This window comes from Candidatus Velamenicoccus archaeovorus, from assembly GCF_004102945.1.
Lineage (GTDB): Bacteria > Omnitrophota > Gorgyraeia > Velamenicoccales > Velamenicoccaceae > Velamenicoccus > Velamenicoccus archaeovorus.
The window spans coordinates 1-57,671 of the sequence record NZ_CP019384.1 but is presented as its reverse complement, the minus strand read 5'-3'; the positions used below and the strand labels follow the sequence as shown (position 1 = coordinate 57,671).

Annotated in this window: 31 protein-coding genes and 1 tRNA gene (1 of these 32 running past the window's edge); all 32 read right to left on the bottom strand. The window is 54.7% G+C overall.

All coding sequences use genetic code 11. The features are described 5' to 3' along the window. Nucleotides 1-27,846, bottom strand: partial view of a peptide arginase family protein gene (locus BU251_RS00160; RefSeq protein WP_128698900.1) — the beginning only. It extends 91,215 nt beyond the left edge of the window; only the first 27,846 of its 119,061 coding nucleotides appear in the window; it begins with the start codon at nucleotides 27,844-27,846; its stop codon lies beyond the left edge, outside the window. 243 nt (nucleotides 27,847-28,089) lie between these two features. Continuing rightward, nucleotides 28,090-28,992 carry a type II secretion system F family protein gene (locus BU251_RS00150; protein ID WP_128698898.1) on the bottom strand — a complete coding sequence of 301 codons (903 nt, stop codon included), beginning with the start codon at nucleotides 28,990-28,992 and terminating at the stop codon, nucleotides 28,090-28,092. 8 nt (nucleotides 28,993-29,000) lie between these two features. Further along, a complete protein-coding gene (locus BU251_RS00145; protein ID WP_164908783.1) occupies nucleotides 29,001-29,846 on the bottom strand; it encodes a type II secretion system F family protein in 846 nt (281 codons plus the stop codon). Nucleotides 29,847-29,854: 8 nt separating this feature from the next. Then, entirely contained in the window at nucleotides 29,855-30,079 is a 225-nt protein-coding gene (locus BU251_RS00140; RefSeq protein ID WP_128698896.1) for a hypothetical protein, read from the bottom strand. Then, nucleotides 30,076-30,540: a hypothetical protein gene (locus BU251_RS00135; protein ID WP_128698895.1), complete on the bottom strand. Its 465-nt coding sequence runs from the start codon at nucleotides 30,538-30,540 to the stop codon at nucleotides 30,076-30,078. Before BU251_RS00135 ends, BU251_RS00140 begins: the two co-directional genes overlap by 4 nt. 44 nt (nucleotides 30,541-30,584) lie before the next feature. Beyond that, on the bottom strand, nucleotides 30,585-32,810 hold the full coding sequence (locus BU251_RS00130; protein ID WP_128698894.1) for a hypothetical protein: 2,226 nt from the start codon (nucleotides 32,808-32,810) through the stop codon (nucleotides 30,585-30,587). Then, nucleotides 32,773-33,027: a hypothetical protein gene (locus BU251_RS00125; RefSeq protein ID WP_128698893.1), complete on the bottom strand. Its 255-nt coding sequence runs from the start codon at nucleotides 33,025-33,027 to the stop codon at nucleotides 32,773-32,775. Before BU251_RS00125 ends, BU251_RS00130 begins: the two co-directional genes overlap by 38 nt. A gap of 78 nt (nucleotides 33,028-33,105) precedes the next feature. Further along, nucleotides 33,106-34,350: a pilus assembly protein gene (locus tag BU251_RS00120; RefSeq protein ID WP_128698892.1), complete on the bottom strand. Its 1,245-nt coding sequence runs from the start codon at nucleotides 34,348-34,350 to the stop codon at nucleotides 33,106-33,108. Next, nucleotides 34,334-34,726, bottom strand: a complete 393-nt coding sequence (locus tag BU251_RS00115; RefSeq protein WP_128698891.1) for a hypothetical protein — start codon at nucleotides 34,724-34,726, stop codon at nucleotides 34,334-34,336. The genes BU251_RS00120 and BU251_RS00115 overlap by 17 nt, the downstream gene beginning before the upstream one ends. An 11-nt stretch (nucleotides 34,727-34,737) precedes the next feature. Beyond that, a complete protein-coding gene (locus tag BU251_RS00110; protein WP_128698890.1) occupies nucleotides 34,738-35,127 on the bottom strand; it encodes a hypothetical protein in 390 nt (129 codons plus the stop codon). 73 nt (nucleotides 35,128-35,200) lie between these two features. After that, nucleotides 35,201-35,518 (bottom strand): hypothetical protein, encoded by a 318-nt coding sequence (locus BU251_RS00105; RefSeq protein WP_128698889.1) that lies wholly within the window; start codon nucleotides 35,516-35,518, stop codon nucleotides 35,201-35,203. 39 nt (nucleotides 35,519-35,557) lie between these two features. Next, entirely contained in the window at nucleotides 35,558-35,914 is a 357-nt protein-coding gene (locus BU251_RS00100; RefSeq protein ID WP_128698888.1) for a hypothetical protein, read from the bottom strand. 42 nt (nucleotides 35,915-35,956) lie between these two features. After that, nucleotides 35,957-36,208: a hypothetical protein gene (locus BU251_RS00095; RefSeq protein WP_128698887.1), complete on the bottom strand. Its 252-nt coding sequence runs from the start codon at nucleotides 36,206-36,208 to the stop codon at nucleotides 35,957-35,959. 93 nt (nucleotides 36,209-36,301) lie between these two features. Next, nucleotides 36,302-36,499, bottom strand: coding sequence for a Flp family type IVb pilin (locus BU251_RS00090; RefSeq protein ID WP_128698886.1), 198 nt, complete (start codon nucleotides 36,497-36,499; stop codon nucleotides 36,302-36,304). Between the two features lie 22 nt (nucleotides 36,500-36,521). After that, nucleotides 36,522-36,728 carry a hypothetical protein gene (locus BU251_RS00085; protein ID WP_128698885.1) on the bottom strand — a complete coding sequence of 69 codons (207 nt, stop codon included), beginning with the start codon at nucleotides 36,726-36,728 and terminating at the stop codon, nucleotides 36,522-36,524. Nucleotides 36,729-36,758: 30 nt separating this feature from the next. Next, nucleotides 36,759-36,911 carry a hypothetical protein gene (locus BU251_RS09365; protein ID WP_164908782.1) on the bottom strand — a complete coding sequence of 51 codons (153 nt, stop codon included), beginning with the start codon at nucleotides 36,909-36,911 and terminating at the stop codon, nucleotides 36,759-36,761. 10 nt (nucleotides 36,912-36,921) lie between these two features. Then, nucleotides 36,922-37,170, bottom strand: coding sequence for a hypothetical protein (locus BU251_RS00080; RefSeq protein ID WP_128698884.1), 249 nt, complete (start codon nucleotides 37,168-37,170; stop codon nucleotides 36,922-36,924). 324 nt (nucleotides 37,171-37,494) lie between these two features. After that, on the bottom strand, nucleotides 37,495-39,066 hold the full coding sequence (locus BU251_RS00075) for a helix-turn-helix domain-containing protein (protein ID WP_128698883.1): 1,572 nt from the start codon (nucleotides 39,064-39,066) through the stop codon (nucleotides 37,495-37,497). A 61-nt stretch (nucleotides 39,067-39,127) separates the two neighbouring features. After that, a complete protein-coding gene (locus tag BU251_RS00070; protein WP_128698882.1) occupies nucleotides 39,128-39,493 on the bottom strand; it encodes a DUF192 domain-containing protein in 366 nt (121 codons plus the stop codon). Between the two features lie 1,009 nt (nucleotides 39,494-40,502). After that, nucleotides 40,503-42,725 (bottom strand): ATPase, T2SS/T4P/T4SS family, encoded by a 2,223-nt coding sequence (locus BU251_RS00065; RefSeq protein ID WP_128698881.1) that lies wholly within the window; start codon nucleotides 42,723-42,725, stop codon nucleotides 40,503-40,505. Nucleotides 42,726-42,746: 21 nt separating this feature from the next. After that, on the bottom strand, nucleotides 42,747-44,339 hold the full coding sequence (locus BU251_RS00060; protein WP_128698880.1) for a TonB family protein: 1,593 nt from the start codon (nucleotides 44,337-44,339) through the stop codon (nucleotides 42,747-42,749). A gap of 6 nt (nucleotides 44,340-44,345) precedes the next feature. Beyond that, nucleotides 44,346-45,269: a Flp pilus assembly protein CpaB gene (gene cpaB, locus BU251_RS00055; protein WP_164908781.1), complete on the bottom strand. Its 924-nt coding sequence runs from the start codon at nucleotides 45,267-45,269 to the stop codon at nucleotides 44,346-44,348. A gap of 50 nt (nucleotides 45,270-45,319) precedes the next feature. After that, entirely contained in the window at nucleotides 45,320-46,264 is a 945-nt protein-coding gene (locus BU251_RS00050; protein WP_128698878.1) for a peptidyl-prolyl cis-trans isomerase, read from the bottom strand. Between the two features lie 548 nt (nucleotides 46,265-46,812). Further along, a complete protein-coding gene (locus BU251_RS00045; protein WP_164908780.1) occupies nucleotides 46,813-47,235 on the bottom strand; it encodes a type II toxin-antitoxin system death-on-curing family toxin in 423 nt (140 codons plus the stop codon). Beyond that, the gene (locus BU251_RS00040) at nucleotides 47,235-47,504 is read right to left on the bottom strand and encodes a helix-turn-helix domain-containing protein (RefSeq protein WP_128698876.1); all 270 of its coding nucleotides are present in this window, start codon (nucleotides 47,502-47,504) and stop codon (nucleotides 47,235-47,237) included. Before BU251_RS00040 ends, BU251_RS00045 begins: the two co-directional genes overlap by 1 nt. A gap of 344 nt (nucleotides 47,505-47,848) precedes the next feature. Further along, nucleotides 47,849-47,926, bottom strand: a tRNA-Glu gene (locus tag BU251_RS00035). A gap of 243 nt (nucleotides 47,927-48,169) precedes the next feature. After that, on the bottom strand, nucleotides 48,170-50,617 hold the full coding sequence (gene gyrA, locus BU251_RS00030) for a DNA gyrase subunit A (protein WP_128698875.1): 2,448 nt from the start codon (nucleotides 50,615-50,617) through the stop codon (nucleotides 48,170-48,172). 409 nt (nucleotides 50,618-51,026) lie between these two features. Continuing rightward, the gene (locus BU251_RS00025) at nucleotides 51,027-51,848 is read right to left on the bottom strand and encodes a hypothetical protein (RefSeq protein WP_128698874.1); all 822 of its coding nucleotides are present in this window, start codon (nucleotides 51,846-51,848) and stop codon (nucleotides 51,027-51,029) included. Nucleotides 51,849-52,376: 528 nt separating this feature from the next. After that, nucleotides 52,377-54,797, bottom strand: coding sequence for a DNA topoisomerase (ATP-hydrolyzing) subunit B (gene gyrB, locus BU251_RS00020; RefSeq protein WP_128698873.1), 2,421 nt, complete (start codon nucleotides 54,795-54,797; stop codon nucleotides 52,377-52,379). Next, nucleotides 54,772-55,086 (bottom strand): DciA family protein, encoded by a 315-nt coding sequence (locus BU251_RS00015; RefSeq protein ID WP_128698872.1) that lies wholly within the window; start codon nucleotides 55,084-55,086, stop codon nucleotides 54,772-54,774. Before BU251_RS00015 ends, gyrB begins: the two co-directional genes overlap by 26 nt. A gap of 13 nt (nucleotides 55,087-55,099) precedes the next feature. Beyond that, nucleotides 55,100-56,206 carry a DNA polymerase III subunit beta gene (gene dnaN / locus BU251_RS00010; RefSeq protein WP_128698871.1) on the bottom strand — a complete coding sequence of 369 codons (1,107 nt, stop codon included), beginning with the start codon at nucleotides 56,204-56,206 and terminating at the stop codon, nucleotides 55,100-55,102. A 139-nt stretch (nucleotides 56,207-56,345) separates the two neighbouring features. Beyond that, nucleotides 56,346-57,671 carry a chromosomal replication initiator protein DnaA gene (dnaA, locus tag BU251_RS00005; protein ID WP_128698870.1) on the bottom strand — a complete coding sequence of 442 codons (1,326 nt, stop codon included), beginning with the start codon at nucleotides 57,669-57,671 and terminating at the stop codon, nucleotides 56,346-56,348.

Genomic DNA, 57,671 nt, shown 5'->3' with positions numbered 1-57,671 from the left:
TGAATCCAAGGTCATCTTGGCCACATCAAACGGCTCATTACGGCATGGGATCTGGACTGTAATCTTGGGCAGCCCCTGATCGGCCACAGGAGCCAACGGCTGGTACTTCTTGACAAAGACGCTGGCAATGCCGAAGCCCAGCATAGAATAGCTACGCAGGATAGAAAGCACAAACCATGCCGACATCGGAGCAATAGCTGCGAGATAAGGATGATGATTGATGACTTCGTAGCCGGAGAAGGCTGTAGCCACCAGAATCACCGCATAGAGAAGCTCTTTCTGGACAAAGTGGCTCAACCGCTGGCGGCTCTGAACGGCAGCATTCTTCAAGAACGAGGTTGTTGTCTGAAGAGCCGGTGAAGAAAGTGTTACGATTTCGGTGGAATTCGGGGAATTTTCAAGGAGACCAGGTACAAAAAGTCCCTCTATCCGCGAGAAGGGTATTTCTTCGCTGAGGGTATATGTATTCTTGAGATCGCTTAAGCTCCTTTCGGCCTGGATCTGTGTTTCTGCCGCATAAATGAGCCTGCCGGTCTCAAGACCGGTCGTTTCTATCGTGTTTCTATCGTACTTCGCGCTGTCATGGGTGACGAGGGAAGTCCTTTGACCAACCGCAGGACATGATACACCCCGGGCACCTGTCTCACCTACTCTATTAAGATCCTCGTGAGATGCGCTTGCGAGCGTTTCGCTGACCGCAGCATACCTTAATTGAGGCATGCCCGCGATGGAAGTTGGCGTACTCCCATCGATCCTGGCTTCCAGCCCAGTTGCGCCATACAACGTGCCCACGTTAGGCGGCGTGAGTTTCACGGTGGCCAGGCCTTCTGCCTTGGGCGCCACACCTAAGATCGCCCGATCAACTACTGTGCTTCTCGCGCTTACCAGGTCTCCAGAGATCCTTCGATCAGGACAGATTACACTCTGGGCACCTGCCTCACCAGAAATCTCAATATTTCCGGTGACACTGCCTAACTCTTTATCTTCTAAAGAGTTAGAAGAAACAACCAATATTTTGCCGTAACCAGTTGCAGTGGATTCCCATGGGTGATACACCGAACTGGAAGCAGGGATACTTCCAGCCGGCGCCCAAACACCTGGGGATCTGGCAGGAGAAGAGACTCCGTTGACCATGGAAACAAGACCAGCGATCTCCTGGGCCGACGGACCATAGGTAAGAACATCAAGCATCAGCCTTGAAGTAGCAGGATTGCTCAGCAAGAAGACTGATGCGTGATTGCCATATTGAGGTATTGCGCCTGAAGCTGTATTGGTCGCCTGGGCATTGGCCTGGGCAGCTACGCCTGTCGAGATCGGCGCAGGAGGCGTCATAGGAACTTCCTGGCTTGAAGCCGGAGACGCCTCTTCCTGCTTCTTTTGGGCCTCAACAGGCGTCAGGCTCTGCATAGAAACAAGAGGCACATTGACCGCATTGAGCAGTACAGAAGGAACCGCAATCGGATGCAACGCCTGTCTGTCAGACCTGTCGAACCGCGCGGGTCCCTGGAGAGACGGAAGAACATTATGAGGTAAGGCCTCTCTGGAACGGCCAAGGTCAGGCAGTTTAGGCAACTCTGAAGGAGAGCTCAGGGTGCCGCCAAATCCGCCGAATCCCGGACCAAAGCCTGGCATGCCGGACATGACACCAAAGCTCGTGCCTGAGGCAAAGGCGCTTATACCTGTGCCGGCAGCCATGGACAGGGCCAACGGCTGGAGCGCCGGCAACGGTGCCAAGTCAACGACGAGCGGCTGGCTCAACGGCTCAAGTTCTGTGATTGGAACACTCAGGGCATCGATCGTCTCAAGCGCATCCACTTGAAGAGCCGTCAACTCCGGCAGGTCAAGAGAAGAAAGTTCCGCATTGATCGCCGTTACAGACAACGTCGGGAGGGATTCCGTGGAGCTCACAGCAAGCTGTGAAATCGCCTGTGCGGCACGCACCCTGTCTTCCACGCGTACGCCGTAACCGGAGCTTCTCAATGTCTCGCTGATATCGGCGACGGAAGGCCGCGTCAAAGTTGTCGCAGCCGAGGAAATGCCGCGCTCACCGAGGAAAGACTCCAGGGACGCCTGCAGTTTAGTCTCGACCGCATCCTTGGAATACTTTCGATGAAGTTCTCTCTGGGCCTCCTGCAGATAGATCATACCCTGGTTCTGGCCCAGCACATCCATAACGCCCAAAAAGACGCCCTGGGCCGCTCCGTCATAAGCCTGGTAATGGCGGTATATCTCGACGAGCGCGGCGCTGGGCTGACGCCTGATGGTGGCGCCCACATCGACGACGACAGGCGCCCTTGTCAGATCCGGCCGGCCCACGGCATCAGCCGGGATCATGATGTTGTGCCACGCCATATCTTTGACGGTGTAGAGCTTAGTGTCCGTCAAAGGAACCTTATTCACAAAATGGCTGATAAAGAGATTCACCCTCATCCAGGATGCCGTGACGGAACGGATCATCTCCGGAGTCTTGGGGACTTTCTTGTTGGCGATGGTATAGCCATTGATGAATTCTTCGCTATAGGCCTTGAATTCGTCGGTCTCTATCGCCATACCGAACTTCGGCAATGGGACGTTACCCCTGCCGCTGAGCTTACCGAGGTTGGATGTCTCCTGCGGCTGGAAGTCGAAATTGGCCGCGCTGTTGATGGCGAGCTTGAGCGCAAAATCAAAGCTGCGCCCGTCCTTAAGCTCGGCAACCGCCAGATAAACATGCTTCTGGCTGCCGCGGCCATCCTCTTTGATGCGGATCTGCGCGATATCCTGGGGCGAAACCAAAACGCCGTGGATATTGAAGAGGCTCTGAGAAACAAACGCGTCGTGCCCGAGGACTTCCTTGAGAGTCATACGGCGATAGAGGTCCTGTTGGAGTTTGGCCCCCTCGAATTCAACCGGGCCTTTATAAGCATAAGAAAGCGCGGCGGAAGAAACGCCCGGCGCCTGACTCTCAGGAGAAGAAACTGTCTTGCCTGCGGCGACATTCCTTAAAACCGCTTGCGCCTGGGTTGTCTCCATCCGTGCCATGGCACTACGGAACAAACCAAGGTCTATCAGATCCGGCGTGAAATGAGGCGTGCCGTACAGCATGGCGACAGTCCACGCCGGCACAATGCTTTCGGCAACCATAACACGCAGTTCGTCGCGGACAAGGGTGTCGGGAATGAGATCAATGGCGTCAGCCGTTTCCTTGAACGCCGCGATCTGCGCCTTTGTCAACGGCTCGCCCTTAAGCATGTTTTCAGCCGTCTCCTGAAGACCGGCGACCTTCGCGCGCATGTCTGCCATCACAGCCGAAATCTGCGGATCCGTCATGTTGCCGGAGATGCGCACCAACGAAGGAATGATCGGCTGCGCGGCCGAAGACAGCGGGTCGATGTGCGCCAGGCCGGCCACGTCCTTCACCGTCCCGTCACCCTCAACGACGGAAACATTGCCTTCAGCATCCAGATAAGCCGTCCTGTTGATGTCCTTCGCATTCGTCGCCAGGTCGGAAACGATATGATTTCCGGCAACGCCGTTGCGATATTCCAGGAAGCCTTTGATATCCTCGACACTGATGATGTTCAGGTTAACGTCGTGGATATTGGTCTGCGGATCAGAAGAGATAACGGCAACGCGCCAATCAGGACCTTTGATATCGCCCAGTTTCTCCGACAAATACTCGACTTCGGAAAGGATCCTGTCGTTCAACAGATTGCCTGTGCCGCCGACAACGAAATAGTCTTCGCCGCGGTGTCCGCTGGCAAGCAAATGGGCCACCTGCCGTTCTCCCGTCCTGACGTTCCGGGCCATAACAGCCAGGCAGCTATTGAGCGGCGTATACACGATCCTTGTATCCGTGGCCGGCAAGGACAGGGTTGCATCGTTCTGCATGACTGCTGTCTTGGGCCCCTCAAGAGACGTGGGCGAAGAAATATCTTCGGCGGACCCGGCCTTCTTCGACTCCTGTTCCATCAGGCGGCGGGCCTCGTCGGAAATCGTGACGATCGCCGCAGGCCCGAAGTCAACAGGCTTGGTTTCTTCCCAGGCGATCTGTTTGTTTTCCTGCTGCGGCTGCTGCTGGCGGTTCCTCAGGTCAAGCGCCGTCTGTGCGATAGGCGCGATCGGCTGGATCTTCGCAGGCGAAGAAACCGGCATACCAGCCGGCATCAAGACATCGAGCCTCAGGCCGGCGGGAGCAAACTTCTGCAAGGCGTTCCATTGCGCCGCGACCAGAGGTTTCGTCGAAATGGCCTGCGTCAACTCCGACGGCTGGGTGACGAAACTCTTTATGAGCTCTGCCGCTGTCTCATCCGCATCAACGCTGCTGTAAGGCGTCAGGTACTGCTCCATGAATGCGTCCCTGGCGCCAAACACGACCATCAGTTTGCGGTTTTCCCTGCTGGTGCGCGTCGTCTCGTAATCGACGCCAAATTGTCTCTCGATATTCCTGAGCGCATTCTTAAAGCCTTCACCGGCCTGGTTGGCCACCGCGTGGCCGAGCTCATGGCTGATGTGGCCTGTCAGGTCGGAAATACCTTCCTGCCATCCGTTGAAGAACTTCAATTCCCTGGCGGCCCAATCCATCTGGCCGGCCGTGACCGCATACGTCTTGTCTTCTCTCACAAATGTAATGCCTGCCTGTCGCGCCACATCCAGAAGGTCCGGCGTCCTGGCATTGATCTGTCTAAGCGAGTTGCTGATCCTGGAAAGCTCCGCAGCATCAAATCCTTTCATGCGGATGCCGCTGATCTTCGTCTGCGCATCGGCCGCAAACAGATACTCTGGACCAAACGCAGAGATGGCGGCAAACGACAATCCTGCGGTCTTCAAGAAGTCCCTGCGGCTGAGCGCAGCAGGCGAAGAAAGAGTCCTGCGCATATCATAGAAATTCTTATCGGCAGGCGAAGGCGTCACCGCATTTTCAAAAGGATGAGTGTGGACGAATTCGCTGGCGCCCCTGTAAATAAGATTGCCGAACCCGAGCGTCCCCACAGAGGCCTGCGCCAACAGAACGGCCTGCGAATCACCGGCAAAACCGAGCTCCTGGAACCGGCCAAACGCAGAAGCATCCGTCAATATCTGCTGGAGGCCCTGGGCGCCATAGCTGACCAGATGGACGTTATTATTGCCTGCCCCGCGGGTCAGGATATAATCGCTGGCGCCGAAGGTCGTCCCCTCGGGCCTATACAAAGACAGGGCGATCTCTGAAGTGCGCGTTGCTTTTAATGCCCCTATCAGACTCTGTGTCTCGATACGGCTGGCCGGCAGCACAGGGACGATCTGGCCGACCTTCATCGCCGGCAAGACATCAGTCCAAGACCCCTGCGCATTTTCTCTCATCCAATCCATAAATATCTTAATATTGGCCGGATCCGCCAGGAGGGCGTTGGCCTCATCGATCAGGCCTCTATGCTGGCTAAGGGAGATGTCCCTCCGGCCAAACTGCTCCATAACCTGCTGAATCCCTGCCGGCGAAGAAACAACCCCCGGTAATGAGACTTTGAGGCCAGACCTTAAAGTCTCATTAACAGCGGGCGAGCTGGGGAAGAATTCTATGCTGCGTATCAGCTTCTCTCCGGCCAACGCCGTATGCGCGTAAACCGCGGCTTCCTGGACGTCGCGCTTGCCCGCCTCTTCCCTGCTCTTGGCGGCATACGCCGCGAACGGAGGCGTGGCCAGATTCATGATCCTGTCGGTGAATGGATTGGCCGTATAGCTGGCCATGACCTTAAGCTTGCTTTCCTCGCTCCACCTGCTGGAAGGCAAGGCCAAGTCTGTGAGGCCATGCTTGGAAGCACCCTCGTTGGCCAGGGCGCGCAGATACATGGAACCTGTCTGGATATTAAACCTGTCGTTCCTCAAAAGTTTCCAGGCCGCGCTGAGACGCGCGAAATAACCGCCTTCTTCGCCCTGCATCTTCAGGGCCGTCGACGGCCTGATCTGCATCAATCCCACAGAGCCATCCTGCGGGATCACATTGGCATAGAAGCTGAGGAGATCTTCCGTCTGGGCGCTGCCTGAATTGTCGATCTGCTCCGTCAAGGCGATGGCGGCCACGAGAGCAGGATCCAGCTGCAGCCTGTGCGCCGCATCTGCCATGACCCGGACATTGTCGTTCATCCTCATGCGCGCCAGGGCCGTAGCTGCTTTTCTCGTCTGGTAGAGCATCATCTCGGCCAGGCCGCTGTTGGGATCAAGCCGGTAAAGCAGGTCATCTTCCTGTTTCTGCCGGACAAGCTTTTCGAGCCTGTTGACGCTCAGGATATTCATGCCGAAGACGCCGGTATCGATATCGGCCAGGTATTGATAGAGCGGTGAATGCTTCTCTTGAGACGTGCGGCCCTTCAAAAGGTTGACGAGATCCATATCGTTCAGCTCGGGGATATGGACCATGGTCCCGTCTTTCAACTCAAGGACCGTATCTGTGTATGGCGCATAGAAGACGTCGTAATTGACGACGCCCGTTCCCACGGCCGCAGCGACGGCCGCAGCGCCCAAACCGATCTTCAGGAATTTCCTGCGGCTCATCGTCTTGCTGTCGGCATTGCTGACGTTGGCGCCCCTGACGACGTAAACCGGCCTGCTGGCGCGATAATATTGCGCCGGCGAAGAGATGGTCGTGGGCGCGATCAGCGTCGGCAGCACCGCCCGCGGGAACTGGAGGCCTTCTGCGGTGAACCTGGCCTCTTTGATGAGCTCAGGCCTGCTCTGGATCTTGATCTCTGCGCCTTCGAAGATCGCCTTCATGTAGGATTCATCGCGCCTGTTTCTCTGCTGCAGATAGGAGCTTTCCGGCGACACCATGGAGTGCACAAGGATAATGGTCTGCGGCTTAATGCCCTCAGCCTCAAAGATCTCCTTGATGCGCGCGGCGGATTCCATGAAATGATCGCTGCCGAGATGCGCAAACCCAAGGACAGGCCTGTTGTCTTTCGTACCCTCAAAAGCAAAGACCTTGCATCCCGCAAAGCCTGTCGACATGAACTCGGCCTGGGCCATGTCGTTGGTAATCAGGAGCTCTTCCATATCCACATTGCGCGCCTTGATCTCGGCGGGGTTGACGTCAACTCCCTGGACCGGGCCGGCTTCGTCAACATAGAACGCCCTGCTGTAAGCCGCTGCCGACGGCATGGAAACGTCAAGACGGTTGCGGAGCGCCTCGGTGGAACGGCCCAACGGGATCGCCGGTATCTCGACATTGAAGATGGATGCCGGCGACGACTTCGAGGAATCAGGCAATTCAGGCTTGTTCTCATAACGCTGCTTCCAGAGATTCGTTGCAGCCTGGCGGCCCGCCGCCATCTCCCTGTCGGAGACAAGAGCGCCCTTATCCAACCACCTGATCTCGCCTGTCCTGTTGACGATCTCGAAAATAATGTCTTTCTTGTGATTCACGACCAGATCGGGCGCCTGCATGGTGCTGATGACGCCGCTGCCCGGCCGCCATTTGATATATGTCCTCTGGCGGCTCATCTCTTCCAACGAGACATCGTCTGCCTGATGGCCGCTCAGTGTGGTCGTCCTGGCCAAATCAACCAGCTCGATCGCCTCCAATTCATCGGCAGACACACCAGACTCCCTGAGAAGCTTATCAAGCTCTTCCTGCGCCATCTCATTGATCTTCTTTTCGGCAGGCGAACTCAAGCCGGCTAATGAGACTTTGAGGCCAGACCTTAAAGTCTCATTAGAGGAGGCGGAGAGGGACGGAATCTTCATGTAGTTGACCTGCGGGCCGAGATAACCGGCAACTTCGGGCATGCGCCTCTGCAGGTCTTCAAGCGACGTGAACGGTGTTGCCTGGGCCTGGACCCTGATGTTCTGGGCAACATTGACCAAAGCAGCGGGCCGCTCTGCAGCAGGCAGCTCGCTGGCGAATCCTTTGTTCCTAAGCGCATTGACCAGCACATCCACCGGCGCTTCATTAATATTAAAGGTAGCGAGCGTAGCGGATTCGGCCGCGCGCGCTTCCATCAACTTCGCATCAAGCGAACCCGTTAATTCTCTGAGCCTAACCTGTTCCTGCTGTGTCTGCTGGAGCGACGTCACTGATGTCGCAGGCGAGCTGGCGATGTAATCAATCTGGCTCAAGTCAGGCGCAGAATACTGCCGCATCAAGCCGAAGAATTCTTTAACTACACCATAGTTAATATTTGTACTCTCCAATGCGGCGTGCGCAGCTACGGTCGTTATCGTAATGTGATTCAGTGACTTCTGATCCTGAGGAATACGCCCTAAATCCAAGAAAGAAGAACCAACTGGCTTCTTGGTAATAGCATCGAATAGAACAACTCCACTAAGAACTTCGCGGCTCTTAAGCGGCGCACCATTATAAAACTCACCGAGCAAGCTATTCATGTTGCCACTGCCCATGAGTGCCATCATGTCAAATGGCGTTAACAACTCCTCAAATCTTGCATCAAGTCTACGCATCTCTTGGAGATGAGCACTACTCGCCACATCCAAATCTGTAAAAGTATAGTGCGTATGGACACGGCCGTAGAATCTTCCATCTTCAAACGAATTCCTGAAAAGAGTCTTAAGGTCAAACTCTGCGGTTGGCAAGAAGAAGCGCTCCGAGCTTAAGGTTTCAACAGGAATTGGAGCATCCAAAACCCTGACATTTCCTGCGCGCTGACCGTTCTTATCAAAATAGGGTGCCTCAAAGAACACATCCGGCGATAAAGTATCATATCCCCTATTAACAATAAATTCTCTAATGCGGCCATTGATCTCTTCATCAGAAAGCTGAGATACGTCTCCGCCGTTGAATATCTTCGCTCTTGCTTCTTCGGTCAGCAATCTATGCATGGGTCTATCCAAGACCAATCGTGACTGCGGGAAGAACATGGTTACTTCCTGGAACTGGCCTGGCTGCGTCCCGAGAGTGGAGGCGATCAACTTGAGACCCAACTGATTAGAGCCAAGCTCAACAGCGGGCATGACTCTCATCCAATTGACTCCGATTTTGTCAAAATCAGACGGCTTAGCATCAACGCCTATGACAAGCGACGGCGTCACAAGATGTGTCAATTTCTGTGAATTATTCAAACCAATAAAATAGCCTCCCACTTCGACAGGTCGACCGAAACGAGAAACAAAACTTCGCAATGTCGGAATAGTCTGCGAAATAGGATAATCAGGCCCGTTAAGTTTGACTTCTCCTGTTCTCTTTTCCCTCCCAGACCACCAGCCTGTTTCCACAAAAAATATCTGCGGCGAAATGCCAGAAGAACCAAGATCAGCAAACCTCGCAGGAGAACTCAAAGAATCAATAGCATATCCTCTCTCGTCCTCATCGCTGATAGACGATGGGCTTTGCAATGTAGGCAAAGTAATCTGCTGAGAAAGTGCATTTAAAGAAACAGGCTGTAAGACTAAAGAAGAGGCAATGGTAGTCGGATTATAAGAAGAAGTCACATCTATTTCGTTCGTAAACACAGAGCGTGAAATAAGAGAGGAAATGGATGACGTCACCCCCGAAGGCCTCATCGGCTCTAAAGCAAGAGAAACGCCCGTCCCAACGAAGCTACCCCTGTTGCCAAAAACAGGTCTTCCTTTTGAAATATCTCCTGTCTCTTGAGGATAACCCTCTCTCCCCACCCCTCCTTCTCTTTCGCCCTTAGGAGTCGAGGGTCTATTAAAATCAGCAAACCTGCTACTAGTACTATCATTCTCTGGTGCGCCGGTCCGTTCTCTTTCTAAACCAAATCCATTACTCCTAGCAATGGGCATTTCACCAAAGTCAGCGAATTGTCGCGCAGGCGCAGGCTTCGGAGAACCATCGGGTGAAGTCGCTTCATCCATCTTCGGCGGATTGCCGGCATCAGTCAAATCCTTCGGGCCGCCGCCAACCATGGCGATCTTAGGCGGATTGCCGCCTTCCAAAACCTTGGGACCACCCCATCCGCCGCCTGCGAGAGCATGCGGCATGCTGGAAGCGATCAAAAGCTCGGATTCCCTGATGCGGCTTTCCATGAGTCCGGCGTCGAGCCCTGCGAGCAATCCTCTCAACTGCGCCATCTCCTCAACGCCCTGTCTCAAGGTCACGACAGGCGAACTATACGCTGTGACCGCCACGGCAGGATTGCTGCCGATCGGCCCTTCCATAGGCTGTTCCGTCAAAGTCTGGCCGGCCACATCGCCTGTGGCGCCATCTCCGCCGACAACAGGCAGCGTGAATTGCGGATACTGCGGCTCCTGATAGGTCATGATACCCTGCGTCGCAGAAATCTTGGAGAAGAGGGCTGAACGCTGCTCCGGTGTTGCGTAGGACGCCAGGTCGTTTGTGGATTTCAAACCGGGGATATTGGCCACTGTCTTCTGGATGTCCTGATCGGCCGACAGGGCCTGCGCCGTCGTGTCGCCCGTGGAAACCATCTGCGCCAAGTTCTGCATGACATCCGTATCCACGCCTCTTTCATTGGCGAGGCGGCCGATCTGCCAGTTGCTCACCGTCTCTCTCTGGGCCTCTGTCAAGCCCAGCTGATCCGCCTGCGAAAGAATGTTGCGCGCCAGGATATCCTTGATCATATGCGTGAACTCGTGCGGGATAATGACGCCCTGCATGTAAGGCCTGAATGTCGCTGCCGACGGCTGGACCATGGCCAGGTTGATCGCCAGGGAATATCCGCCGTTCGTCCTGAGGGATTCGGCCATGCCGACACTGCGCAATCCCTCGGCGACTCTGACGGAAACCTGGAGAGAGCCAAGGGCCTGTTGCGCTGCGGCCGCAACCTGGTCTTGCGTAACAATATTGCCGCCCAGCTCGCTATTGACGCCGGCAAGGATGACGGCCGGCAAGGTCTGACTCGCCTGCTGCAACATGACATTAATCTCGCTGACAGCTTGTGCGCGCCTGTCAAACAACGCCTGCGGCAGGACCTGCGGTACACTGGAAAGCGCCTGTAATCTCTGCAATTTATCGGAGACCGTCCAGTAAGGCTCGCCATTCAGGATCGTCGCCATCGTGCCCAGGGCTGTCTGAGACCTGGCGCTCAGCCACTGGCGTTCCTGCGGCACTGAGACGCCGGCGGGCACGATCCTGTCTCTGACGCTATTGATCATCTGTTGGACGCCGCCAACAAGCTCATAGACCATCATATTAAGGCTGGAATTAAACGCCGCATGAATAGGCGCTTCCTGCCACAGCGGGCTCTTCAAGGCGGACATATCGACCTGCGGCAAAGCCACGCCGGAGAAATCATAGGCCGTGCCGATGACAAGAGATCCCAGGCCGGGCAATGCCTGATTGGCCGGGGCCTGCGAGAAAGCTGTTTCAAATTGATGCGTGGCTGTTTGTCTCTCGGTCGCGTACTGCCTGATGGGGGCATAATAGCTCTGTCTGAACTTAGAGACGAAACCGTCTGGAACATAACGTCTTGTGGCAAAACCAATCTGTTGATAAAGCTGGCTGAGTCCCTGTTTGCGCTGAGCCGAGGCGATAGCGCCCCTCAATGCCCGGTCAATGCCTGTTTGGATCTGACCCTGGATCGCCAATTCGCCGGCCAACACCGATTCCTGTGTCTGGAAGTATGCAGTCTCATCAAGCCCGGCAGCGGTCAGCCGCGTCCTCTGTTCAAATCCTTTTTGCGCGATCAGAGAAACTTCTCTCTGCCAATCGGCAAGTTTCTGGCTGACCGCCGCAAGATCGATCTCGCCGGCCAAAACGCGGGAACGCAGGTTGGAAACAAGGAGCATCTCCGCCAAGTTCCAGTCCCTGTCCTGGCTGGACAATCCTGCCAAAACTTCAGGCGTCCGCTGGATCGCCGCCTGTTTCTGAGACAGGAGCTCCAAGGTCTGGTTCAGTTCCGTTGCCTGCGTCTGCACCTTGGCTATCGCCTCGTCTGCCGATGTTTTGAACGCCTCAAACTCCTGCGCGACAGGCTGGGCGCTGCCAAGGCCGGTCACCATCAAGGCTGCATCATTGGCGAGGTTCCTCGTCAACTCATTGGCCTCTTGGACATCCGAAATACTCTTTTCTTTGACGACGGACCTGGCGGTCAACAAGATCATCGCCGGTGTGATATTTTTCGTCCCATCCATCTCGATGCCCTGCAGCCTCAACTGCGCCACGTCCCTGCTAATATCTTTAAGGATGCTGCCGACGAGCTTTTCCCTTCTGGAAGGCATGGACATGGTCAAAGTCATCTTCCTGCCGGCAATTTCCATCAACTGGCTGAAGGCGCGGTCATCATTGGCAAGGGCCTTGATCGTTTCCTGGCTGATGTTGCCGACTTGAGAGATGCCCCTCTGGTTCAACAACTGCAATGACTGCTGGACGCGGACAAGCCTGGAGACGGCTTGCGCGAGCTTCGCTGTATCCGATGCGGCTTTCTTAGGCAGGGCCCTGAGGATATCGGATGCCGCATAGGACGTAGAGATACCGACGATCTGCTGCGGCGTCATCTTGTCCATCGGAACATTAAATCTCTTGAGGTTATACACACCGCCGCCGATAACGTTGGCCATCGTCGTCGTATTCTGGAGATGAGGCGTAAACCAGGGGATCAGGCTTTCGGCGCTCGCGCCGGGGATGGCCTGGGCGGCAGAACCGAGGCTCGCCATGGTCGGCTGAGCCTGTTCAAACGTCCGGCCCGCCTCCTGTGCTTTAACACCCAGCAGTTTCTGTTCTGCGGCCGATGCGCCCTTCTGCATGGAACGGAGGAAATCGTTCGTCGCTGTATTAAGGCCTTCATACGCCTCTCTCTGGCTTGCGACCATCGGCGCAACAGCGCTGCGGAACGCATCATCCGCCGGGAGGGCATTGACCAGGACTTGCGTGAAATAATACGGGACGCTGTCGATTTGGGCATAGCCGATGGCCCTGGTCAGGTCTGCAGTGCCCACCTTGCCGGCGAACTTTTCAGGAGCGATGCCGGCCAGGGAGCCGTATTGGATAAAGCTGCTAAGGGTCGAGCCGTTGTCATTCAGGCGGATGATACCCTGTGAAGACAACTGCTGGATAGCGGAAATCGTCTGGATAGGCGTCAGGACCGGCGCCTGCGAAGCGGGAGCGGCCGAGACATTCACATTGATGCCGCTGGAAGGATTCAGGGTGCTGACGGCGACATTGAAACTCTGCTGCTGAACAGGCGTGCCTTCCAGAACGACGAGCGAAAGGCCGGCGATGCTTCTTCCTGCGTCGCTAAGCGTGCCATTCTGGCCGACAAGGCAGGAGTTTTGCGTCGTAAACGATGTCGTGAAATCTGTCTTTTGTTCGGCGCTGATGACGCCGCGATCAACCAACCGTGTTGCAAATTCCTCAACCGTCTTCGGAGAACCGCGTGTGATATTGGCCTCGCCTTTATATTCGGAGGCAGGCGCCTGTCTTTCATAAGAAACTGTGGAAAGCTGTGTCTTATAGAACTCATTCGTCGCCTGGACGGTATTCAGATGAGAATCCCAAGCGTCGACAGACCATCCTTCTTTAGGTTTATAGGCGGAGAAGCCGGGCGTCGCATCCAGTTTCTCGGTATTGGTATAGATCCACACTTCGGGATTCATGCCGATGCCTCTATTACCCATGATGCGGTTAAAGGCCTGGATCATTTCGGATTCCGTAATGTCTTCCGGATAAGCCAAGTGGAGGGCCTTCTTATTGATAGCGCCGTTGGCCCACGCCACATCTATGCCTGTACCGACCTGGGCAACCGTACCGGTGATCACGCGCACGGGACTGCTGACGTCAGCAACACCTCTGATCTGCGCGGCCTCCACGGCATCCGGCATGGTCGGGCCGAACACAAGGTTCTGTCCGGTCACGGTGCGTCCCTCGCCGGCCAGGCCGCGCACTCTCTGCACCCCATGAACATTCTCCAGGTATTGATTGAATTCCTTGACCTGGCGATGCCCGCTGAACAACGCAAACTGGCCGGCCTTGTCAAACCCGACGCCCTGCATCTCATCATACATCTGACGATACATCGCCGGCGCATTCTTGGCCAACTCTTCCTGCTTATTCGCGGACAAGACGGGCTTGACGCCTTTTTCAAGGGTCTTGTATCCGATCTCGGAAAGCTTCCTCTCGGCGATCGTTCCGCTGGCCAACGTGGCAGACAACATCAGGCCGCCGCCGATCTCCTTTAACGCCTCAAAGGACTGCGTCACATCCATGGTGTCGCCCAGCGGCCTTGTCAACGGCTTGTCCCATTTGATCTGCAAGGCCTGCATCTCGCCCATCGGCAAATGCAACCTGCCATCTGCCTTGCCGCTGCCGGCCAAGACCTCGATGTTGTATTTGGTGACGGAATATTCGTTGCCGGAATATTGCGCGGCCCTGGTCGCACCTTCCAGGACCACTTTTCCGAGTTCCGATGCCGCCATATCCGCACTCTTTGCATCACGCGCCGTCAGCATATCCGCATATTTCTGCCGATAGAAGCTAGAGCCGAGGATATCGGCAAATTCCCTGCCCAGGGCCGCGCCCTGCCGCTCCAAAAGAATGCTGCGAGCGATCGCTGCATCGCTGGCGCTTTGATATCTCAACGGCTCGCTTTGCTTGGCCTGGCTGACCGCCTCTGCGATCTTCGGAGTCATCTGACTCAAGGCCCCTCTGGACGACAAGCTCGTCTGCAACATCTCTCCGCGCTGCTGCGCCTTCTGATACATCTCATATTCCCTGACGCGGAAATAAGCATCCGCGAGCTTTGCTTTGTCTAGCGCCTGGGTCTGCTCGCCGGTTAAAGGCGCATCTCCGAAGCTCGAACGGAGAGTCTCATAATAGTTGCCCGGCGTGATATTAACAGAGGAATTCTGGACTTCTTGCCACGCCTGACGGCCCTTTATGTTCGTCTGGCGCTCCAAGTTCGTCATCTCTTTACGCATCTTTTCATACTGCGCCTTGCCCGTAATGATGGCCTCTGTACCCTGGCCCTCCCTGATGCCGGGCAGCATGCCGATGGTGTGCGCTTCATCGATCAGGAAGATGGAATTCTTGATCCTCGGCATATCCAACCGCGGAGCAGCGGCATCGCCCGTCTTGTCTGCGTACTTCTGGGCATGAACGAGGTTCGTGAACGATTCGAATGAAAGCACTTCGATCTTGCTTCCAAAATCATTCAAGGAATGAGACGTAGAACGGTTGGTATAGCGGATCTCACCCAGGCGGTCCCCATAAACCGCTTTTGCCAGATTGGCCAACTCCAGAGAAAGGGAATCGCCGTATGTCGTCATGGCTGTGACGCCGCCGAACGCCTTGTTCTTGGCCACCAGCGAAGGCAGGAGCGTCACGTCGACAAATGTCTTTCCGCCGCCGCCAGCTTCCTGGATAGCGACCCTCAGATCGGCAGGCGTCTTGGCGTTTCTTAAAGCTTTATCGAACTTGTAAACGATCTCAGCCTGCCTGTAAGACGCCATGACCCCCTGCCTCATTTCATTGAGCCTTAAAGAAACTTGGATAGGAGACAAACCCTTGATCTTACCCTGGGTTGAAACTGCGTCCAAGAGACGGTCCTCAACGGCCTGGCGCACGCTCTGGCGACCTTCGAGAACTGCCGAGGTTTCCTGGGCGGACAGGATCAAGCGGCTATAGTCACGCGCGGCGACCCTCAACGTCGTTAATTCCCTGCCTAACTCACTGGTCCTGGCAGCGCCCTGCGCCTGGTTCCAGAACTCGCTCGCCACATAAATCGTCGAGGAATCGACGTCCACATACGCCCTGTGCTTGCCGACGATGTAGCCCTCTCTTGTGCCTTCCAAAAGGACAACGTCCAAACCGGAAAGCTTGCCGGCGGCAACACCCCTGTCCTTTTGTTCGGCCACGGCGCGTTCAATCCTGGTTCTTTCTTTTGGCATCGGCACAGAAACCGATGTTGGGCTTGTCGTCGAGGATTCGCCCTTGGCGATCTGGGTAACCTGCTCCATGGCCCTGCGTTCCAACTGCGGCAATGTCGAAAGATGTCTCTGCGCGGATTCATTTCTTGCCTCGAGCCTCTTGATCTGGGCTTCCCACTGCGCTGCGCCCGTCGTATTCCCCTGGGCCTTTAATTCTTCAACCCTGTTCCTTAATCTCTCGATTTCTGTCATTCTGTTGGCAATCTGCCTCTCCAGGCCGTCGCGACGCAGGGATACAGCCGTCTGGACCTGGGCGGCATCAGCAGAATCAGGCAAACCAAGAAGCTGGATCGGATCGACGCTGCGCAAACCGAGCTGCGCATCGACATTAGCCGGATTCAAGCGCAAGGCTGCTCTGAACAAGGTCGCCGCGCGCTCCGTATTGTTCCTGGCTGCTTCCATCTGGCCGCGCACAACAAGCCTTGTCTCGCCCAAGAAGGACAGTTCGGCTTTCAGGGAGTTGGCAGTCTGCAGGTCTCCGGAGCCAAGCGCTTCTTTCCTGGCCGCGCTCGTCTGCCTGATGGTGTCGCCTAAAAGCGCTTCTGCCTGAACATGGTCCATCCCCACCAAGCGTTGCGAGAAGGCCAAGCGGCCAAGCTCCATATTGCCCGCCTCCCTCGCCAAGGACTCTGCCCTTTCAAATGATGCCCTGGCAAGATCTTTCTGTCCTGCCGCGCGTTGAGACAAACCGAGATTATACTGCGCTTCGGCGTCCGCCGGGTTGCGGCCGGCCAATTCCGCAAATTTTTGCGTCGCAAGGCCGAATTGACCCTGATCGTAATACATCTTGGCGATGTGCTCCGGAAGGGCCGCGCTTCTCATCGTAAAGAGAGCCGCCCATGGCAGGATCTGCATATCAGCGGCAGAGAAACCTTGATAGTGACTTGTGGCGTAGGAATCCGTGCCGACCTGCGCGAGCGTTGTCGCATCCAGATCGCCCGTCATCGCATCGACGTAGGCGCCGAGCCTATTGACGCCCTGCATCGTCCTGTTGATCGTCTCGACGGTGAAACCGACCTTGCCCAAGGAAACAGCCTTGGCGCCAAAGCTCAAAGCCCCTGCCTTGGCAACAGTGAAGGCGCCGGAGAGATCTCCCGCGGCAATCAAATCTTTCAGAGAAGTCCCGGCGAGTTCTTTGGCCCAGCCTTCCTGCATTCTCAAAAAGCCTGTTTCCAGCTTGGCGACTGAAGAACCGATCACAGGGGCGCGGCCCAGCAACGTCTCTTCAGGCGTCACAGGCGTCCTGCTCATGATCTTGACAATGGGCCCGATCATCATACCTTCACGAGGAGAGTTGGCCAGGCTATACAAGAACCCGCCGTTATCAAGACTTCCATAATATTTCCCGAAGCTGAAAGATTCATAGACGGTCTTGGTTTCGCCTGTCAACGGATCAGCGATCCTTTGCGGCGCCTGGCCCATATCGCGCAGCCATGAACGCTGGATGCCGGTCACCTCTCCCTTATCGTTTCTGACAGGCGTATAGAAACCGAACACAGCCTGACCCTGGCTGAAATTACTGCCCAACACCTTATCTACCGCCCAATCGGTGCCATGCTCGACGGTAGCCAGGGCGGTGTCCACAAAAGGCTTGGTCCCGGACATGACGCCGCTGACGAGCCACCACGATTTCGCGCTGCTATACATCTCTGTCGTCAAGGCATTCAGATCTGCAAACTTAGCCGTATTGGCTTGTATGGATGCCACCTGCCCTGTCGCGCCTAACGTATATTGCTTGGCACCATAAGCCACCAATTCTCCTATGAAAGCGCCCTTGACGCCGCTGACAAGAAGCTGGCCGGGCGTATTGAAAGTAGTCAGAGGATTCAAAGACGGGCTATTGATGTAATCTCTGGCGATACCGAAGGAAAGCGCGCCGCTGCCAAGGATGACAGCGTGCCTTGTCACAAACGACTGCTCATTAAGCCACGAACCTATTTGAGGCGCCTTGTTGGCCAACAACCCTATGCCCGCGCTCACAAAGGTGTCTTTGCCGATGTTCAACAAAGCGCTGCCCACGGAATCGACATTTGATTTGAAAGGCTGGCGGATCGCGCTGGCAATGAGGCCCGAGGTCGCGGCAAAAGCGATAGGATTGTTAACGCGGTAGCTGGCTGCGCCGCCCACGGCTCCTGTAAATGCATACCAGCCGGCCTGCGGAATAGAGCTGATCTCGCTGCGATAGATCCCTGTGCCGACGCTCAATCCTGCCCCGGCCGCTGCCTTGCCTGCAATAAGATATGTCGTGGCGCGGGAGGCATTCTGAACGGCGTAAGTGCCTCTGACGGCGGTTCCGATGGTCTGGAAAGCTCCGACAAGGCCGTAGGTCGTCAAGACATTCCCCATGCTCTGGGTCAAGTCCATAGGACTGCCTGTCGTCATCGTCGTCGTCAAGTGACCGCTCGCCAGGCCGAAATTGGCCAGATTGACGACATTCGCGGCCTGGGGAATCTTGAGGGCCGCATTGGCCACGGTCAGTGCTCGCGCTGTCCAAACACTACCCTCAACAGCAGTGACGGTCGACAGGGCCGCTTGTCCGCTAGCAGCCAGTTTGGCGCCGGCAGCCGGCAAGAGGAACGAAATAGCAAGGGTTGTCCCCTCACTATCGGAAAGATATTCACCCGTCAATTTATATTTGATAACATCGACGGTAGGAACGGTCAAGCTGACGCCTACAACCGCCGTACGGCCGACATTCACGCCGGCAACCTTGCCCGACATCAACAACTCATCAATGGCTTTTAACGTCTGAGCCGCATATGCGCCGGCGACATTAAAACCGCCGCTGAGCTTGTCGCCTCTTTCCCATTGCGCCTTGCCCACTTCCTTGGCCATCTTTATCCCGGCAAACGCAGTAACCTCGCTCCCCCTGAAGGAAACTTCGACACCGTCTTGGATCCCGACAAATTCCCAATCTCTCCAGTCCGCGCCCGTCTTGTTGACCCTCAGCGTTCCCGGCTTGCTCAACTCTATGGCTTTCTCGACCCACGTGACCGCGGCTTGATCGCCTGAAACAAGTTGCATCGAGTCTCCAACAAAGCTATTGGCCCAGATCATGATGGAACCGGCATAGCTATCATCGGCAGCCTGTTTCCAGCCCTTATTGCCCGCAACCGTCCCAGCCAGATCGATGACACCGCCCTTGGCCGCCGAATACGTTCCGAAGATCACCGGCCAAACGACATCATTAAAGGCATATCCCACCACAGCGCCTGCGCCCTTGACGATCCCTTGAGGGCCCCAATCAGGATTATAGTCATAGCCGAACTTCGTGTGCTTGTTCAGCCAGACCCTGACGCCGTTGGTCTCAAGGATCGCCTCCACCTGTTTGTCGTTGCCGGAACCGACCCTGTCATAGAGCCCCTTGGCTTCACCTATTAATGTCTGTATCTGCTGCACTTGCGTCTGAGAAAGAGTCTTGCCTTCCTGCTTCAACAAGGCCTCCAGATGAGCAATATTCTGCATGCGGCCCTTCGCGTTTGACTCAAAAGCATCCCTCCACATGGAAATACCTTCGTCCATTTCTTCCTTAAAATGCAAAGGCGTATCCCAGAGCTGACCGGTAGTATTAATAAGCCGCGTCCCTCCGGAAGCCGTCAGTTTGTTTTTCGATTCGGCGAAATAATTCAAGTCTGCGACGGCCCTATTGTATTCCTCCTGCACGCGGCGCACGGCTTCCATAACCCCAAGCCGGCCCTTCGTGGTTTTGATCACATCGTTGGCGACTTCAGTCTCCAGGCCGAAACGCGTCCTGTAATGATCTGCGCCTTTGCCATCATAGCGTTCGTCGTAGGAAGGCCCGGGATTGGCAAGACGATCCAAGGCGTTCCAGTCATTATCCCTCAAGAATGTGGCATATTCCCGCATCGCGGACTTATATCTGTCTTGTGCGGATTTCAGCAGGCCCTCTTCCTTGGAATTGTTCACACGGAGCCAGAACCAGTCGGTCTTGCCCATTTCCCTCTTATACCGGTCATTGGCTCGCCGCAGATCATCCCCTGCTTCCTTGAGTTTTCTTTCCAGGCCTTCTCTTTTCTGGCTCACCGCCGCAGTCTGTGCCGCCGCCTGCTGACGATTACGTTCTCTCAGGGCATCATTAGCATCTTTCATTGGACCGGAGACGAGCTCAACGCCCTGCTCTGTGGTTTTAAAAACATTGCCGCTCTGATCCTTGAATCTCGCTCCGGCAGCAATGGACATCTGGCCGCTTTCGTCGTTGAACGTCACCTGATAAGCGGTCAAGGGAGTGAGCTTCCTTCCATCCCCCAGGCTTGTAGACGCGCTTGTGACGGCGCGAATATTGTGCCCTTGCAGTGCCGAAACCCCAAGCGGTTTAGTGTGGTCGAATTTTAAGTCTGTGCCGTAAACAAACATATCCTTCAAGAGCATGGGCGCGCGCCTTGTATCGGTCGGGGTCCGATGAATGGCGCCGTCGGCTGTCATGGCCTGCGTGCCGAAAGAGGAAAAGATGCCCTTGTCGTTGGTCTGAAGTTCCGTGAGGATGTGCCCATGCGATTTAATGACGCGACTGCCGGCAGAAAGGCTCTCGCTTGAGACGTCGACGGTGCCACGCGTGATGCTCAGATAATTATTGCCGCCCTTGCCGCCGCCCGAGAAATTCCTTGCCCAGATGATGTCGCCGTAACCTTTCAGGGCGGGGACCTCGCCGCCGTTCCCTGAGGTCAACTCGCCGAACCCCATGATATTGAATTGGGCTTTCTTTCCGTTGGTAGATGTGACGACTTCACCCCTCACCTGGCTGCTGCTGAAATCAGGGGTGCGGATCTGGGCAAAGGTATCTTTTGCGCCTGGGCCGTTGGAAGTATACAAAACCTTGATGTCGCGCAGATGGGCGGTGCCGCGGACGCCTGCGATGCTCGAAGAAGGATCCAGAGAAATGGTCGTATTATTCATATGATAGGAGACAGCCGCCGGCGTTTCCGTCTTCACTCCCCACATTGCGGCGTGATCAAAAACGACCACAGCCGGAGTCTTGTCCGACTTGGCCCCGACCCTGAAATCTTTTCCGAACGCAACCATGTTGCTGTCATCCAGGGTATCCGGCACATCGACGCCGTTGCCCGCCGTGAACTTGTAGCCCCCTCCAATCGTGTGGCGAGCATTGTCGGCAAAAAGGGCCTGGTTGTTGAAGCCGATAATGGCCCCTTGCTTGTCCATCTGGAGCTCAAACAGAAGTTTTCCCTCGGAAATCATGCCCATACTGCCGGCCTGGATAACCCTCGTTTCCACATCAACAGCACCCTTGGCAACCCGGCTGTATGAACCGGCGTCGCCGGAACCATCCCCGAAATTCCTTAAAGCAAATGTCGCGCCCACAGCGCTGATGGCCGGAATATTCACGGACTCTTTGCCTTGGACCTGTGTCATTTCGCCGAACCCTAACACGGTCGCATGCGCGATCTTCCCCGGATCAGAGGGCTCGCTCATCTGGTGCACCCACGTCTTGACGGTTCCGCTCGCCTGGCTGTGCTTATAATCCACCAGCCAATCATTATGCCCCTCTTTATTAAGGCCGTCCGTCTTGATCAACAAGGCGACATCCTTCAAGTCCATCACGCCATAGACAGGCCCTTTGCCGGGACCGTAAGTCTTGGTTTTCTCGTTCCACAAGGGCGTCATATAAAGACGCATGGACTCGCCCATGTCATAAACAATGGCTGCCGGCGTTTTGGCCCTGAAACCATATTGCGACTCATTATGATCAAAAATAATAACGGCGTCTTCCTGATCCGCCCTGGCGCCGACTTTTATCTTATCGGACAAGGGGATCATGCCGCTGGTGAGCAGCTGCGCCGGCTTTGACGCCTCAGGGTTCTCTTCGTTGCGGACCCCTGGAACATAGGTATATGTCGTGCCGTTGCTCAGCTTCAAAGTGTGCTGCGCATTATCCGCTGTCAGCGCCTGGTGGCCAAATCCTATAAAATCACCTTGTTCGTTCTGGTTCAGTTCGAGACGGAAGAGCCCGCGGGAGACGATGATGCCTTTTGAGGGATCGGCCATCGAAGTGACAACTTTCGTATCGCCGGGGTCGAGAACGAGGAACGAGTTGTAAGGTTGTTTGCCGGCTTTGATCGCGGCGGTCGGTTCCGACGGAGCGCCCCCGCTGCGGCTCCAATAGATGCCGCCTTTATCGCCCTGCCCTTCGGCGATCAAGGCAGGTATCACATTCCTCTCATTCTTGTTGTTCGCATATTTATTGACCTGAACGATGCCGTCCAATCCCAGGACGCGGGACGTAAGAACGTTCGTGGCATCCTCCCGTTTTTCTGTCCCGTACCATGACTCAATGGTGCCTCTGGCCTGGCTCCTTGTATAATCAGGCAGCCACCCCTGGCCGGCCGTCTGCGCCCCTGCTTCCTTCAATAGATACAAGACCTTAACGTCGGTCAGGTGGGCCTGGGCCCTTTCTATCGTCTTGGCCGTCTCCACTTCACCGGCCTTGGCATTATAAAGCGTACCCAAAGAAATATTCAGCCGGCCCATATCACGGACAACGGCTCCCGGCCCGTTGACGTCCATACCCCACGGCATATTGTTCTTGAATGTCACCGTGACGGACTGGCCGGCGGAGGCAGAGCCGACCCTGAACCCTCTGCCGAAAGGCACCATCTGCGAATCATCGAGGACCTTCTCATTCTCTGCGTTCTTGCCGTACGTAAACGTCGCGCCGATCGTGTGCGTCGCGTTCTCGGCGCTCAACAAGGAGGTGTCGAAACCGCCGATGGCATACTGGCCGTATCCTTGCTGCGCGATGTTGATCGTCAGCGGAACAGGCGTCTTTCCCTGCGTCGATTTGATGACAAGCCCTCCGTCGAACAAGACGGAAGAAATAAGATCGACGGCACCCTTTTCCACGGCAAGGGTTGTGCTGCTCTTTGAGCCGTCTCCGGCGACATTGGACGGATGGATCCACCACGTCTCGGAGAACGGCACGACCAGCTGCTGGGACGACTTGCCGTTGACCGTCACATTCATGACCGCCAGGCGGCCTGCCATAGGCACGGACTTCGTCTCTGTGAGCTCCGTCCCGCCGGCCTTGTGGGTCGCTGTCAATTTCTGGATCGCGGCGATATCGAAATGGCTGGCCCAAGACTTGAAGGCGTCACCCTGGGCCTGCGCCGTCAACACGCTGTCCAACTTCGAAATGCTCATCACCCGCGTCACGGTATCGCCATTGATCCCGCGCACGACATCCGGCTGCGTCACCCTCGACCCCTTGCCGATGAGACTGCGCACGACCTCCAGGCCGTTGGTGGTGCCGTTGAAATTCTGCGATGTCTCGCCGGTGGCGCGGTCCGTGACGATCCTTGAAACAAATCTCGCATCCGCATTGCCGCTCCTGATCAACGCTGTTCCGATGGTCGTATCAGGCCCTGCTATCAGCGTCGTGCCCGACACCCCCGCCAGGGAATTGACAATGAGCTTGCCTTCGTTATCGCGGCCGATGAACAACGGCAGCTCTGTTCCCGTTGTGAACTTAACCAGGCCTTCCTGCCGGAATTCGCTGTTCGAGGCCACCATCAATTTGTAGGCATCGTCCGCAAACCTGATGGCGTCCTTTTGCGGCTCGCTCTTCCCCTGGCCCGACGGGAAGCTTTGAGGCAGGTATGTCTTATCCAACAGTTCGGCGCCATGGATGATGCCCTGTTTCCTGTCCATGACGTGCGCCACAACGCCCCAGCGCCCTTTATCGTCGGCCCATATTTTGTCGACAGGCGCCGTGTAAACCTGGCCTGCCGCGCTGCTCGCCAGGAAGCTGCGCGTCGCATCCGCTTCGCCGCCGCGCACGACCCAGCTGTTGATACCGGTCAATTCTTCGCTCAGCTTCGCCCACACGGTGGCCTGCCCGCCGGCGACGCGGCCCGGATTTTCTGCGGTCTTCGCAACGTCGGTGCCCGCCGTCACAGTCTCCGGGGTCTGGGATACGGGGAGCGGTTCGCCGCTCGGCAATGTCACCAGCTCAGGCTTGACAGGCATATTTGCCGTCGTATCCGACGGAGATTTGGTAACAGGAACCAACTGATTATCGATAAGATTATATATTTCCCCGTTGATGTTGTAGGCTAAGTGCCCTTTGGCGAGGTCCGGATCGATCCCGCTGTCCTGCGGCGTGATCAAGACAACCTTGGCGTCGGCGCCGAAGACTTCCTTGATCTTTGTTTCGGCAACGGCCGGCGATTCAATGCGCAGTGTTTCCAATTTCTTTTCAATGGTCTCAACAGGTTTCGGCGCAACAGGCTGATCCACGCCGGCCTTCTCGAGGATATGCTTGAACGTACGGTCCCATCTCCAGCCGTTGCCGGCTCCGGGCAGGCTGTAGAAATTAATAACGTTATCCAAAAGGGCCTTGCCGTTCACCTGCTGCTTAAACGGATTGCCGAAGACAAGCGAGACGTTCTTGTACATCTTTTCTTTCTCGCCGTTGATGACACCCGGGTCTGTCCACGCGGAGATCCTCAATACCGATCCATAAGGCAGGCGAGGCGTGCCTTGCGCAATCACCACCTGGTCGCTTGCCCGGTTGAGTTGCAATTGCATGAGGTCAGGATTAATGGTGATCGTCTCCGCCTTGGCCTTATCATTACCCTGCAGGACACTGTAAGAAGTCCCTGCCTCCGTAATGTTTTTGATCTCGGCGTAGGTCGAGCCGAACGTGGCTTTTTCAAAACCCTTGGTTTCGCCGGGTTCTGTCGTTGACGCCGCCGAACCGAGCGTCGGCATAAGGACCGCCGGATTCTGGATCACATTCTTGGGGTCGGCGTAACGCGAAGCACCTGTAACCAGGCCGGTAACGCTGTATCCTATGTCCTCCTTGTTGCCTGTCAGAAGGCGATTGGGAACGAACGCGCCCATGATGTATGCGGAGCGCGTGATCGCTTCCGGCTTGGCACCGACGTTGACGGTGCTCGTATATGTCCCTGTAAATCCTTTATAGATGACTTCGTTGCGGCGGTTGCCGTTGACAACGTTGAACTCGCGGACATCGTAATATCTGTCGGGGGTGACGACACCATTGACCCCGCCGTAGTTCTGCGTGGTCTGATAGCCGCTTGAGCCTGTGCGCCCGAGGAGCCAAGCAAAGAATCCCTTCCCTTCCCTATAGCTCCAAGAGCGCGCAGCCGTCACGTCGCCCGATGCATCGAACCCAACAAGCGAATTTGCGCCGTTCTGAGGCGACACATATCCAATGCCCTTAGATGTCCCCAATCCGAGAAATTTGGCAAAAACTCCTTGTTTATCGGCGGATGTCATCTCTATCTGGGTATTGCCTTCGCCTGTTCTCCAGGAACCGATGAATGACTGATACAAGGCCTTCATGCCAGGATCCGTAATGCCACTGGCCAGTTTTTCTTGATCAAAGACAGCCCTGTTGTCGATCACGGCCTGCTGGTCCACGCTCATGCCGGGCAATACGATCTTGATGTCCGCCCTGTCGGCCCCGATGATTAGAGACGCGTCGATCGCGGCGAGCGGGTTGGCGGGATCGTATTGCAGGACCTGCGTCTTGCCGCCCCGGGTGATCTCCATGACGGCTGTCTGGCCCGCCGTCAGACTGAGGAGGTTTTCCATAGACGTTGATTCTCCGTCACGGGCCGCCTGCAAGGCCGCATCCAGGGCCGCCGTGTCCGTCTGCAGCTTCAAGATGACCTGCACGGGATCCTTACCCGCCGGCAGCGTCTTGATCTTGACCTCCGTCAGCTTGTCGTAAATCGCATTGATGCCCCTGTTCATGACGTAGGCCAGGTTGTCCGCGGCCGTATAGTGGAGGGTGGAACTCACGTAGCCGACAAACGCATTGCCGAACGGACGCGTGATCTTATCGACATACCCATTGTCAACGACTTCCTCCCACGACATATCGTTGTCTTTCATGATCTGGTTGGCATTGGCATAGAATTTAGAGACGCCCGCGAAATCGAGGAGCTTCTCCGTGTACTGCCAGCTCCGGAAAGAGCTCATGGTTTCGGGGCTGTAGAATGGCGAGGTCTTGCCGAAGAAGAAGAGGTTGTCGGCAAGGTCCTTGGTGCTCCCGAGCAGGCTCTGCGTAAACACGTTACTGAAGCTCTGGCCTTCGCCTTTGGCGCTAAAAGCGTCGTAGCCCGCCTTGATCATGGACGTCATTCCGAAATTAAAGAGGGCCATCTGCGTCGCCGTCATGCCCCAAGAGTTCTTGCCTGTCTCCTTGTCGAACTTGCCGCCCATCGTCGCCAAGAGAGCGGAAGAAGCGCCGCTCAAAATGGCATCCAGCACATATGACTGCGATCCGCCGTATATCTTGCCCGCAACGAGGGAGCCTGCGGTCTGGCCGAGGATCCTGGAATATCCGAAATCATCCTCTCCAATGATCTGTTCCAATGCGGTGCCGATGAGATTGGAGAGCGTGTAGCGCTGGAACCCGATGTCTTTGACAGCCAGGGCCGTGTTGCCCAGGAAATTCCACCACTTGCTGGAACCTTCCTTATAATCGCTGGCGTACACGCGATAGCTCCCCGTCTTCTGGTCGAAGGTCCCGTTGCCGTTGGTGTGCGCCTTAAAATCTTCCTCGCTCAACTGGTAGACGGAATTGTATCCCAACTGGTTCAGCGTATATTCGGCGCCCACATACCCGACGACCGATGAACCGAGACCGTAGAGGAGTTTTGCCGCAATGCTGTCGCTCCCGATGGATTTTTCGGCAAACACCTGGGCCGTTCCTGTGAATGCGCCCTGGATCGCGCCTGTCGTCATGGCGCCGAGGGTCGCGTGCTGGCTCAGGTAATTGCTGAAGGCGTTGCCGCCCATGTCTGACGGTTTCCAATAGCCGCCCGCAGCCCCGCCGAATGACTGCGAAAAACCTCCGCCGGCCGCGCCGCCGGCCATGGCGCCAAAGATCTGCGCTGCGGCAGAACTGAAGCCAAACTGTGTTGCTGCGATGTTGGTCGCCGCGCTGCTGATCTGGGAAGCCGCAAGGCCTGTCAACATGGCCTGGGTCGCCGCGCTCGTGCTCCATGCCATCTGTCCCGTCTGCGCCGCCTGGCCCAAGCCGGAGAATCCGCCCAAACCTCCAAGAACGAACGTTCCAGCCAACGTCAAGGCGCTCAGCCACACATCGCTTTCGCTCGTCTTCCAAAGATCGTCAATGGTCGTGATCTCGTCATAGTGTTTTCTCGAGGCGCCCTGGACTGCCTTGGCCACAGCCTCTTCAAGGATCTCGATATCATAACCCTGCGGGATGCGGCTGGAGAGCGCCAGGCCGTATTTGGAGAAACGGCGCTCAAATTCGGCAAGGGTCCAAATATTTTTCTTGCCATTATCTTCGATTACCACAGAACCTTTAGAAAGTCCTTTAACAAGGACCATGTGGTCGTCATCCACGAACGCAATATAGGGTATTAACTTATTTAAGGCTTTTGCAATATTTTTAGTATTGGAGTAAAAGTCTTTCCAGTAGAAGGGTTTAAGTTCATACCCATAAAGCAGGGCCGTCTGAGAAAGGGCGTACAGGGAATTCTCAAGCTTCTTGGCCTGGTTATAGGTATAGATATCTAAAGAATCAGAAAGAATATCTATAAGGAGGGCGCTCTGGGCCATCTGATAAGGCGATATTTTCTGCCCCATGGCTTCGAGGAAGCCTGAGAGGGCGTAGGCGCCGCAGGTCACGAGATTCCGGCCTGAATCCATCATCCAGGCATGTAATTCATCAATCTTATTCTGCGTAAGATTAAGAGGATAATTCCTATGAACAGAGACCTGACGGGAGAGCCGGATGTCCGTGGCGGGCTTGCCGATCAACGGCTGCAACGAAGAAACGATGGCATCCGCTATGGCCCGGTCAAAGGCTTCATCCTTCTGGGTCTTCTGGAGGACAGACCCGTCCGTTGCAACGGTTGCCGCGCTCACAAGAGGAGCTACTGCCCCATGCAGCGCGCCGCGCAGATTATAGTCAACAGCCCACGCCACCTGCTCAGGCAGGAAGGTGAGGACTATCAACCACGCAATGGCCTTCACCCAAAGCTTATTGCGTACATTCAGCACATATTACGTTCGGTTTTTAGGTCGCCTAAACCTACGTCCTCCTTTCCTCGAAGATTTCCGCGTGTATCTGCCGTGCGGATCCGGCTCGGTATCGAATCGTGTCCCGCCACAGAACACGGTTCAATCAATTTTTTTAATCCCGCCTCGATCCCAAGGACCACAAGGCAAAAGTCGGCGATGCCGAGCCTTCCGTTTCTCAGCGCCTGCCAACCGGTCTTCAGGATCTCATGGCGGTTCAACATATTATTTGACCCCCGCACCCATGCCTCCCAGGAGGCTTCCGTTCATGAACTGAATCGCAATAGGCCCGCCCACGATCACGCCGACCACAGGCAGGATGAAGAAGATCAGCGGGATCAGCATCTTCATCGGCGCCTGCAGGGCCGTGCGTTCGGCGCGCCTGAAAAACCTCTCGCGCACGTCCTCGGAGAGGATCGCCAAGGCTTCGGCAATCGGCGTGCCCATCCTATCGGCCTGGATCAGCGTGCGCGCGAACGCCGTGACGTCCGGCGCATTGATCCGGCGCGACAGGTCTTTGAGCGCTTCGCGGCGCGGCTTGCCGACTTTGATCTCGTGAAGCATGAGCGACAATTCTTCGATGAACGCGGTCGACCTTGACTTTTCAACGATCCAGCGCGAGGCCGCGATAAAATCGAGTCCGGCGTCCACGCACAAACTCAAGAGGTCCACCGTATCCGGCAACGTGCGCACGACGGCGGAGCGGCGCTGTTTGAGCTTCATGTCCAGCCACAGATCCGGCAGGAAGAAGCCAGCGATGCCGGCGACCACGACCTTGACGACGTCTTCGGCCGGCAAAAACCCGATCGCCAGCAACAACGCGAAGATCGCCATAAATTCCTTGGCGCCGAAGAACTGCTCGGGCGTCATGCCCACGCGCGCGCCGAAAAGTTTGTTTTCCAGGTTCTCGCGCTTGACCAGCCGGCGCACGACAAAGTAGTTCAGCGGCGCGAACAAGTCAAAGACCCGCACAAAAATGGACTTCCTGTCGGTCGGGTTGACCTCGTAACGCAAACGTCTCTTGATGACCTTCCTGAGCTCATGGGCCGCAAAGAACCACAAAAAGAAATTCATGAAGATCAGGAAGATCCCCGCGAACAAGAATATTTGTGATAAATAAACAACCATGGCGACCTCTAAAAGTTGATCCGGGAAAATATCCGGATCATGTACATCCCGACGCACTCGGAAATCACCGCATACACCATCAGGCCCCGGCCCACGGGGCTCGACAGCATGATGTCGAAATAATTCGGGTTGAACGAGACGACCAGGATCGCAAACGCGATCGGCAGCATCGACATGACGATGCCCTGGATCTTTCCCTGCATGCTCAAGGTCCTGATGTTCTCGCCCAGCTTGGACTTCGCGCGGATCGTGTCGATCAGGCGGCCGAACAAAAGCGTGATGTCGCCGCCGGTCTCGCGCGCAACCAGGATCGCCGTCGTCAACAGGTTCAACTCTTCGGACGGCATCCTCTTATTTAAATTCTCAAAAGACTCTTCCAGCGGAATACCCATCTTGTTCTCTCTCAAGATCAGCCCGAACTCCTGGCTGATGGGGGCCGGAAGTTCCTCCACGAGCGCTTCGATGGACTGCAACAGGCTCAAGCCGCCCTTCAAGCAGCTCGAGAGGATCATCAAGCCGTCGGTGATCTGGACGGCAAACCTGGTCTTTCTGGCAAAGATCAGGTTCTTGACGATCAACGCCGGTATCGCAAAACCGACCGCCAAGCCGATGAGGGCACCCGTGAGGCTCTTAAAAACCGCCAGGCCGACGACGCAGAAGATCGTCGGCGAAATCACATTGAGCAAAAAGAGCTTCTGCGGGTCCATGTCCAGGAACATCTCTTTGAGACGCACCCTCTGCACCTCGACACCGTGAACGCGCCAAGTATAAAACTTGTCCCAGGCCACGGGGACGAGTTGATATCCCAGGAGCGTCACCGACGCAAACAGCGCTATGAAGATCAACCCTTTCATGATCATAATTAATACCTCACAACGGCTGTGGCCTTGCTGCCGTCCGTTTCATACTGACGGCCCAACCCGAGAGAATCCGCCGCATCGCGCCATTTATACGAGATCGCCCGCCTCAGATACACCTGCAACGACAAAAGGGCGGCCAGCAGGGCCGAGATCAACAGGGCGTACTCCAGGATCCCCATCCCGGCCCTGTTCCTTCTGTCGTTAAAAATCGCGAAGACCCCGCTCATTTCTTCATCTCCTCTTCATAGGCCTTGAACTTCTCCGCATCCAGCACTTGCATCAGTTTCAATTCTACGATCTTGCGCTTGCCCCGTTCGGACTTGACGGCAACAAAAAAGATGATTTTGCCGCCGGCCAGGTCTGCAGCCACGATCCTGAGGTCCGGGTCTTTGCGGCTGAACAGCCTCCAGCCGGTGAACGCCTTCATGCTCCCCTTCTGCTCCCGGAACCCCTTTTTGAAGCTGTCGATGAACGACCGTTCATAGTTCTGTTTCTCTTCGGCATTCGGCAGCGCATTGTATTCACTGCCGACGCTTTTTTCAAAAGCCACAAAGTTCGGCCAATCGATCAGCTTGCGCACGGCATAACGCCCTCTCGTCATGTCCGTGACGACCTGGCGCGCAAAAGTCACATCATCCTGCCTGGCGCATCCGGTCAGCACCAGGATGGCCGCCACCCCCATTATCATTAGCTTCGCCGCAGTCCTTATCATAAACAGCACCTCGTGTTGGATTAATTCACCAATCTCACTTCTTTGTTGTAGCTATAATAAGCGCGCGCGGCCTTTGTCACGCGGCCGCCGAACGGGTTCCATGTCCCGAGCGCCCCCATGCCTTTCGAGCTGTCCCAGCGCGATACGATCACCTGCGTATTCTCGGCGCCGTAAAGCAGCTGCACGCAGACCTTGCCGCTGAACCAGTTGCCTGTCTTGTAAGTCCTGAGTCGCGGCACATTGAACACCGCCTTGACCGTTACCTCGTGGTCGCCGCGCGAATCCTTCCATTCATACCGCACCGGATTTTTGCCGCCGCAGGGTTTTCCCGCGGGATTCAGCTCGTCCGGAGGAACACAGGTCTGGTCATACGCTTCCTCTTCGACATCAGGGAAGAGGGCGCTGAAAAATCCCTGGATGGCGCCGTGGAACGAGTTCATCTCATACTGCATGCCGCCCAGGTCATAAAAAGCATTATAGAATTCGTCATCGATGTCGCTATCGACGCTGCCGCCGGCGCCGAACTGACAGGGAGGATTCAGGACCGTATCTCCCGACGGACCTCCGAAAAGGCAGGCCGGCAGGGTCGTCCTGATGCTCTCGATCGCCGTGATCCATTGCCCCAATTCCTCTTCATATTTCGCACTTCTCATCAGATATGTCGCCGGATTAGTGGTATCATATTCGTCATAGAAGAAAAAGGCCCATCCCCTCCAGGCTTCGATCGTATCGTTCTGCGGCATCGACCTCAGGGCCCCGATGAAATCGCCCATCTCCATCAGGTTATCGGCCATGTCGTCGAGTTCGTCATATCCCAGGGAGATCGGCGGGTCGATGCAGACGTCGCCGTTGCACTGATTGCCCCATTCATTCATGGCCGCGGGGTCGGGACCCGGATTCCAGAAGGGTACGCTGTAGCCGGCATTGCGCAAGGCGCGCAAGAGCTCGACCACATGCCCGTCGCGGCCCGCCGCGGCGACATATTTCATGTTGCCCGGGTCTTCCGGCGTCGGATCTGGGGTCAAGACCCATTTGTAATCCGCGCGTTCCAGGGGACCCGGCACATCCTCGGCGTAGACCGTGCCCGTCACATACTGCCAATAAATTCCGCCTTCGTTGGCCAGCTTGCAGACATTTTCGAACTGCCAGGCATAGTTATTAAGGAAATCGTAAACAACGGGTTCCGGATCGATCAAATCGGTCACGCTGTTGATGATCCTGAATCTGTTGAAAAGCCATATCTGGAAATCAGGCACGTATTCCAGCGTGTCGCCGTTCAGGTTGGAATCCGGCGAATCATAAGACTTGGTCGGGTCGTCCACAACCAGCTCGAGGGCCTGCATAAAGACAGACTCGCGGATCCTGTTCGGCTCGGACATCTTGTTGAGCATTTTCGTGAATTGTTCAGCCACGGCCCCCGGCATGCTCTGTTGTACCGATTGGTTATATCCGGCTGCGGCAAGGGAAAGCGCGCCCAAGGCCAAAGTGCCCAGGCCGGCGGTAGAAGGAATAAGAATGGAGCCGGCCAAAAGCTGAGAACCTGCCGGCAGGGCCGCCCCTGCTTCAAAAGCCATGGTCCCGGACGCTGTCGCAATACCCTGGCCTGTCATCACAGCACCGCCCTCTCCTGCAACGCTTCCGCTAGTAGCCGTCGCGCCAAGGCCCGAACTCGATGTTGCCCCGCCTAAAGCCCCTGCGGCGCCGGCCGCGGCAAACCCGAGGGCCGCGCCCACAGCCGCGCCTGTCAACGCCCCCTGCAAAACTCCTGTTCCGGCAATGGCGCCTCCAATGGCGCCCCCGACAGCGCCGCCGATGGCTCCTGCGGCCACCAACGTCGTCGTGCCGACACTTGCCACCTGCGAGGCAACCGCTGCAAGGCCGGTAAGACCCGGGGCAGCCGCGCCGCACGTGATCACAACCGCGACGATGGCGATAATGGCGATAACGATCGCCAGAACGAAACTCGCCCAGCCGGTCTTCTGGCATTTTTCCGTCGTATTTCCGAGAGATTCATAAAGCTGACGCGACTTCGTGGCCAGCTGGGACGCCAGATAGAGGCCGCCCGAATCAGCGGCGTTTGAGACGCCCGTGGAATTAATGGCCACGTTCCCGAGATTCAGCGTCACCATGGCAAACATGAGCAGAACCACAGTCGCCAGGATCAACAAGGTGGCGATCTGCCCCCGTTTGTTCCCCAGAGGCGCCAGGTTATTTAAAGATGTTAAGCGGCGGATTAGACGACTCATTGATCTCAACCCCCCTTGTGTGTTCCGCATTGTTTAGATCCACATAACTGGTAAACGCGGTGCTCCCAGCAGTCACGCGTGTATTTTCGTATTCCGTTTGCCTCCAGGCCATGCGTTCGTTGAGCCACACAAATATCCTCGCGGCGCCCACAAGCAGGATCATCAGAACGACCAGCGCCGCCGTCATCTCCAGCGTCGACTGCCCTGCTTCGCTCATCCTCCAGCCCCCTGATCTCCACATTTTCCTCATGACTGTTTTCTCTTCTGTGTTCTCTGTTATCTGCGTCATCTGCGCTCATTTCGGCGTCGTCATCGTCTGGCGGATCGTACCCGTGGAGCGGCTGTTGATCTCCTGGCTATCGACGTCGTCCGCGTAATCCATCGGATTGTCATGCGTCACCTGGTAGCCGTTCGGCTGCAACGCATTCATCGTTACAAACTGCCTGACGTTGTTATCCTCCCACGTCGCGTTTTCATCGGTCACAAGGTTCGACGTCGTCTCGATCTTACGGATCTTCGTGGAACGCTTGCTGTGCGTCACGGTATCCTGCTGTATGCCCATAGATTTGGCATGTTCGCTGACGCGCGAACTGATCTCATTCAAGACGGGGAAGACATACTTGCCGTCCTCAACGCGCCAGTTCGCCGCATACCACGCCCCGCCCACCGCAGAGTTATAGCTCGTATTGTTCTGATTGGGCGGATTCATGGCCTGATTGCAAATCGTCGAGCAATTCGTGTCTTCATCCTGTGTCACGGTGATCAGGCAATAGTTGTAACAGGTGTCCACGTCCACGATCTTGACGGCCTGCGAATAACAGGAATCGAAATTGATCATTTCGCCGACGCACGAATCGATGATGCGGACGTTGCCGCCCTCTTCATCCACGACATCGCTGTATATCAGCTCGTATTTTTTCAGCATCTCCTCGGAAACGCCTGTCTCGCGCCTGAAGCCGGCATTTTTGGCGACGATGCGGGCCAAAGGCTCCATGGCGCCGTCCACGCCCGTCGTCTCCATGTCGATCACCGTCGCCGGCAAAGACGAGGCATCCGCAGCCTGTGCATCCATCTCAGGATCCCTGGTCACGGACGCGACGCCGACGAACGGCGCAGTCGAACCGATGCCAAAGGTCTCCGCCGGATCCGGGATATGACGGTCCTGGATCAGCATATAACTGCCTGAGCCGTAATTCCTGTCCGAGGCGATCTTCATGGCACGGCGGAACGCCAGCATCTGCGCCCTCTGGTTATAGCTGTAACGCAGGCCATAGGCCACGATCGCCGTCAGGATCGTCAAAAAGATCGTGCTGAAGACCGCGAGTTCCAGAAGGGCCTGCCCCTTCTTGAAAGCATGAGGGGTCCGGCAAGATCTTCGCCCGGATTCCCGGTTCCCCGATCCCCAAATCCCGATCCCCCGATTTTCCGATGCCCGCATGCTCTTCATGGCTGCCTTCAGTTTTCTGCCCTCTGCCATCTCATCTTTGACACTCTGATACTTTGACTCTTCGACGCTATCTTTATTACGGCGCCCCCACATATTCAAAGCCGTTCTTGAACGAATTATCGTAGTGCGTCTCGACGTGCACCATCGTGATGAGCCTGTTCTGGTACTGGCCCGAATACGACATCGGATCGACATACATCTCTTCGCTGGACTCGCTGGTCGTCGTCACGTCGCTCTCGTGGACCAGGTTGTAATCCGACGTCGTCTGGTCGGGATCATATTGTTCGCCGATGCCGTCAATCGTCCCTCTCAGGCGGCCCTGGATCCCGCGCTTCAGGTACACCTGCATCGCGATAAAAGCAAAAATGATGATGGTCACCAAAACAGCCGTCTCGATAACGGTCTGGCCGCGCCGGGCGCCCAGCGGATCTCCGGAAAAACATAAAATAAAATGCCGTCTGTCTCTCATCGCAGCCATCCCTAAAGCTCGTTGAACGTCACGTTGCTTTCCCCGGTCGATCTCGAAGCGCTCGCAAAATCATACTGGGCCCCGAGCCCGGAGTCTTTCCTGACGCGCACCGCATCCTGCGCCTTCGTCGTCATCGCCGCTGTCGTATTCTGATGAACGCCGGCGGCCAGGATCGGCACGCTGTCGTTCTGCCAGCCGATCTCATGGTCCGTCAGGTCCTTGATGGTCGACTGGATCCCACGCTTGGTATAGACATACATCATCAACAGCGCCGAGGCGAGCGCCGCCATGACCAGGGCATACTCTGCAATCTGCTGGCCCCTGCGCGACAGCGCCGGAAAAGCGCAAGACCTTTGCCCGCCCGTCAAACCCGCTGTTGTGTTCGATCTTTTCGCGCCCATCGCATCCTGCCTTTCGCGGGGCAAAGCCCGTTAGAGAATGATCTCTCTAACGGGCCATGCCCGCCGATCCTCTCTACACGCCCCAGTATTCCTGTTCGGCGTTCATCACATTCTCCCAGCCCGCTCTGTTCTGCCACTGGTTGTAGATTTCCGTCGATGTCGACCAACCGGTGTTCTCTTCTCGGCTGTTGGAGTATGTCTGGGTGGTTCTGTTTGAAACGGTGTAACCCGGCGAAAACTGCTCGCCGATCTGGTCAGTTGACTCTCTCATCCTGCCCTGGATACCGCGCTTCAGGTACACCTGCATCGCGATAAGGGCGGCAATTATGACCACTATTAAAACCGCGTACTCGAGGGTGCTTTGACCATTTTCTTTCAACCACCTGCGCATGTAACGTCACCTCCTTTTCGCGCGCAAAACATGAAACCCCTAATTGGCTTCCATGTAGTTGCCATAGGTCTGGTTCCCGGTTCTTTGCGTTGTGTCCGTGATAGACGTCCTGATGACGCCGCCGCCGGACTGCAGCTCTTCTGACTGCGTTCCGCTCTGGCTCGTCTCAAAGTTCGTCTGATAATAATACGGTTCGTACTGCGTCATGTTGCTGAAGAACCCGTTGCCGGCATCGTCGTCCGCTGTTTGCGTGAAATCAACAGCGTCCTTGATCCTGGCCTGCATCCCGCGGCGGATATAGATCTGCATCGCGATAGCAGCCGCCACGATAACGCCGATGAGGATCGCGTACTCAGCCGTATTCTGACCCCTCTTCGAATTCAACCATCTGAACATCCTTTTTCACCTCCTTCAACGCGGCGATCTGTTGGACCGCGATTATACGCCGACCCCTGTCGTGCCGCCCGTCGTGCCGCCCGTCGTTCCGCCCACGGCGTTCAGGCTGATCCCGATCTTATTGGCGAAGACACTGGCTGTATCGTTCAACTTCGTGCCCGTCTCGTCATAGATACGGTTGACGCCCGGCTTGATGAACTGTGTCGCCGCAAAAAGAATCGCTGCCACGATCGCTGTCAAGACGATAACATATTCCAACGTGCTCTGGCCTACTTTGCTCAACACCTTCCTCATGTCTCTTTCACCCCCTTCCTTCCTTCGGATTTCGATCCCCGCGGGCCCTCTCTGGTCCACCCTGCGGGGCGAGACCCCCTGTTGACACGGGGATCAACTGAATCTATTCTCGATCTCCTCGACCGATTTATTGATGATGAGCGACGTGCTGTTAAAAAACCTGTTCATCGACGGCTGGATAAAATTCGTCGCTGCATAAATGATGACCGCGACGATGGCCACGAACATCACGGCGTATTCGATGGTCATCTGCCCCTGTTCTTTCTGTCGTTTGCAACTGCGTGTCTCCATGATCATCCTCTCCTCATCATCCTTACACGGGGACGCTCCAGGTCGTGGCCCCCTTATTCGATTTTGCCGTCACAGAGTCCTCCATGCGATAGATCTTGCCCTGCACCGCCTGACGGACATACATGGCCATGGTCACAAAGGCCGCAGCGACAACGGCGATCAGGATAGAATACTCCAGGAGGCTTTGCGCCTTGTTCCCTCTCCAAACTTCTCTCAATAAACGGGCCATTGGAAACCCCTTGCCGCCGCAGGCGGCAGGCTATTTATCCGCCTCGTTCAGGCGGTCCTGGGTGATCAACAATCTGGCGCGGACCGCATTTTTGGTATAAACAAACATCGTCGCAAAAACGGCACAGATCACCGAGATGAGGATGGCATATTCCAGAACAGATTGTCCGCAATGTTTACGCATGTCCCGCCCCTCAAATCGTTGTGTTTGTCCATCCGCCGGGAGTCACTCCCCCCAGTGAAAAGGTGTTGAGATTGCTCTGCTTCATCTGGCCTACGGAATAATTCAACACGTACCCCGATGAGCGCTGCATCTTGGCATAAAAAGCCGAGCTCCCCACAATCGTCAACGCGGCTATCGCAACCAGCAGGACGAAATATTCAATGATCGACTGGCCGCTTATTGTCCAAACGGATCTTTTTAAGAACTTTTTTAAACTCATTACGAACCCTAGAAAAAAATTGCCGAATCGCTCATGCTTTTCTTTCAAAAAATCAGCATTGAACGATTCGGCTGCCGGAAAAATCTGCCGAACGACCCAATAGGGACAAAAAATCCCAAAAATGTTTTTTGTTTCCGTGGCGTTTTTCATCTTTTTTCCGTGGTCGATTCGATACCGATCTTGCACCAAAACTATATCATATATATTATAATGATGTCAACAAATTTTTACCCCAAAAAAGAAAGCGTTTTCTTACGTAACTGGGTTTTTTACATGGGGTAACATAAAAAGTTCTGTGAGAATTTCTGGGGACTTCCAGGGGATTCAAACTGCGGCTGTCAGAAAAATCCACAACTTGCGGCCGGATCGTTCATTCACAGGGAGGCTGTTAAATATGAGCGAAGCGTGCTCTAAAACACGTATTTTCTCTAACTCTTTTGTTTTCAATATGTTAAATAAAACATCGCAGGCCGTGTCCCTCTGCACAGCACCGGGTTGCTTATAAATCAACTCCCTGGTTTTCAACAAACTCCACTGTCTGCACAAAGGGGGCAGGAAGCTCATTTTAGCGAAAAGATCGCAAACCTCGACGAGACAGGCGAATAAATGCTCGGCATCTTTCGACTCTTTCAGCCTCAAAGAATGCGCCAAAAAGCGATCGGCAGACACAAATTCATCTGCATACCCAGGATTTTTTGCCCACTCAGAAGCCCGCAATAAGTATTCTTGGAAATTTCCGAATCTCCGCAGATAACCCTCGGCTATTTCAACCGCGGTCCAATCCTTGGGATCAAGATTCGTCAAAAGCGAAATCCTCAAAGAAGGATCTGACGATTTAAGATGGATTTTTCTTATCATAACATCTTTATTTCCAATATGTTGTGATACTTTATGACTTTCCTCTGAGACAAAAAACAGCTTGCCCAAAGGCTCACAGATAAAATTGGACTCGAAACTTTTAGGGGCGGGGGCCGTTATTTTCTCCGTATCTGAAGCCGGAGAAGCACCAATCACAAACCTTCTGCGGAGGGGCAGGACGAACGAAATTTCACGGCAAGGCCGTCCATCGGGACCAAAAAGATCAATTCTGCGGATCCTCTTTTCAGCAACAGAACCTTCCATGGCCAGAATAAAATCCTGGAGCTCTTTAGCTTGAGTACTACCCTCCGGATTAGCGTTTAGGACAAAGAAGGGTTCATTTCCTTCCACGAAAGAATTTATATAACTATCTAAAAATAAAAGATTTGAAGAAAAATTAACTGGGGTCTTTTTGGCGGTCCAGACATAGCAACCTTTTGCGTCAACATGAAAAACGCCTCCATCCGAAAGGGTAAATTTAATAAAACTGACGTCCTTTATGGAATTTAAAAAATACATAACTAATTTATTTCCAATATCTTGCGAGAATTCAAAATGGGCAAGAAAAGTCTCAAAATTTGCCTTTGAAATTTTGTAGCCTATGATATCCCATAGCTCTTTTTTTGAATACCCTGCAATTTTTTCAAGAGGCACATTATAAACCGCCTTGGACAGAAGCCAGCCTTCGACAAGAGACGGGATTGTTTCCGGCCTGATCTCTTTACAGAGCCCCATTTCCGACGTAATGGCCGCAACTTTGTCCCCTATGCCCAAAAGACGCATGGCGCCTACAAAAAAAACATACCCTGCGCCGTACAAATCCCCGGAGTATCTATAAGTTTTCAATATACTGCGGCCGACCGGCTTGCTCAATTTGGCATTTTTGACAATATTATTAACAGTTGATTTGCTGATTTTCACTCCAAACTTTCCAAAAGCAAGATCAGCGAGCTTTCGAACTCCATAATCAGAGTTTCTCTTTCGAGTCTCCAATATAAATCGTTTGATATTTTGGTTGAATTTAGCTAATTTGGACATTTATTTTCTGTTATTTAATGTTTTGCATTGTGTTATAGAAAATGATTTTATATATTGGACATTATATTTTGACGAATTTTATGTGTTTTTTATCAAAATCTTCGTTAATATCTAAAACTCCTTCTTTAAGCTCTAAAACCATATGACACCCAAACCAACATCCGCTTAGTCTCCACGGCTTCAATCCTTTAACTATCTTGATAATTCTACCATCTTTTGCCAGAAATAGGACATCTATTGGGAATTTCATGAAAAACATGTGTATAGAGCTACACGGCCTGATCAGAAGGCCCCGACCATCCTCCAGCCCAATTTTTCCAAGAAGCCCTTTGGCCCTGGCGCCAAATGAATCGGCGATAGTAATCTTGTCTGCCAGCATCTTCCCGGATTCTTGAACGATTGCCTTGTACAAGGCCTCTGCGGCCATTTGTCCCTCCTCATCCCGCCTCTGGCGGGATGACTCCGAAGCTTGCGACATTAATTTTACGAGTGCCTCTGGCGTATACGAGTAAAATTAACAAGCGTTTAAGCAAGGAGTCTGTTTTTAGTGGCTTTCCGCCTCTGGCGGGATGGCTCCGATCACCCGGCCTCATCGCACCCCGCCAAACCGGAATGGCGGGTATGCCACCTTTCTGAGGCAGATGGGCCGCACCTTGCCTCATTCGGACGGCAAGTGCGCCACCTTCTGTGGCGGTGTGCCGCTTTCTGCGGCAGCTTGCTCGGCCTGCCTTGGGCAGGCCAGGTTAATTTTACCCCGCACCCAGAATGCCCCACCTGTCAAGGTGAGGATGAATGGCATTCGGGCGGGATTCCGCCCCACGGCGGAAGCCCGGCAGGAAAAGGGGCCACGGCTGTAAAGCCGTGGGGCTCCACGAGTGCCTCTGGCGGGGTGACTCCTTAACACCAGGCCCATTTTTGGTACAACCGGCCCTGCCTCCTTGAAAACCTGGCTTGGCCGGGTTGTGGCGACCATCTGCCAAACCCGGCGCTCATTCCAGCAGAACCTGAGAGTTTTTGGTCTTTTTGATATCCAAACCGACCAAGAAAAATCCTGGCCTCATCCGGACAGAAGCTCGCAGCATTATATCAAATGACGACTTGGTCAGGCAAGCCGTTATTGGTATCTACTGGAAAACAAGCGGCTGGCGCGAGGACTTGTTCAAACAAAAGGAGGTAAGAAAATGTTGCGCAGACAGAGATCTTTTGCCATCCCCGTCAACCCTTCTCTGCGGATTGGTCGCCACGGGGCGGCTATGTCCGGAAAGATACCCCGGACACGGAGGCGCAACAAATAGAAAGACAGGGGCTGCATGGAAAGACGCGAGAGGGGGAGTTTTCTCGCTCGGAAGGCAGGAACGAGCCGGGATAAACAACGGATTCTGGGGGCGCTTCAAGAGACCGCGACGCGCAAGGTTTGACGGCGGATCTCCCAAGCTTCATTTCTGAATATTCTTCACCTGGAAGATATCTGAGGAGAGATGGATGCCGCGGGTGATGAGCTCTTCGTAAAAACTGGGGAGGTTCCCCGTGGCCGTGAATTCGCCGATGACCTTTCCCGTGTCCCGGTCGATCGACAACTGTTTGAACTGGAAAATGTCGGCAAACCTGATATGGAGCTCATCGTCCATGCCGGCAACCTCCGTCACCTGCGTGATCTTTCTGGTCCCGTCGGACAACCTGGCTGTCTGGATGACGATATCGATGGCGGAGGCCGTCATCTCGCGGATGGCGCGGATGGGAAGCTCCACGCCGCTCATCAGGATCATGGAATCCAGACGGGTCAGCACATCGCGGGTGGAATTGGCGTGGATGGTCGTCAAGGAACCGTCATGGCCCGTATTCATGGCCTGGAGCATGTCTAGCGCCTCGCCGCCGCGGCACTCGCCGATGACGATCCGGTCGGGCCGCATACGCAGGCAGTTACGGAAAAGGTCGCGGATCGAGATAGCGCCCTTGCCTTCGATGTTGGGAGGCCTGGATTCCAGGCGCACCCAATGCTCCTGGTTCAGCTTCAATTCCGCTGCGTCTTCGATAGTGACGATGCGCTCGTTCGAGGGAATAAAATCGGAGAGGATGTTGAGAAATGTCGTTTTCCCGGAACCTGTTCCGCCCGAAACGATGATGTTCTTTCTGGAAAGAACACAGGCAGCCAGGAAATCCGCGATGTCGCGGTCCAGGCTCCCGAAACGCGCGATGAGATCTTCGATCGTGAAATGTTCGCGCGCGAACTTTCTGATCGTCAGGGTCGGACCCGTCAAAGACAACGGCGGGATGATCGCGTTGACACGCGAGCCGTCGGGAAGACGCGCATCCACCATAGGCACGGATTCGTCGATGCGCCGGCCCAGGGGCGCGATGATGCGCTCGATGACGACCTTCACCTGGTCGTCGGAAATAAACTTCTTGCTCGTCAACTCGACACGCCCGTGTTTTTCGATATACACCTGGTCCTTGTTGTTCACCATGATGTCGGAAATATCCCCGTCCCGCAGAAGTTCCTCCAGAGGCCCCAAGCCGAGGGCTTCATCGGCGAGCTCTTTGACCAGCTTTTCCCTGACCTCGAGGCTCGAAAGAAAAGCGCCTGTCTCGTCCGCCAGAAGATTGGTGATGATCTTTTCCGCTTTTTCCCTCAGCTCCTTGGCCTTCTTAGGATTATTGATCAATTCCATGTCCAGGCGCTTCAAGTCAAGTTCTTCGATCAGGCGCGCATGGATGCGTCTTTTGAGACGGAGGATCTCGTCTTCCTGTTCGATGGGCTTGACCCACTTGACCTTGTCCGAAAGCCCCATCATATCCCAGAAGGTGCCGGCGACGGGCACCTCTTCTTTTTTGATGGAACGCAGGTCCTGGACCTCCTTGTGAGCAATATAAAGGGACTGGTTGGCGATCAGCTCCTGGGCGAATTTTTTGATTCCGACGCTGACGCGGCTGGCGGGACTGTCAATGACGACCGGGACGCCGCGGTTCAAGGCCAGGCCGACGACGCGTCCGTCCGACGGAACGCTGGCGATGATCTCGCAGGGGAGCGCAAGCTTGACTTCCTGCCATGAGAGACCGGACTTGCTCTCCGCACGATTCAAAAGGAGCTTGATCATCTTGAGCGGGAAGTGCAGGGACTGCAACACATCCAGCCCCCAGCGCGTCTCGTACACCGAGAGGATGTCCGGCGTCACGATAAAAAGGATCAGGTTCGAACGGTTGAAGATATGGATGAGGCTGTCCGTAAAGGCGCGGCCGCCGTCCACGATGATAAAATCATAGAACGGCGTCAGCATCGAAACAATCTTGCCGATGCGCTCGCCGGTGATGTGCGGCGACTGTTTGGGCCGGGTGATGGCCGGAAGAAAATCAATGCCGGCGGAGCTGACGAGGGTCATATAATTCTTGATGTTGCCCGCCTGCTCGATCTTCTCAAGGATGGAGACAATGTCGAATATGGAATACTGGGGGGTGGCGTCGATCATGCGCGCCATGTCCTGGACCGCCTGGAGGTCCATATCCAACAGGGCCACGCGCTTGCCTTCCTGGGCGAGGGCGATCGCGAGGTTGACCGCCAAAAGCGTCTTGCCGACACCCCCCTTGGTGCTGAAGATGGTGATGATGTTGCCCAGGTTGGGCGCAGGAGCAGCGGGAGCAGGAGTAGGAGTATTGTCTGCCATGGCTTGGTTCGGATATATTCCCTAATTCATTTGATAGGCGATAGGCACTTCAACCCATATCTCCTTGAGAAGAAGCCCTTTGGGAAACGCCGGATAGGGCGCCAGCCTCTTGACCGTATAAACAGCGGCCTTATCCAGAAGCTTGTGGCCCGACGACTGGCTCACCATGACGCCAACGAGCTGGCCGCTGGAAAGCAAGTGAAGGCTCAACACCACCTCGCCCGAAAGGTTCGCACGCTGCGCCTCGACAGGATAAGAAACATTTTTAAGGATCGTCTCCTGGATGGTGCGCACGTAGGCATCGGCGGGCTCTTCTTCCGGAGCCGCCTTTCCCTTGCTGGCCGACTCGACATCCTGCAGCATGTCACCGTAACGGACAACCTTGGGTGTCAGGGAAACCACGAGTTCCGTATCGCCCACCTGGAAGTTTTTGGAGCGGAAGAGCGCCCCGAAGATCGGCAGGTTCCCCAAGCCGGGGACCTGCTGGAGATTGTTCGTCTGCTCATTGTCGATGAGGCCGGCCAAAAAGATCGTCTCGTTGTTCTTCAGATACAATTCGGAGGTGACATTGCGCGTCTTGAATCCCGGCGTCGTCGTCGAAATGGACTGCCCTGTCTGGACCGTCAGCTGAGTGGATGAGTCGATCGTCTTGATCTCGACCTCCAGGCTGCACTGGATGTCGCCGGTCTCCTTCACTTCGGGTTTGATATTGAGCTTGATGCCGTACTCGACATAGTCCACGGCCGTCGTTGTCGTACCGCTGGAGACGCTGACGCTCGACAAGATCGGGACAGAACCTCCGACGAGGATTTTGGCCTCCTTGCCGCTCAGGGCCACAAGCTTGGGCCGCGCCAGGGTCCGCGCCAGATTGTCCTGTTCAAGAATATTGAGGGTCGCGGTGAGGGCCGTGCGGTCGAACTGCGACTGACCAACCGCCTTAATGAGGTCTGCTGCTTGACGGATCAGCGTGTGTGGCGCCGGCGTCGGTTGCTCATTGAACACCAGGGACTGCGACCAGTTGATGCCGAGCTTATCAATGGCGGTCTTGGCGATCTCCATAACCTGAACATCGATCTCAACCAAAGGATTGTCCTCTTTGAATGTCACGAGGTCGATGATCCGGTTGCGGAAACTCTCAAGGAGCTGGGTCACGACATCTTTTTTCCGCAAGGGGACTTCTCCCAGCACAAAAACCTTCCTCTCCTGCTCTCCCACCTGGAAATAGACGCTGCGCAGCCCTGCCGTCGCGAAGAGGTCTTCCAGCCGCTTCTTGAGCCTGCCAAGGTCTTCCTCAAAAACCCGCACGAGCACTTCACGCTGGCCGTAATCGTCCCATATCTGGAGGTTCGTTTCTCCTGCCGCCTTGGCGGAGACGAGGATTTCCGTCCGGCTGGCGCCGACGACATCGGCGATCTTCGGATCACCGATCGCGATCCTCTTGGGGTTGGCGACTTCCACGACCTTGGATTCCCCGATCACGATATCCAGCTGTCTGGCCATATCGTAATCGTTGAACAAAAATTCACTGCGCACTTGGCGAGGAACGCACAGCATCCCTGCCAGAAACGCAACAGCCGCCGATAAAAGAAGTGCGACGCTTTTGGCTCTTTTCATCAAAGGCTACTTGTTCATGATCATGTTCGATTTTTCAGTCCCCCGGTAGATCTCGACGGTCGGGGGCGCCGGCGGTTCCTGCTTCTTCTCTTGGGGCTTCATGGACGACGACTCTTCTTTGGTCGCCATGAACTCCTGGCCGAGATTACTGAAAACATATTGCCACAGCGCGTTGACCTCAACGGGCGGCACAGGTTCGATCGCCGTCTCCAAAGGCGGCCTCAAAACCATCCTCAGAGAAGCCTTTTGTTCGAGCGCAAACGATAAGAGCGCCGCTTCCCGCGGCGACAATGCCAGCATAATGATCAAGTCTGTGGGAGCGGTGGCGGCCTGTCCTCTCTGTGCCGGGATGCCCATACCACCCTCTACGCCCAACACAAGCACGTTCTGAAACAAAGTGACGCTCACCATCTCGGTGACTGTGCGTCCGTCGACCTGCGCGTTATACGGGAACGTGCCGATCACGTCCACGTAATCGCCGGGGCGGATCTTGCCGCCGACGGCCGACAAAAACGGCACCGTAATCGTGATGGCGCGCTTGCCCTGCGGCGTGCGCATGGCCAGGCTCGTGTCTTTGACGGCCAAGGTCAATTTTGTCGTCATGATCTGCTCGCCGGGAGCGATGGCTGCGGCTGCGCGCCGCCCGGCGGCAAGGCTGGGCGAATTGACCGCATTGGGCTGGACGTACTTTTCGGGGATCGCCTCCATCTTCATCATGGATTCGTCGATCGTGGCGCCCGCGGCGATGGGTTGGGTGGCGACCAGCACATACGCCTTCTTTTCCTCTTTAATGTATTTCTTTTCGGTCTGGGAGATATAGTTCCTCACCATCACCACGGCCACAAGCGCCAGAACGACCGCAAGAATAATGCTCAGTTTTCTTTTGTCCACGCGGAATATCTCCTCATGAAACCCTGCGGCCGTCAACACGAGCAAGCCCTCCGCCCGCATTTCCGGTCCCGGGGATTTCTGCGTCTCGATTAACGCAGGAGCTCTTCCTTGATCTCTATCTTGCCTTCGCGCCTCAACCTGTCCGTCAGATCCTGGATGCGTTGAGCCTGCTTCTGCTGCAAGAGGCCGTTCTTGATCTGATCATAGACCGTCATGTTTGTGTCGGGAAGCGTATCCGTCAATTGCGGGATCTGACCGCCTTTGACTTCTTCCACCTTGACGATATAATACCCTTTCGGCCCCTTGAAGATCGGGCTCACCGCGCCGGCATCAAGCGTAGCGATCACCTCATTAAACTTATCGAACTGCTCGGCGGGATTGATGATCCCCATGTCTCCGCCCTTCGATGCGGACGCATCGATCGAGCGTTCCTTGGCGAGCGCTGCAAAATCGCCGCCCTGCAAAAGCTGAATCAGGATATCCTTGGCCGCCTGCTCCGTCGGCACGACAATCTCCCTGGCGCGAACCTGCCTGGCTGAAGCAAACGCCTGCTTGTACTGGTTGTAGAACGCCTCGATCTCGGATGGCTCGACGGTAATGCCCTTCGTCTCATCCATGATCAGCTGCCGGGCCATAACCCCCTTCTTGAATTCCTCGACGGCGTCCTTAACGTCCTTTTGTTTTTCGATGCCCCTCGCTTTGGCCTCTTGATAAATCAATTCCTGGGTGATGAGGTCGTTAAGATAGCTCTTCTTCGCCTCGGGCGTATTGATCTTGATTTCAGGAGAAAGCGCCTGAAGATTTTTGACCTTTTCGTCAAAGCTCTCCAGGGTGATGGTATCGCCGTTCACTTTGGCAAGAACCGTTCCATAAACGGGCTGGGCCGCATGCTGGCCGGTCTCCGCGGGCGCGGCCGTTTTTGTTGATCCTGTTGATCCAAGCGAAGTCTGGAACATTCCCTTCAACTGGTCGCAACCGGCGAACATAAACGCCGTTGCCAAAACCAGCAGAAGAACCCCCGGTTTTCTCAGCATAGCTTTCTCCTTTTTTCTCGACACCTAAACTTTGTCTTCGGCACTTCCGTGCCACCGGGCCGCTCACCTTCTCGCGGCCGCGCCAAACAGTCGGACTTATTCGTCCGACCGGCGCCCTTTTTTCTCGACACCTAAACTTTGTCTTCGGCACTTCCGTGCCACCGGGCCGACACGTTCCGTCTCGCTTAACCTCAATAAAAAAGCAAGGAAACGCTTCGACCTCGGCCCGCCTCACCCTCTCGGCGGGCGTCGCTAAACGTGTTGCGGCTTATTCGCCGCAACGGCGACCTCGCGGCCGCGTCCGCTGAAAGTGAGACCTCGTCGCCTCTGGCGACGGGCCAAACAGTCGGACCTGCCTGTCCGGCCTTGCCCTGCCGAAGGCGGGGCAGGCCAAGACAGACGCCACATGGTTTTTAAAACACCTTCATGAATAAGAAGTTATAAAATACCTGATGTTATTTAGATATTTTATAACACAAGTCTCTGCGCAAATCAATAAAAATCCAACCCCAGCCAAAATCATCAGCGTTTCTATATAATACCCCAATTTACTCTTGAAGAGGAGCCATGTGAGTTTTTATAAATTTCTCTATGTACTCCGTCACTTCCTCTTTTGCGTTTGGCGGACTTTCAGCTACCCATACTGCAAAATTATAGAGGGTTTGCGTATCCACCTTTATCCATTTTTTCGCTTCATACAAAGCAAAAAACAGCGTCGTCATAGCTATTCTTTTATTGCCATTTTGAAAGGGATGATTTTTGTTCATTAAATAAAACAGCATACTAAGTTTTGCAGCAAAGGTAGGATAAAGCTCCTTTCCGTCGAAGGTCTGAAAAGGGGTTTCGAGGCAACTTTCCAAAACGCTAGGGAACCTCGTCGTAAAAGCAGGTATTGACTCATTAAAAGAAAACTTCTCTTGAGCGATAAGAAATGCTATCTCCTCAACTTCTTTGATTGTAATTCTATGCACTACTCTTCTCCCAGCCTCTTTAACACATCCCCATATTCTCTTAACGTTTTATTTACGGCCATTTTTATTTTGGCTTTTTCTTCTGGTTTCAAAGAACGCCCCTTAATTCCTCTTACCTTCCGTATAATGTCCTCTTTCGGAACCGCATAAATCTTACCGATTCTTATGGCTGGCAGTTGTCCCTTTTTTACTTTTTTGTAAACAGCTATCCTGCTTATTTTTAATATCTTTGCCGCCTGAGCTATGCTAAAGTATTCTTTCTCCTCCATCTTTCACCCCTTAAATAAGTTATGAAGACAACATTAACACATGTTAACTAAATTAACCTTGGTTAACAAAAGTTAACTAATGTTCCGTTGTTAACGTATGTAAACTATATTAGTCTAACACGCCTCATCTTGGGAAACAAGTAAAAAATAGCTGCGGATAGGCTAGGCACTGTGAGGAGAAATGGTTACCAGATGAAAACTGGCAACCCCAACCGGATTCCCATAAGGCCACAACTTATGGGGCCGCGGGCGACGCAAATCGTCTGGCCGAATGGGCCCCGAACCGAGCGCGAAACGCTTTTTGTGAAGCGCTTGGTCTGGTTCGGGGAAACCGGTGCTAAATCTGGTAGCCCCAACCGGATTTGAACCGGTGTCTTATGGCTGAGAACCACACGTCCTGGACCAGGCTAGACGATGGGGCCGTAAAATTCACTTTGTTCATCACGCCCCTAATCCCGTGGCGTCGAAGACGCTTTACAGGAGGGGGCCGCAAATACAGCGTTAGAGTATGGCGGTATCGAAGCAAAAGGCCGCGTCATAATTTTGCCGTGAAAACATTTTAGCATGGACGGCCTTCTTTGGGTCTTTTTCTTAGCTGTTCTTTCTGAGTTTTGTGGCCAAACTTTTTTGTTTTACTCTGATACTCTGACGCGTTGATACTGATTTTATTCTTCGTCCTTGGCGGCGATCTTTGCGACGGAGGTGACGGCATCCCCTTTTTCCAGCGACATAAGACGAACGCCCTGCGCATTGCGGCCGGTCTCGCGGATATCCTTGACAGGACACCGCACCATCATCCCTTTTTGGGTGATCGTCATCAGCTCGTCATCGGGCAGGACACAGTTGAGGCCGATGGCATCGCCGTTCTTGTCGGTCACCTTCACGTTGATGATCCCTTTGCCGCCGCGCGATTGAACCCTGTATTCGTCGATGGACGTCCTCTTGGCAAAACCGCCGGAGGTGACCGTCAAGATCGTGGCGCCCGTCTTGGCCAGGTCGGCGGAGATGATCTCCATCCCGACGACCACATCCTTCTTGTCGAGCTTGATCCCGCGCACGCCCTTGGCCTGCCGGCCCATTTCGCGTAATTGTTTTTCCTTGAAACGGACCGCCTTGCCCTGGCGCGTCGCCAGCAAGACATCAAGATTGCTGTCCGTCATCTTGGCGTCCATGACGCTGTCGTCCTTGTCCAGGCCCATGGCAAGGATCCCGCCCTTGCGCGGATTGGCAAAGGCGGACAGCGCGGTCTTTTTGATCACCCCACCCTTGGTGCAAAGGACGATAAATTTGTCGTCGGAAAATTCCTTGACGGGAAGCACCGCCGCCACCTTCTCCTTGATGGACAGCTGCAAAAGGTTGATGATCGCCTTGCCCTTGGACTGACGCGAGGCCTGCGGGATCTCGTAGACCTTGATCCAGTAAAGCCGGCCCTGATCCGTAAACACCAAAAGATAGTCCTTTGTCGAGGCGATGAAAAGACGTTCCACAAAATCCTCGTCGCGCGTCTCCATCGCCGTCACACCTTTGCCGCCGCGCTTCTGCTTGCGGTAGGCGCTGATGGCAAGCCTCTTGATATAGCCGGCATGCGAGATCGTAATGACCATGTCCTCTTCGGCGATGAGATCTTCCAGTTCAATGTCTTCGGCATCGCCCGTGATCTCCGTGCGGCGTTCATCGCCGAACTTTTTCTTCAGGGCGGACAGCTCCTCTTTGATGATTTCTTCGACGAGCTTCTCGGAGGCAAGGATCGCCCGATAATGCTCGATCTGCTTTAAGAGCTCCAAATACTCCTTTTCGATCTTTTCCCGTTCCAGCTGCGTCAAGCGCTGGAGCTGCATCTCCAGGATCGCCTGGGCCTGGACGTCGGAAAGGTCGAAATTCTTCATCAGGGCCTTTTTCGCCTCAGGGGTACTCTTGGACTCGCGGATCGTCTTGATGATGCGATCCAGGAATTTGAGGGCTATCTTGAGCCCCTCCAGGATGTGCGCCCGGCGCAACGCCCTGTCCAGTTCAAACTGCGTCCGCCGCCGGATGATCATCTTGCGGTGATCGATGTAACAGCGCATGATCTGTTTCAGATTCAGAATCCTCGGTCTTCCGTCGACAAGCGCCAACGCGATGATGCCGAAGGTCGTTTCCAGCTGCGTGTGCTTGTAAAGGTGGTTCAAGACGATCTGCGGCTCGGTGTCCCTCTTGAGCTCGATCACCACGCGCATGCCGTCCTTGTCGGACTCATCGCGGATATCGCTGATCCCCTCGATCTTTTTGTCCTGGACCAGGGCCGCGATCGCCTCGATCAAAGACGTCTTGTTGACCTGATAGGGGATCTCGGTGATCAGGATGTTGTCTTTGCCGTTCTTCTGGCGCTCGATGGAGACGCGCGCCCGAATCGTGATCTTGCCGCGGCCCGTCGAAAAAGCGTCCTTGATGCCGTCGCGGCCGCAGATGATCCCCCCTGTCGGGAAATCCGGCCCCTTGACATATTTCATCAGCTCCTTGACCTCCGCCTCCGGATGGTCGATCAAATAGGTGATGCCGTCGACGACCTCTGTCAGGTTGTGCGGCGGGATGTTCGTCGCCATGCCGACGGCGATACCGCTGGAGCCGTTCACGAGCAGGTTTGGCAGGGCCGACGGCAACAAAAGCGGCTCCTGGAGGGACGCGTCGAAGTTCGGGATATAGTCCACGGTCTCTTTGTCGATATCCGCAAGCATCTCGTCGGCGATAGACGCCAGCCGCGCCTCGGTGTAACGCATGGCCGCCGGCGCATCGCCGTCGACGGAGCCGAAGTTTCCCTGGCCGTCCACCAAGGGATAACGCAGCGAAAAATCCTGGACCATGCGTACAAGCGTGTCATAAACCGCCGCGTCGCCGTGAGGATGATACTTACCCAGCACTTCACCGACGATACGCGCGCTCTTTTTATAAGGCTTGGAGTGGTCAAGGTTAAGTTCGTGCATCGCATAAAGGATGCGGCGGTGCACGGGCTTGAGGCCGTCCTTGACGTCGGGCAGAGCGCGGCCGACGATAACGCTCATCGCGTAAGACAGGTAAGACCCCTTCATCTCCTCTTCGATATAGATCGGAACGACTTTTTCGTTTTGTGCGTACATTAATTTCCCCTCTGCACCTTTTGTGTGGAAATTACCCCGAAGTCTGCGCCGTTCATTTCCACCGACCGGCCGCCAGGCCGAATCCTGGTGGAAATGGACAAGCGAATTGACAAGGGGTTAAAAGTTAATTCCTTAATTTGCCCCCTGAATCTTTTTCTAAGCAAATTATCCCGAAGCCTGCGCAGGAAATTTTCCGGCTGGCCGGGCTCCGCCCGGACGAGCCGTGGGAAAATTTACAAGCGTATAGGCGAGGGATGAAACCTTGGTTTCCTTGCTTAAATTTTCGAGCGTTCAAGCGAGGAGTCGTGCTCAATCCTTAATTAATTTTTCTCCCTCATGCTCCTCTGGAGCCCCGCGGGCATAGCCTCGCCCGCCGCTTACGGCGGACAAGGAATCCTGGCAAACGGGATTAATGAATGCTGCGTTTTAAACCCTTGATTTGTTCATAACAAACCAGCCACAAAGCCAGCCACAGCGGCCCGAAGAGCGCCCCCATGGCCGGGTCGATCGTATAAAGAACACGGGGCGCCGCAGCCGCCATGCGCAGGACAAAATAAGCCGTCAGCCCAAGCGCCAGATAGAGCACGACGAAAATAAGAAAGGTGCTTGCGTACCGCAAGGCCTGCCCCCGGATCCGCGAGCGGCTCTCCCTGAACGCCTGGATCACAGGCTTGTTTTCAAACCCGGCGATGAGCGGGGCCAGCGTAAAATAAAATCCGTACCAGACCACGGCGATGGCAAGGGCCACGGCAACCGTGCTTGTGGCTAAAAGCATGCCCAGCGCCAGGGACGTTGCGGGGTGTTGCGCATACAAAACGTGTCCCCCGACCAGAAAAGCGCCGGCGAGCGATATCCCGACGACAAAAAACACAAAAAGCATAAAAACACCGGAGATATAGCCTGAGAACCTGGTGCATGTCTGACGGAAAATATCGGCAAACAGGGGCCGGCGGCCCTGGGCATCCCTGAGATAACCGAGGATGAAAAGCGAAACAAAGGCGCTCAGGACGATAACGGCTACGGCCTCAACGCCCAAAAAAACGGTCAACAGCATCCCCGGCCGGCCCGGCGGCAAGGGGGTGACACAACGTACGGATAGCTTCAGAATGCGCGCAGCGAACACATTCACGCCATGAATGGCGAAGATGGGGATAAAGTTCTTCGTCCAAAGCCCGAGCGACGCGCCAAACGCGCCTATAGGATGAAAGACAACAGGGGTCTCATTCGTCATAACATCCTCCTTGATTTTGTTTTATATCGGGGTAATTTTCCTTACAAAATCAACCCTGCGTCTACGCAGGAAATTTTCGCCGGATGGCCGTCCTGGCCGGCTGCGCCAGGCCGACGGCCTAACCCTGGCGGAAATTTCCAAGTGATTAGACGCAAGGGTAACGCTTAGTCCTTAATTCCGCCTCTGGCGGAATTAGACCCTCCGCTATGTGGAATGCGGAGGTCTACCCTTTCTGGGTTAACTCCACGTGTATCTTGAGAATTTATGGCTGCCCGCCTGAGCTCTGCGAAGGCTGGGTGCAGACATAAATTGTCAAGATGCTTTCACGGGGAGTAACGTTTATTTCCTTAATCCTTCCGCCTCTGGCGGAATTAGGCCCTTCGCTTATTTGGTATTACCTGGCTCCATTGGATAAGCCAGTATGCCGCGTTCTGCGGAACCCGCCGCTGGAACTTCGGCGCCTGTCTGCCGGTAGGCAGGGACATCCGCCAAAGCATTAGTGGCGGATGCTTGAGCGAAGAGCCGTTTTCAAATATCCAAATTCCTCACCATGTGGGCGTTTTTCTCGATGAATTCCCGGCGAGGGTCCACCTGGTCTCCCATCAGAATCGTAAAGATCTCGTCGGCCTCGATCGCGTCTTCCAGAAGCACTTTCAGGATCGTCCGCCGCTCGGGATCCATCGTGGTATCCCAGAGCTGCTGCGGATTCATCTCGCCCAAACCTTTATAGCGCTGGAAGGTCATCCCTCTTTTGGCCAATTCCTTGACGTGTTCCAGAACTTCCTTGAGCGCAAAAAATTCCACATCCACCTCGTTCGTGATCCTAAAAGCCGGCTTGACCCTCTTGCCGCCCTCCGCTTGTTTGCCGCTCCGGACAGAAGCATCCTCTTTGCGCTTGGAAGGACCAAAATACGTTTCAATGGGGATACCCATCTTCTCGATCTTCGTGATCACTTTCTCTATATCTTCTGCGTCGTAAATCTCGACATAATTAAACTCTTCCTTTTCACCCTTGGCAGACTCTGAAAGCTTGGCAAGCTCGGCGTCAGAGAACAAATAATGGGCCTCTTGCTCCACTTTCGCCACATAAATAGGCAATTTTTTGGAACCTTTATGTCTATTTGAGACCAATTTTTCTAAATCAACTCCATTTTTCTCTAAATGTATGTTAAATCTATCCAGCTGGACCAGATCCTCAAGCAATTCTTTGAATTGCGGGTCATTGAGTGTCTTTTTGTCCGCAAGAACAGAAAACTTAAGTCCTTCTCTGCCAATATCTAACATCAATTGATTCATCTGTTCTTCCGTCTGGATATATTCTTCCCTGTTGCCCCTCTTGATCTTATACAAAGGCGGCTGAGCGATATAGATGTGGCCACCTTCGATCAGCCTGGGCAGCTGCCTTAAAAAAAGCGTCAACAGGAGCGTGCGGATGTGCGATCCATCAACATCCGCATCGCACATGATAACGATCTTGTGGTAGCGCAGTTTTTCAAGATTGAACTCCTCGCCGACGCCCGTGCCGAGGGCCGTCAGGATCGTGCGGATCTCTTCATTGCTCAGGATCTTGTCGAGCCTGGACTTCTCGACGTTCAGGATCTTCCCCTTGATGGGCAGGATCGCCTGAAAACGCCGGTCCCTGCCCTGTTTGGCCGAACCGCCGGCAGAATCACCTTCAACGATAAAAAGCTCGGACATGGAGGCATCCGTTTCCGAACAGTCGGCGAGCTTGCCGGGCAGGGAAAGCCCCTCAAGGGCGCCCTTGCGGCGGGTCAGTTCGCGCGCCTTCCTGGCCGCCTCTCTGGCGCGCGCCGCCAGCACCGCTTTCTCGACGATCTTGTTGGCGACGGAAGGATGCTCTTCAAAAATGGTCGTCAGGAACTCAAACACCTGGGAGGCAACAAACCCTTCGGCCTCGGAATTGCCCAGCTTGGTCTTGGTCTGCCCCTCGAACTGGGGATTGGGGACCTTGAGACTGATGACCGCCGTGAGCCCTTCGCGGACATCGTCGCCGGAGATCGTGGCGCTGGAGTCCTTCAGGAGGTTCTTGCTCTTGACGTACTGGTTGATGGCGCGCGTGAGGGCGGATTTAAAACCGCTCAAATGCGTACCGCCCTCGACGGTATTGATGTTGTTGGCGTACGTAAAGATGTTTTCCGCGTAGCTGTCGTTATACTGCATGCCCAGCTCCAGGACCATATCCTCGCCGGACTTCTCGACATACAAAACCTTATTGTGCAGCGGGTTCTTGTTTTTATTCAGGTGCTCGACAAAGGAGATGATGCCGCCGTTGAAACAGAACTCGGCCTCCTTCTCCGACCGCTCGTCGGCAAGCTTGATAGAAAGACCCTTATTCAAAAAGGCCAGCTCGCGCAGGCGGTTGGCCAAGGTGTCGTAAGACATGTCGATGGCCTTGAAGATCTGCTTGTCCGGCTTAAAGGTCACCTTGGTGCCGGTGGCCTTGGCCTTGCCGATGACCGTCAGCTTGGAAACGGTCTTGCCGCGCTCGTAACGCTGGTGATAAACCTTCTCGTCGCGCCGGATCTCGACCTCGAGCCATTCCGAAAGCGCATTGACGACGCTGACGCCCACGCCGTGCAAACCTCCGGACACCTTGTACGCCCGGTGGTCGAACTTGCCGCCGGCATGGAGCGTCGTCAGGGCGACTTCGACGGCCGGTTTTTTCTCTTTGGCGTGAATATCGACGGGGATGCCGCGGCCGTCGTCGATCACGCTGACGCTCTGGTTCTCGTGGACGATGATGCTGATGCGTTTGCAAAACCCCGCCAACGCCTCATCGACGGAATTGTCGACGACCTCAAAGACCAGATGATGCAGGCCGCGGTTCGTCGTATCGCCGATATACATTGCGGGCCGCATGCGGACGGCTTCCATGCCTTCCAAAACCTGTATTGCTGTCGCGTCATACTTCTTGTTCGCTTCTGCCATGCTTCTCCTTGATGTCCCCCAGTTGCAGCTTAATATCTTTGATCTTGAAGGCTTTGTAAAATTCCTTCTGGATCGTGTTTTTTTTAAGGCTCAGCTGGTAGAGCCACGCTGAGCTATTTACATTAACCCGGATTTTATCCTTTGTCAAATAAACGATTTGGCTGTGCGCCGCCGCGCGCTCCCCCACCAGGCGCCGCCAGAGGGCCTTCGCTCCGTCGAGATCGCGCCCCTTCTGCTGCCTCATGAGGTCTTTGAGGACTGTCTTGAGGACGGATTTGATCTCCTGCATTCACCGGCCTTTGTTAGCTCAGTCTCATCGGTTGCACGATATACACATATTCGGGCGACCGGACCACGCCGGGTTTCTCCCCGTCGTAAAACTCCAGGGAAAATTCCGGCTCGCGCCAATACCGCAGGACATCCAGGAAATAATTCGGGTTGAACCCGATAACAAACTCCTTGCCGGCGTACTCCAGCGGGATGTCTTCCTTGAATTCCCCGACATCCGGGGTAGACTTGGAAACCACCAACTTGTTCTTGAACAGCTCAAACTTGACCGCCTGAAAATCCGGCGTCGTTAAAAGGTTGGCCCGCCGCAGCACCAGGACAAAATCGTCCTTATTAAGCCTGACCTTCAGGGCGGAAGGCTGAGGGATGACGCGCTGATAATCCGGAAAATCCCCCTCGATCAACCTGGAAATAATCACGGCCCCATCCATTTCAAAGAAGACCTGGTTCTGCGAAATGATCAAAGAGACATCCCCCTCTTCCTTCAAGTTCCTCAGAAGCTCCTGGATCGTCTTGTAAGGAATTATAACCTTGGTTTCTTTGTGTGCCTTGAGAGGTATTTTTTTCTCGACGACAGCCAACCTTCTGCCGTCAGTCCCGACAAAACGGACAAGCGATTCCCCCTCCCCATTCTTTTTGACCTCAAAAAGAAGGCCGTTAAGGACGTAACGTGTTTCTTCGTGCGAAACGGCAAAAGCCGTCAATTGAAGCATGTTCTTCAAGGTATCTTGGGTCAACACAAGGCTTTCTTTTTCTTTGATCTCGGGAAGTTTTGGAAATTCCTCTTTGGGCAGCCCCATCAACTTGAATTCACAATTCTCCAACTGGATATCCACAACATTGTTTTTCCGTGTATTGATCACAACTGCGCCTGAAGGCAATTCCTTGATGATATCGTTTAAGCGCTTGGTGGGTATGGTGATGGCCCCGGGTTCAAGGATTTCCGCATCAAGAATAATAGAAACCCCCATATCTAGATCGGTGGTGGTTAGTCTGATTTTGTTTTTTTGTGTCTCAAAAAGAATATTGGATAGGATTGGTAAAACATTTTTGGGTGTAATGACGTTGCCAACGGCTTGAATGCCTTTTTGCAATTCTGTTTTATCCACACGGATCTTCATCCACACCTCCTAATACTAGAAATTTAATATAAAAGTAGTTGTAGTAATAACTTTTAGTTCTGTTGAAAACCACCTAACCCCAGAAAAACAAGCGACTAAAAACAAAAAATATTCTGGATAACCGGTGGACAAAGAAGGATTATCTTTGGAAATCGCTTTTAAGCTGTTCCACCGCGTTTTTGATGTCGTGGTTTTTGGAGATCTCGGCCTGGATTTTCTTAAATGCGTGCAGCACAGTTGTGTGGTCTTTGCCGCCAAAAGCGCTTCCAATCTCCGGCAAAGACATGCTTGTGAGTTCCCGCGACAGATACATTGCGACCTGGCGCGGCACCACGACATTTTTGACCCGTCTTTTGGTTTTTAATTCATCCGGGTTGATTTTGAAGTAATCGGCCACGGCCTTCTGGATGTCTTCCACCGTGATCTGTTTGGACGCCTCTTTGAGCAGGTCCTTGAGGACGTTTTTGGCCATTTCCAGGGTGATGTGTTTTTCTTCCAGGAGCGAATAGGCGATCACCTTGACCAGGGCCCCCTCCAACTCTCGGATATTGCTCTTGATGATCTCGGCGATCAGATGAACGACATCGTCGGGAATATCGACGCTTTCGTTCTCGATTTTTTTCTTGAGGATCGCGATGCGGGTCTCCAGGTCTGGTGGCTGGATGTCGGTGACCAAGCCCCAGCTGAACCGCGAGACAAGGCGTTCCTCGAGCTTTTGGATTTCCTTGGGAGGCCTGTCGGACGAAATGATGATCTGTTTATGGTTGTCGTAAAGGGCGTTAAAGGTGTGGAAGAACTCTTCCTGGGTGGCTTCTTTGTTGGCGATGAAATGGATGTCGTCGATCAGAAGCACGTCGACATTCCTGAATTTCTCCCGGAATGTGGCTGTGGAACGGTGCTGGATGGCGCCGATCAACTCCGTTGTGAATTTTTCCGACGATGTGTAGTAAAACCGCGTCGATGGATTGTTGTGGCGGATCCGGTGGCAGATGGCCTGCATGAGGTGAGTTTTGCCCAACCCCACCCTGCTGTAGATGAACAGAGGGTTATATGCCTTGGCCGGAGAGTCTGCGATGGAAAGGCAGGCTGCGTGCGCAAAGCGGTTGGATGGCCCAACGATGAAGTTGTCGAAGGTATACTTGGGATTCAGGACGAAAGGCGCTGCGGGTTCCCGCATGGGCGCTGCGGCTTTGAATGCCGGCTTTTCCTCTGCTGCCAGCGCAGGGTTGATCCGGTAGCACACGTCGAAAGCGCATCCTGCGTTTTTCAGGGCGTCGCGGATCACCAGATCGTAATGCTGGATGAGCCACTCCCTGAAAAATTCATTGGGGACTTCGAGGCTGATGGTTTGTTTGCCCGAATCCGATCTCGGCCGGATGGGCTTGATCCAGGCCTCATAGGCATTCTCCCCTACTTTGGATCGGACGGCCTGAGCGGCCTGAAACCACAGGTTGCTTTCAGTCAT

Coding starts and splice junctions, on each gene's coding strand:
- BU251_RS00085 (WP_128698885.1), bottom strand. CDS start 36,728: ATGGCCCGTTTATTGAGAGAAGTTTGGAGAGGGAACAAGGCGCAAAGC.
- BU251_RS00135 (WP_128698895.1), bottom strand. CDS start 30,540: ATGATAATGGGGGTGGCGGCCATCCTGGTGCTGACCGGATGCGCCAGG.
- BU251_RS09365 (WP_164908782.1), bottom strand. CDS start 36,911: ATGCGTAAACATTGCGGACAATCTGTTCTGGAATATGCCATCCTCATC.
- BU251_RS00015 (WP_128698872.1), bottom strand. CDS start 55,086: ATGCAGGAGATCAAATCCGTCCTCAAGACAGTCCTCAAAGACCTCATG.
- BU251_RS00040 (WP_128698876.1), bottom strand. CDS start 47,504: ATGGAGGAGAAAGAATACTTTAGCATAGCTCAGGCGGCAAAGATATTA.
- BU251_RS00100 (WP_128698888.1), bottom strand. CDS start 35,914: ATGTTCAGATGGTTGAATTCGAAGAGGGGTCAGAATACGGCTGAGTAC.
- BU251_RS00120 (WP_128698892.1), bottom strand. CDS start 34,350: ATGTGGGGGCGCCGTAATAAAGATAGCGTCGAAGAGTCAAAGTATCAG.
- BU251_RS00090 (WP_128698886.1), bottom strand. CDS start 36,499: ATGGAGACACGCAGTTGCAAACGACAGAAAGAACAGGGGCAGATGACC.
- BU251_RS00110 (WP_128698890.1), bottom strand. CDS start 35,127: ATGGGCGCGAAAAGATCGAACACAACAGCGGGTTTGACGGGCGGGCAA.
- BU251_RS00130 (WP_128698894.1), bottom strand. CDS start 32,810: ATGAGTCGTCTAATCCGCCGCTTAACATCTTTAAATAACCTGGCGCCT.
- BU251_RS00150 (WP_128698898.1), bottom strand. CDS start 28,992: ATGGTTGTTTATTTATCACAAATATTCTTGTTCGCGGGGATCTTCCTG.
- BU251_RS00105 (WP_128698889.1), bottom strand. CDS start 35,518: ATGCGCAGGTGGTTGAAAGAAAATGGTCAAAGCACCCTCGAGTACGCG.
- BU251_RS00080 (WP_128698884.1), bottom strand. CDS start 37,170: ATGAGTTTAAAAAAGTTCTTAAAAAGATCCGTTTGGACAATAAGCGGC.
- dnaN (WP_128698871.1), bottom strand. CDS start 56,206: ATGAAGATCCGTGTGGATAAAACAGAATTGCAAAAAGGCATTCAAGCC.
- gyrA (WP_128698875.1), bottom strand. CDS start 50,617: ATGTACGCACAAAACGAAAAAGTCGTTCCGATCTATATCGAAGAGGAG.
- gyrB (WP_128698873.1), bottom strand. CDS start 54,797: ATGGCAGAAGCGAACAAGAAGTATGACGCGACAGCAATACAGGTTTTG.
- BU251_RS00050 (WP_128698878.1), bottom strand. CDS start 46,264: ATGCTGAGAAAACCGGGGGTTCTTCTGCTGGTTTTGGCAACGGCGTTT.
- BU251_RS00145 (WP_164908783.1), bottom strand. CDS start 29,846: ATGAAAGGGTTGATCTTCATAGCGCTGTTTGCGTCGGTGACGCTCCTG.
- BU251_RS00095 (WP_128698887.1), bottom strand. CDS start 36,208: ATGAGGAAGGTGTTGAGCAAAGTAGGCCAGAGCACGTTGGAATATGTT.
- dnaA (WP_128698870.1), bottom strand. CDS start 57,671: ATGACTGAAAGCAACCTGTGGTTTCAGGCCGCTCAGGCCGTCCGATCC.
- BU251_RS00025 (WP_128698874.1), bottom strand. CDS start 51,848: ATGACGAATGAGACCCCTGTTGTCTTTCATCCTATAGGCGCGTTTGGC.
- BU251_RS00060 (WP_128698880.1), bottom strand. CDS start 44,339: ATGAAAAGAGCCAAAAGCGTCGCACTTCTTTTATCGGCGGCTGTTGCG.
- BU251_RS00075 (WP_128698883.1), bottom strand. CDS start 39,066: ATGTCCAAATTAGCTAAATTCAACCAAAATATCAAACGATTTATATTG.
- BU251_RS00125 (WP_128698893.1), bottom strand. CDS start 33,027: ATGAGCGAAGCAGGGCAGTCGACGCTGGAGATGACGGCGGCGCTGGTC.
- BU251_RS00065 (WP_128698881.1), bottom strand. CDS start 42,725: ATGGCAGACAATACTCCTACTCCTGCTCCCGCTGCTCCTGCGCCCAAC.
- BU251_RS00140 (WP_128698896.1), bottom strand. CDS start 30,079: ATGAGCGGGGTCTTCGCGATTTTTAACGACAGAAGGAACAGGGCCGGG.
- BU251_RS00115 (WP_128698891.1), bottom strand. CDS start 34,726: ATGAGAGACAGACGGCATTTTATTTTATGTTTTTCCGGAGATCCGCTG.
- BU251_RS00070 (WP_128698882.1), bottom strand. CDS start 39,493: ATGGCCGCAGAGGCCTTGTACAAGGCAATCGTTCAAGAATCCGGGAAG.